Source organism: Stenotrophomonas lactitubi, assembly GCF_002803515.1.
In the GTDB taxonomy this organism is placed as follows: domain Bacteria; phylum Pseudomonadota; class Gammaproteobacteria; order Xanthomonadales; family Xanthomonadaceae; genus Stenotrophomonas; species Stenotrophomonas lactitubi.
The window spans coordinates 3235235-3292468 of sequence record NZ_PHQX01000001.1; the positions used below are offsets into that span (position 1 = coordinate 3235235).

The following is a 57234-nucleotide window of genomic DNA, read 5'->3' on the forward strand; positions in this document are numbered from 1 at the left end:
AGGTTGATCAGGGTCATCGAGATTTCGAACACGCCTTCGATGGCGCGACGCAGCGGGGCTACCTTGGCCTCATCGGTCAGCACCATGCCGATACCGAACATGAGCGCGAAGAACATCAGCGACAGGATCGCGCCATTGTCCGAAGCGGCCTGCAGCACGTTGCTCGGCACGATCGACAGCAGCATGTCCATGCCCTTCGGCGTGCCATGGATGCCAGCCACGATTTCCTTGCTGCGCTCGGCGTTCTCCGACAGCATCAGCGCGGCCACCTGCGGGTCGACGCCGGCACCGGGCTTGAGCAGATTGACCAGCACCAGGCCGATACCCACAGCGATGCCGGACAGCAGCACGGTGTAGGCCAACGTCTTCCAGCCGATACGGCCAAGGGCGCGGATGTCGCCCATCTCCGACACGCCCATGATCAGCGCCGAGAAGATCAGCGGCACGATCAGCATGAAGATCAGGTTGAGGAACAGGCCCGAAGCCGGGGTGGTGACGTAGTCCATTACCCACTTGGCACCGGTCTGCAGGCCTTCGATGCTGCCGCCCAGGGCATGCACGATCAGTCCCAGGACCAGGCCGATCGCAAAGCCGATGCCCATCTTCCAATGCAAGGGCAACTTCTTCTTGTCGGCAGCAGCTGCTGTCATGCGCGGGATTCCTCGAAAAATGAATCTACTCTAACAAAGCGCGCAAGCCGCGCCGGTTCAGGGTTGCCGCGGCGGATACAGCGGCGGCAGCCCAGTGTCGACGGCGCCGCTGGCGGCCGACCAGTGCGGTCCGTCACGGAAGCTTTCGCGCAGACGGGCCCGCAGCGCGGTGACATCGCCCAATCCGCCCCAGCGCGCCTGCTGCAACGCCTGCAGGGTCTGCCGCTGGGCCGGATCGGCCAGCCGCTCGATCACCTGTTCCAGGCGCTCCACGCCCGCCATCGAACACAGCAGCGCCTCCACCTGGTCAAAGCCCTCGCCATCGATGGCCCGGCGCAGCTCGGCCACGCTGGCACGCGACGACGTCGCAGGTGCGACAACTCCAGGGCGGGGAACCGTACGGGCATGGGCGGCTACATGGCGCCCACGTCGCCATCCCCATGCCAGGGTCAACAGCCACAGCAGCGCCAGACCTGCGGCGGCGGCCATCCACGGCCACGGCCGGGTGCCGGCTGCGGTCGGTGCAAGAGAGGATGCGACCGAAGGGGCGGCGTCTTCCGGCAGCGCGGCATCGGTATCGATCGGTTGTGCCACGGGCGCGCCGGCCCGGCCCGCCGCCACGGCCAGTTCCAGATCCGGCAGGCTGGCCTGCTGGGCACTGCCGCTGTCCACGTTCCACCACGCCACGCGCGGCCCGGGCACGCGCAGCGATCCAACCTGCCGCGGCACGATCGAATAGCGCCGGGTGATCTTCAGGCGTGGCGTGCTGCCGTTGAAGGTCTCCTCGTACTGGGCCGGTTCGGCGAACACCTGTGCGGCATCACCGAGGTCGGGCACGGGCAGGTCGGTGAACTGGGCCCGGGTGGCGCCGTTGGCGATCGCTTCGACCATCACGGTGGCGGCTTCGCCCGTGCGCGCACTATTGGGTGCAGCGGTGTAGCGCAACTGCAGGCTGTGTAGGGGCAGCCACGGCTGCACGGCCTGCGCCGGTTGCGCCTGTACCTGCAGCGTGCGTTCGGCACCGACGGCATTCATGCGGCCATCGCCACCGCTGCCGAAGAAGTCATCGAAGAAGCCCCCGGCGCTGCGGCCGGTGAAGCGTGCGCCAGGCAGACGCAACGCACCGCTGCGCTCGGGGATCAGCAGGAAGCGACGTTCGACCACGTTGTAGCGACGGCCGTTGACCTGGCGTACGTCGCTGCGATCCTCGCCAACCCGCTGCAGCGACGCGCCACTGGGGGTGTCGAGCACCAGTTCGCCCGACGCCAGCTGCGAAGCGAAGTACAGCCTGACCACCACGCCCACGCTTTGCTGCACGTAGGGCGTCTGGTCATCCACCTCGGTTTCGATGAAGGCGGTGGCATTGCTCTGCGGGGTGGCCACCACGGCATCACTGACCTGCAGCACCAATGGCGCCGTGCGTGCACTGCCGACCTGCAACGAGGGCACCTGCAGCGTACCGGTGCGGCGCGGCGTCAACGCAACCGTATAGAGGTTGCGCTGCTGGACGCCGCCATTGCTCCACTGCACCTGGCGGTTGCTGCTCTGCGCGCTGAGCGCGAAATCGGCATTCAACGGTGCATAGTCCGGTGCACCTTCGTCGGTCTCGATGTGCAGGGTGACCGCATCACCGGCGGCGATGCTGTCCTGTTCCAGCCAGGCGCGCGTCTGCGCCATGGCCACCATCGGCAGCCACAGCAGCAGCATCGCCAGCACAGGCAGAGGCCACCGGAATTGCCTGCTCGCCATGCCTGTCATCGCCCTTCCCTTTTTCTACGTTCGTTTTCCAACTGGAACTTGGCCCGCAGCAGTGCCCCCGGATCATCCGGTACGCGCCGCATCCAGGCCTCCACGGCCTGCTGTTCCTCGCGCTGTTGCGGTGTGCCGCCATCGCCGCGCACTGCCGTCTTGCCGGCTTCGCCAGCACGCGCCTGCTGCAGGGCCTGCTGCATGCGCTGACGCTGCTGGGCATCGGCCTGCGCCTGGGCCTGCGGGTCAGCTGCCTGCGGCGGCTCCTGTTTCGCACCCTGCTGGCCGGAGCCTGCAGACGCTGGATTCTGCTGGCCCTTCTGGCCCTGCGGTTGCTGCTGGCCTTGTTGACCCTGTTGCGGATTCTGCTGGCCTTGCTGCGGCTGATTCTGCTGCCCCTGCTGTCCATGCTGGCCTTGCTGTCCCTGCTGACCTTGTTGACCCTGCTGGTTCTGCTGCTGGCCCTGTTGTGGCTTCTGCTGCCCCTTGCCCTGCCCCTGGTCATTGTTCGACGGCGGCTTGCGCTTGCGCGCAGCGTCGACCACGGCACGGTTGGCGACGGCGTCGGCCATCTGCGGGTGGCGCGTCAGGGCCTTGTCGTAGGCGGAGATGGCGCCGTCGTAGTCGCCCTGACGGGCAAGCACGTTGCCGAGGTTGTACCAGCCGGCGTCGCTGTCGATGCCTTCGAACTGCTTGCGGGCAGTAGCGAAATCACCTTGACGGTAGGCCTGCACGCCCGCAGCCAGGCGCTCATGCTCACGCTGGTCGGCACGTTCCCACAACGTGCCCGCTGCCGGTGCAGGTGTCGGTGCAGCTGTCGGCGCGCGCGGCTGCGCCTGCAGCTGCCCGCTCAAGGGCAGAAGACCCACGGCCAGCACTGCCGCCAGCACCGCACGGCGGCGGAACGCCAGCAGTGCCAACAGCATTACCGGCGGCAACAACCAATAGCCTTCGTCCTGCCATTGCCGGGCCTGTCCGGGCCGCTGCAGTGCGCCGCCATCCCTGGCATCCAGCACGCCCAATGCCTGCAGGTCGCGATCATCGCTGGCGATGCGCTGGTAACGCCCGCCGCCTGCGGTGGCGACGGCACGCAGGCTGGTTTCATCCAGCGCGGCCTGAGCGATCTGGCCTTGACCATCGCGATAGGCGGCGCCGGACGGCGTGCCCAGGCCCAGCACCGACACCTGCAGGCCGAGACCACGCGCCTGCGTTGCCGCAAGCATCGCTTCGCTGTCAGCCTGGTCGCTGACCAGGAGAATCTGGCCGCGCAGGGCACCGGTCTGCCGCAGCAACCGGACCGCCCAGTCGATGCCACGATCAGCGCGCTGGCCATCACGCGGCATCACCTCCGGCGCCAGCGCATCCAGGTACAGCGCCACGTTTGCAGCGTCGTCGGTCAACGGTGCCACGGTATAGGCATCTTCGGCATACACCACCAGACCCACCTGCCCGCCTTGACGGGCACGCAGCAACGCACCGATTTTTGCCCGCGCCTGCAGCAGCCGCGAGGGTGGCAGGTCGGTCGCGGTGATGCGGCTGGAGAGATCCAGCACCACCACCAGCGGTGCGCTGACCTGATAGACCGGCTGCGCCTGCTGCCGCCAGCTGGGGCCAGCCATCGCCAGTGCAGCCACGGTCCAGCCCAGCAGCAGAGCCCATGGCAGGCGTGCGCGTCGCTTCCCCTCACCGGCCAGCAGGTGGGACAACAGATGGGCGTCGACTGCCTGCCGCCAGGCGTCGCTGCGCCGCTGCCGGTATACGGCCACGGCCACGATCAGCGGCAGTGCCGCCAGCATCCACAACCACTCCGGGCGCAGGAAATGCAGCGCGCCCCAATCAAACGTGCTCAAGTCGAACGCGCTCCAGTCGGGCATCTTCAGGAAGGTGGCGCTCATCGGCGGCGCTCCGGCCATACCCACGCCAACGCGCCCAGCAACAAGGCGACAGCCAGCGGCCACGCATAGCGCTCGTTGCGCGGACGCAGTGTCGGCCCCTTCGCGGCGATCGGCTCCAGCCGGTCCAGTTCGGCATAGATGCCGACCAGCTGGTCGGTGTCACGCGCACGGAAGAAGCGGCCGCCGGTCATCTCGGCGATCCTGCGCAGTGTTGCCTCGTCCACCGGGTCGCGGTCGGCGGCCACGGGAATGCCGAAGAACCGCGCACTACCGTCGCTGCCAAAGGCCACGGTGTGCACGCGCACGCCTTCGGCACGTGCCAGCTCGGCGGCGCGCAGGGGTTCCAGCACGCCGGCGTTGCTGACGCCGTCGGTCAGCAGGATCAGTACACGCTGCCCTTCGGGCTGGTTGCGCAGGCGTTTGACCGCCAGCGCGATGGCATCACCAATGGCCGTCTCGCGCCCGGCAAGACCGACCACGCTGTCGCGCAGTTGATCACGCACGCTGGACAGATCCGCAGTCAACGGTGTGAGCGTGTAGGCACGATCACCGAACACCAGCAGGCCGACGCGATCACCGGCACGACGGTCGAGGAAATCGGCCAATACCGCCTTGGCAGCGGTCAGGCGCTCTACCGCCTGTGCGCCGAGCACCATGTCCGGCTCGCTCATGCTGCCGGACACGTCCATTGCCAGCATCATCTGCCGGCCTTCCTGCGGCGGGGTGATTGCCTCACCCAGCTGCTGCGGACGCGCCATCGCCACGCACAGCGCCAGCCAGCCCAGCCACAGCAAGCCGCTGCGCAGCCAGGAAACGCCGACACGACCGCCGCCAGCCAGTGCTTCCAGCTCGGCAGCGGCGTAGGGCACGCGCAGCGCCGCGCCCGGGTCGGCACGCCGTTTCCACGCGTACATCAGGATCGGCAACGGCAGTGCCAGCAGTGCCAGCGGCCACGCCAGCTGCAGATCCGGCCACGGCCAGTAAGCTGCCAGCGCGCTCATCGTCGGCGCTCCTGCAGCAACGCCAGGTAACGCGCACGCGCCCACGCGCGCACGTCGGCCACGGCAGCGGCATCCACGTGAGGACGATAGGCACCCTCGGCCAACAGATTGCGCTGCGCAGGCGGCAGGGTGTCCTTGGGATCGACATGCTGCCACCACGCGTCATCGCGCAGTGCTTCGCTGCCCGGGCGTGCCTGACGCGCCGCACGCCGCAGCAGGCTGGCGATGGCTGCCAGTTCCGACGGCGCGCCGTTCACTGCCGCAATCTCCTGATCGAACACTCGCATCCACTGTTGGCGTCGGCGGCGCCGACGCCAGGCCAGCGCAGCAACGATTGCCAGCAACAGCAGAACCAGTGCGATCAGCATCAGCCAGCCAGGTGCGGGTGGCCACCACGCTGGCGAGGCCGGCAACTGCACATCACGCAGTGGCAGGGAGGCACTCATGCCGGCACCTCCGTCGGTGCCGGCGCCAGCCAGGCATCACTGGCCGCATCGGTGGAAAGCACCTGCACATCGACGCGACGTGCGGCAAGCTGGCAGCGCAGCTGCTGCAGCGGTTCGACGAAATGCGCTTGCCAGTGCGCCTGCACATCGCTGCGACGCAGGTCCAGGCCGATGCGCTGCTGTGCGGCGAGAAACTGCAGGGGCGCCGCTGGCGGCTGCAGCTCCAGCGGATCGACCAGCAGCAGCAGACTCAGGTCATGGTGCTGGGCCAGTGCGCTCCAGCGCGCCGGCGGAATGCGGATCGCCTGCTGCGGATCGGCCAGTACCAGCATCCGCGCGCCGGGGCGCAGCACCCGCCCGGCATGGTCCAGCGCGCGCTCCAGGCCGAGGTCATCGGCGGGTGGTTGCGCGTACCAGCGCGTGAGTGCGTCGAGTACGCGCAGTACACCGCGCGCACCGCCGGCCGGTGCGATCGGTGCCTCACGATCACTGCCGCGCAATGCACCGATGCGATCGCCGCGACGCTGTGCGGACCATGCCGCGACGGCACCGGCGCGCGCCGCCTGCACCGACTTGAAGCGCACGCGGGTACCGAAGTACAGCGCAGGCGACGTATCGGCAATGATCAGGGTGACCCGCTCGCGTTCTGCCTGGAACAGTTTGGTGTGCGTGCGACCGGTGCGCGCGGTGACGCGCCAGTCGATGTGGCGCGCGTCGTCGCCCGCCACGTATTCGCGTGATTCTGCATATTCCATGCCGCGTCCGCGCAGCGGCGAAGGTGCCTGGCCTGCACTGCCCGCTCGCCCTCGACGAGGCGGTGGCGGAAGCTGTGCCAGGCGCCGCAATGCCACCAGCTCGGCCAACTGCGGTCGCAGACCATCGCCTTCGCTGGTACCCGGAGCAGGTCCGTTGGTCGTGCCGGTCATGCGCGCACTCAGGGTGCCGGTACCCGGGCCAGCAGCTCCTGCACCAGGCGCTCACCATCCCACCCTTCGGCGACGGCTTCATAGCTGGGCAGGACCCTGTGGCGCAGCACATCGGCGGCCACGGCACGCACGTCGTCGGGGGTGACGAAATCACGCCCAGCCAACCACGCCCGCGCCCGTGCGCATCGTTCCAGTGCGATGGAGCCACGGGGGCTGGCGCCCCAGGCAATACGGCGCGCCAGCGAGGCGTCGTAGCGCGAAGGGTCGCGCGAGGCCAGCACCAGTTCGATCAGATAGCGCTCCAGCGCGGGGGCCATGTGCAGCTCCAGCACCTCGCGGCGCGCGTCGAAGACATCCTGCATCGGCAGTTTTTCCGGCGCCGCTGCGGCCTCGCCAAGCGCACCCCGGGCACGCTCGCGGGCAAGCCGCAGAATCTCCGACTCGGCCGCCTGGTCCGGATAACCAATGCATACGTGCATCAGGAAACGATCCAGCTGCGCTTCCGGCAGCGGGAACGTGCCTTCCTGCTCGATCGGATTCTGCGTGGCCATCACCAGGAACAGCGATGGCAGCGCGTAGGTGTGGCGGCCGACGGTGACCTGGCGTTCCCCCATCGCTTCCAGCAGCGCGGACTGCACTTTGGCCGGCGCGCGGTTGATTTCATCGGCCAGCAGGATCGGGTGGAAGATCGGCCCCGGCACGAACTCGAAACGCCCTTCCTGCGGGCGCCAGATCTCGGTGCCGGTCAGGTCGGAAGGCAGCAGGTCCGGGGTGAACTGCACCCGTGCGAAGTCTGCTTCCAGCCGCGCCGCCAAGGCCCGGATGGCCGTGGTCTTGGCCAGGCCCGGTGCACCTTCCACCAGCAGGTGGCCATCGGCCAGCAAGGCGATCAGAAGGCGTTCGACCAGCGCCGCCTGACCGACGATCTCGGCCGACAGTGCATCTCGCAGGTCGCTGAAAGCGGCATGCAGGCGCGAGGTGACGGGGGCAGGCGGCGGAGAAATGGATTCGGGCATCGGCGGAGGCAGGTTCATGGGGGCCTTTGACCGGCGCAGGATGGCTCGGGTTCCCCACATCATCGCAGGCCGTCCGGCTGCTGGCATCAAGAACGGCTGAACAGCCTCCACGCATGGCGTGGATCTACTCACCCATCCACGCATGGCGTGGATCTACTGGAGGGACATGGCGTGGATCTACTCGCCCATCCACGCATGGCGTGGATCTACTGGAGGGACATGGCGTGGATCTACTGACCCATCCACGCATGGCGTGGATCTACTGGCGCAAACGACGCGGGGCCGCACGTGGCGGCCCCGGTCGGATGCAACAGGTGCAACGTCTCAGTTCTGGCGCGCCACGCGCAGGACCTTCGGGGTCACGAACACCAGCAGTTCGGCCTTGTCCTTGTTGCGACCGCGCTTCTTGAACAGGTTGCCGAGGAAGGGCACGTCGCCCAGGAACGGCACCTTGCTGACACTGTTGCGGTCGGTGAACTCATACACGCCACCGATCACCACGGTCTGCCCATCTTCCACCAGCACGGCGGTATTGACCTCGCGGCGGTTGATGTTGGGCACCTGGCCGTAGCCTTCCAGCACGATGTAGCTTTCGACCTCATCCTTCTTCACCGCCATGTTGAGGAACACGCGGTTGTCGTTGGTGATCGTCGGGGTGACCTTCAGTTCCAGCACCACTTCCTTGAACTGCACGTTCGGGGTAGCTGCACCGCCGGCACCGCCACCACTGATGGTGACATAGCCGATTTCCTTGCCCTGCTTGATCAACGCTTCACGCTGATTGGTGGTGACCACGCGCGGGTTGGAGATCACTTCGCCGCGCGATTCTTCCTGCATGGCCGACAGTTCGACGTCCAGCAGGTAGCCCGCGTTGAGGATCGACAATGCCAGCGAGCCCGGATTGCTGGCCGCTGCCACTGGCAGGTTCCAGTTCAGCCCGCGGGTGATGGCCGAACCGACCGACACCGGCGGCGGACCCACGCGGCCACCGGCGATCCAGTCGCGCTCAGCCTTCGCATTGGCGTTGTTGGCGTCCACCTGCGACTGGCGGGTCTTGGCGTTGGCTTCCAGGTTGCCGCTGAAGTACACGTTGTCGCGGCTGCCGCTGACGCCGAACTTGGCACCCAGTTCGCGGGCGAAGGTATCGGTGGCGATGACGATGCGGCTCTCGATCAGCACCTGGTCGACCGGGCGGTCGATCACGTTGATCAGCTCGCGCATCCGCGCGATCTTCTTCGGGATGTCGCTGATCATCAGCGTGTTGGTGCGTTCGTCTGCGACGATGCGGCCACGCGCGGACAGGAAACCACTGTCTTCCTGCGACGCCGACCCGCTGCCACCCTGACCACCACCGCCGCCACCACCGGAGCCGCCGATGCCCTTGGCCTCGGTCAGTGCTTTGAAGATCTGTGTGGCACTGTGATAGTTGATCTGGACGTAGTCGGTCATCAGATCTTCGCGGTTCTCGATCGCGATGCGAGCGTCTTCCTTCTCCTGCTCGAACTTGGCCAGCTCGGACTGCGGCGCAACCCACACCACGCTGCCGTCACGACGCTTGTCCAGGCCCTTGGCACGCAGCACGATATCCAGCGCCTGGTCCCACGGCACGTTGACCAGGCGCAGGGTCACATTGCCCTGCACCGAGTCGGAGGCCACCACGTTCAGATTCGACTCTTCGGCAATCAGCTGCAAGACAGTGCGCACGGGCACGTCCTGGAAGTTGAAGGTCACCGGCTTGCCGGCGTAGCCGCGCTGCGGCACGCCCTTGGCGGCCTGGGTCACGCTGCCGGCAGTGACGGCGCCAACGGCGGCCTGGGCCTGCCGCGGGCTGATCTCCACCACATACTCGTTGCCACTCTGGTAGGCCAGTGACTCGACCGGACCGCCGGTGCTCAGCACCAGCTGGGTGCCGGCCCCGGACGGCTTGGCGTCGATGCGCTGCACCGGGGTGGCGAAGTCGGTGACGTTCATCGGCTTCTGCAGATTGGCCGGCAGGCGTGCGTTGCCGACATCGACAACCACGCTGTTGCCCTGGCTGCGCAGGTCGGGCATGGCGCCCTGGCCGTCGAACTGCAGGATCAGGCGGCCCGCGCCGTCATCGCCACGCTTGAAGTCGATGCGTGCGACCGAAAGGCCTGCCGGCGCAGCGGCCGGCGTCGCCGCCAGCGCAGTGCCGGTCGGCTTTTCCGACGGTGCGGCGGCCAGCGCCGGAGCGCAGGCCAGCATCAACGCGACTCCCAGCGCGCTGATGCGGTTCAAGGTAGAGCGCCGGATGGGACGCAGCCCCTTGGCTTGGTGAAAGGTCATCGTGCTATCCCCAGTAAACGATCATTGATCTTCCAGCGCGAGTGTTGCTGGACGTTCCAGCCAGCCACCCGCGCCATCCGGCACCAGTTCGATCAGCTCCACGCGGTCTTCGAAGACCGCGGTGACCCGCCCGTCGCTCTGCCCCAGGTAACCGCCGGGACGCACCCGGTAGGTCACCTTGTCCGGCCCCATCACCAGCGCCACGGTGCCGGCGCCTGTTCCGATGGTGCCGACCATGTCCAGCGCGTCAAGCGGGAAGCCTTCCATCGGCTCCTTGCGTCGGTTCGGATCTGGCCGCAGTCCCCCATTCCCCTGCTGCGGGTTGGTCCAGGCATCGGTGAACGGATCGCGCATGCCCTGCGCGGAATACTCGAAGGTCTCGAACTGCTGCATCACCGGCAGCGGCTCCAGCGGCTGCGCCGGTCGCGCACGCTCGCTTTCGACCCACTTTTCCAGGTTGGGCGCATCACCCGGCGTGCTGGTCACGCCGCGGCCGCAGGCGGCCAGCAGCAGCACCGTCAACGCCATCCCACCACGTGCAATGAAGGAACGGATCACTTCTTCGCCTCCTTGCCCGCTTCAGCCTTCTGCTGTTCCTCGACCTCGGCCTCATCCAGGTAACGGTAGGTCTTGACCGTACCGGACAGTTCAAGCGCACCGGCACGGATGTTGCCGCCGGTCTTGTCCTTGGGCTTGAGGTTGATGTCGTGCATGGTCAGGATCACCACCCGCGGCAGCGAGGCCACGCCGCTGACGAAGGCACCGAACTGATGGTAACTACCCACCATCCGCAGCTTGATCGGCTTCTCGGCGTAGAACTCCTTGATCTGCTCCTGCTCGGGTTCAAACAGCTCGTTGGCCAGGCCGCTGGACAGTGCGGTCTGCGAGATGTCGATGATCAGGTCAGGCATCTCGGTCTTGCTCGGCAGCTGCCGCAGCATCTGCTGCAGGACCTGCTCCATCTGTGCCAGCTGCTGCTTCAACGGTTCCAGGTTGACCGCGCGTTCCTGTTCCTTGGTGAACTCGGCACGCAGTTCGGTTTCCCGCGACTCCAGACCGGCCAGTTCCTCGCGCTTGCCGCTGACCAGCAGCATCCAAAGCACGAACATGATGACCAGGGCGATCAGCGAGCAGAACACGATCTTCGCGTTCCTCGGCCAGTTGCCGATGTCGTTGAAGTCCAGGTTCTTGATGTCGACTTTCTTGCTCATGCGCGATCCCCCTGCAGCGGGGCGTGGAAGGCCTGCGGCGGCTGCGCCAGGCGGCTGCCCTCAGGCTTGGGTGCGGGTGCGGCCTGCGCTGGCTTGGCCGGCGCAGGTGCTGCCGCCGGTGCCGGGGCCTGTGCCGGAGCAGTTGCAGGCGTGGCTGCCGGTGCCGGCGTCGATCCCGGCGCTGGTGCGGCAGCAGCCGGCGCTGCCGCGTCGGGCCCTGCGCTGAGCGGTGCGACGGTCGGTGCCACCGGCGCGGTGCCGGCCACGCTGCCATCAGGGTTCAGGCCTGGAGTGGCCGCTGCTTCCTCGCTCTGCGCGGGCAGCTTGACCTTGACCTTGAACACGTACGGCAACGCCTTGATGTCAGCCACCGGGCCGGTCGCGCGCCCTTCCTTGTCCTTGTCCGGCTCACGCGCCTCGATGATCGCCAGCTCCGGATTGGTCATCCAGCCAGAGACTTCCAGGTTGCGCATGTAGGCCGAGACACGGGCGTTGGACTGGGTGCGGCCTTCCAGCGTCAGCACGTCGCCTTCCTGCTGCAGAGCGGTGAGCACCACGCCATCGGGGATGGTGCGGACCAGCGCATCGAACAGGTGGACCATCTGCGAGCGCTTGGCCTGCAGCTGCTCGATCACGGCCTTGCGGGCCAGCAATCGATTCTTCTGCTCGTCAAGGCGGTCGATTTCCTTGTTCTGCTCCTTGACCTTGTCGATCTCGGTCTGCAGGTAGGCGTTGCGATCGCTCTGCCCGCTGACCTGCATGTCGTAGTAGAACCAGATCAACAGCGACAGCAGCAGGCCACCAAGGGCGGCCATGCCCAGCATGATGCCGAACTCGCGCTGGCGTTGCTTGCGCCGTTCGGCGCGCCAGGGCAATAGATTGATGCGTGCCATCAGTCAAAGCTCCTCAGCGCCAGACCGGTCGCGATCATCAGCGCGGGGGCGTCCTGGGCCAGCGCGTGCGCCTGCACCTTCGGCCCCAGGGTCATCTGTGCCAGCGGGTTGGCGACGACGGTCGGCACGCCCAGCTGTTCCTCGACCATCTCCGGCAGGCCTGCAAGGGCAGCACAGCCGCCGGCCAGCACGATGTGGTCGACCCGGTTGAATTCGCTGCCGGCATAGAAGAACTGCAGCAGACGGCTGATCTGCTGGACCGTGGCTTCCTTGAACGGTTCCAGCACTTCCATCTCGTAGCTTTCCGGCAGCCCGCCCTGGCGCTTGGCCAGACCGGCTTCCTCGTAGCTCAGGCCATAGCGACGCATGATCTCGTCGGTCAGCTGCTTGCCACCGAACACCTGTTCGCGGCTGTACAGGCTGCGGCCACCGCGCAGTACGTTGAGGGTGGTCATGGTGGCTCCGATATCGACCAGCGCAACCACGCCCTCGGCCGAAACCGGCAACTCGCTGGCCACCAGGGCGAAGGCGTTCTCGACCGCGAAGGCCTCCACGTCCATCACCTTGGCCTGCAGCCCACCCAGTTCCAGTGCCGACTGGCGCAGTTCAACGTTTTCCGAACGCGAGGCAGCCAGCAGCACCTGGACCATTTCCGGGTTGTTCGGGATCGCCCCGATCACCTCGAAGTCCAGGTTCACTTCCTCGATCGGATACGGAATGTAGTTGACCGCTTCCAGCTCGATCTGGGCTTCCATGTCGTTCTCGTCCAGGTCGGCCGGCATCGGGATCACCTTTGTGATCACCGCCGAACCGGCCACGGCCGCAGCGGCCAGCTTGGCCTTGCTGCCGGAACGGTTCATCGCCCGGCGGATGGCCTCTCCCACGGCCTCCACTTCGACGATGTTCTTCTCCACCACCGCATTCGGCGGCAGCGGTTCCACGGCGTAATGTTCCACACGGAAACGGTTGCCGCTGCGGGAAAGCTGCAACAGCTTTACCGCAGTCGAACTGATGTCGACGCCAATGAGCGGCGACTGACTTTTTGGGATGAGCCCCACGGTTTCTCCCCTGCCGACGGGCACTTGGACGCAAGAGCTGCGTCCGCGCATTAATAACGTATTCTTAGCAAATGGCAACCGCCCTGCTGTGACATCCCTCACAGGATGAACACGCAGCCCCTGGCGTCCCCTTGCACTCCCCAGTGCCGGCCCCAGCCGCCACCTTGCGTAATCTATACTCTGCGACCACGAAATTCGCAATCGGAATCTGACACCGATGACCCGTCTCCGCCGCTGGCTGCGCTGGATCTTTCTTGTTGTCCTGGTCCTGGCGCTGGTCGGAGCGGCCGCCGTTGGCGGCCTGTACTACGCCGTTTCTTCCAAGCTTCCCGATGTGCAGACCCTGCGCGACGTGGAAATGCAGGAGCCGATGTACGTCTATGCTGCCGACGGCAAGCTGATGGCGGTGTTCGGTGAGACCCGGCGTACCCCCATCACCATGAAGGATGTGCCGGAGAAGCTGAAGCAGGCGTTCCTGGCCACCGAGGATGCCCGCTTCTACGAGCACGGCGGCGTGGACTACAAGGGCATCGGTCGCGCGGTGTGGCTGCTGGCCACCACCAACGACAAGCGCGTGCCCGGTGGCTCCACCATCACCCAGCAGGTGGCCCGCCAGTTCTTCCTCAGCTCCGAGTACAGCTACACCCGCAAGCTGGCCGAGATCCTGCTGGCGCGCAAGATCGAGTCCGAGCTGAGCAAGGACGAGATCTTCGAGCTGTACCTGAACAAGAGTTTCTTCGGCAACCGCGCCTACGGCGTGGCCGCCGCCGCCGAGTTCTACTACGGCAAGAAGCTGGGCGAGCTGGACCTGGACGAGATGGCCTCGCTGGCCGGCATCCCCAAGTTCCCGTCCTCGGGCAACCCGATCTCCAACCCGGAGCGCGCCCGCCAGCGCCGTGACAACTATGTGCTGCAGCGCATGGCCGACCTGAAGTTCGTCAGCCAGGCCGAAGCCGACGCGGCCAAGGCCGTGCCGATGCACGCCACCGCGCATGAGCCGCCGGTGCAGGTGGATGCGCCTTACGTGGCCGAGCTGGTGCGCCAGGAAATGATCGCCCGCTTCGGTGGCGACGTTGTCAACAAGGGCTACCACGTCACCACTACCATCGACGCGACGCTGCAGACCGCCGCCAACCTGTCGGTGCGCGACGGCCTGCTGCTGTACGACCATCGCCACGGCTGGCACGGCGTGGAGAAGCAGGTACAGCTGGGTGCCGGCGATGATGCCGCCGCACTGGCCGAGCACCTGCGCGGCACGTTCTCGCAGTCCGGCCTGCTGCCGGCGATCGTCGCCAGTACCGGCGCTGACGGCAGCGCCACCGTGGTGCTGGCCAACCGCAGCGAGATCGTGCTGCCGGCCGGTGCCGCCAAGTGGGCCAACAAGAGCCCGGCCAAGCTGGTGCAGCGTGGCGACATCGTGCGCGTGCGCGCCGGTGCCAAGGAGGGCGAGTGGCTGCTCGACCAGCTCCCGCGCGGCCAGTCCGCGCTGGTCTCGCTGGACGCCCACAGCGGCGCACTGAAGGCCCTGGTCGGCGGCTTCAGCTTCTCCGGCAACAAATTCAACCGCGCCACCCAGGCCCGTCGCCAGCCGGGTTCGAGCTTCAAGCCGTTCGTCTATGCGGCTGCCTTCGACAAGGGTTACAACCCGGCCTCGATCGTGCTCGACGCCCCGGTCGTGTTCCGCGACCGCCGCGGCAAGACCTGGGCGCCGCAGAATGACGGCGGCGGCTTCCGTGGCCCGATGCGCCTGCGTGAAGCGCTGGTGCAGTCGCGCAACCTGGTCTCGGTGCGCCTGCTTGATGGCATGGGCGTGGACTACGCGCGCAAGTACATCAGCCAGTTCGGCTTTGCCGAATCCGAGCTGCCGCCGAACCTGTCGATGTCGCTGGGTACCGCCTCGCTGACGCCGCTGTCGGTGGCCCGCGGCTATGCCGTGTTCGCCAACGGCGGCTCGCGCGTGGACACCTGGCTGATCGACCAGGTGCTCGACCGCGATGGCAACCTGGTGTTCAAGGAAAACCCGGCGATGGCCTGCCGCGACTGCGCCGGCAGCAGCGACCAGCCGGTGAACCAGGTGGTGGACGGCTTCAACTTCGGTGCCCCGCCACCCAAGGTTGACGCCACCGCCGCCGCCAAGGCGGAAGCCAAGAGCGAAACGCCAGCCGCACCGGTCAACCCGGATGCGCGTACCGCACCGCGTGCGATCGACGCACGTACTGCCTACCAGCTGGTGTCGATGATGCGCGATGTGGTCCAGCGCGGCACCGGCGCACAGGCCAAGGTGCTTGGCCGCGAGGACGTGGGCGGCAAGACCGGCTCCACCAACGATCACCGTGACGCCTGGTTCTCCGGCTTCGGCGGCCCGTACGTGACCACCGTGTGGGTAGGCCGCGACGACTTCCGCTCGCTGGGCTACCGCGAATACGGTGGCAAGGCGGCCCTGCCGATCTGGATCGACTACATGCGCACCGCGCTGAAGGACACCCCGATCGCGCAGAACGAACCGCCGAGCGGCATGGTCCAGGCCACCCTCAACGGCGCGGTGGAGTGGGTGAAGGTGGAAGACATGGACCGCCTGACCGACTACGACCTCAACCTGCAGAGCACCCCGCAGGCGGACGCGGCCGCGTTCGATATCTTCTAATAAGGCCAGGCTTGGTGGGTGCCAACCTTGGTTGGCACTGCCCTTTGTAGAGCCGAGCCCATGCTCGGCTCAGGGGGCCCGCGGTAGAACAGCCGAGCATAGGCTCGGCTCTACAGCATCAACGGCACCCTCTTGCTCGGGTAAACGCCGACCCTCGTTGGCACCTCCGTTAAATACCCACGCAGATGTCACATGCCTGCGCTAGTCTGTGGCCAGGTCGCAACAGGGAGTCATCGCATGCACCGCGCCCACCAGCATGCTGCCAGCCAGACCCGCGAACGGCGTCATCGCCTCGCCCACGAAGCCGCCCGGCTGATGGCCGAAGGCGGAATCCGCGACTTCCACCAGGCCAAACTCAAGGCCGCCAGCCGTCTTGGCATCCACGACGATGCCTCGCTGCCCCGCAACGTCGAGATCGAACAGGCCCTGCGCGAGTACCAGCGGCTGTTTTCCGGCCCCCAACACGGCAACGAACTGCAGCGGCGGCGCGAGTCCGCGTTGCGCGCGCTGGAGTTCCTGCACGGCTTCTCGCCGCGCCTGGCCGGCCCCGTGCTGGACGGCACCGCCGACGCAAACAGCCCCGTGCAGCTGCACCTGCACAGCGACGACCCGGAGGCGGTGCATCGCTTCCTGGACGAACATCGCATCCCCGCCGAATCGCGTACGCGGCGCCTGCGGCTCGACCGCGAGCGCAACCTGGACGTACCGGTGTGGGTGTTCAGCGCCGAAGAATTGACCTTCGACCTGGCGGTACTGCCCTACGACGCCCTGCGCCAGGCGCCGCTGTCGCCGGTGGATGAGAAGCCCATGCGCCGGGCGTCGGCCACGCAGTTGCGGCAGTTGCTGGCCGAAATGGAGATCACCGCCTACATCGGCGGATGACCGGCGTAGAGCCGAGCCCATGCTCGGCTCGGGGCTGCCGCGATCTGCGCGGAGAGCAGCCGAGCATGGCTCGGCGCTACGGGAAGATCAGCTTTTCCTCGGACGGGGTCGCCAATCGTGCCAGCCACGGCACCGCAGCACGGTACGGATACTCGGCCATCATGCGCGCATGCATCTTCTGCAGGTCATGCAGGTGCCAGGCGTGCGAATACACGTCCTGGAAATCATCCGCCCAGCCACTGCGCACGCGCATGCGTTCGCCATCAAGATTCGGCACCAGGTACCACGGCACCTGCAGGATCTCGGCCAGCGCCTTGTTGCGTACGGCGCTCTCGCGTCCCGACCGCTGCAGCTGTTCGATGCGGAAACTCACGCGGCGGCAGGGGAAAGGCATGCAGGCACCGGTAGCGTTGATGTAATCGGCGATATCCGCGTACATGTCCGCCTGCAGCTTCATCGGTACCGGGTCCTGCAGCGTCTGCCGCACCCGCAGCGTGCGCTGGGTGCTGCCGCGGATCTCCGCGGCGCTGTAGAAGGGATGACCCGGCGTCGTGCCGCCGTGGCGCACCAGCACGATGCGATGGATCGCTTCGTCGGTCAGCACTTCCACCCGCACGGCGGCGGCTTCCGGATGGATGCGCGGCTGCGGCACGTTCACCACGCGCCAGAACCCCCACACCATCAACCCCATGCAGATCATCAACACCAGGCACGCCAGCGTCCACGTATCCATGTCGTGGGTGACGTAGCGGATGCGGGCGCGCCAGACGTAGTAGCGCCGGTAGGTCATGAAACGGCTCATGAAGCTGTACATCGCAATTTCCTCTGCAATGGCCCCGGCGCGGCGGGGCTCGTTACGCGCACCACACCGGGGCGCCATGGCTTACCAGCCGATGCCCACACCCACGCCCATGCTGCGCTCACCGCTGTTGGTGAACGCACCATTGAGGCTGAAGGTGGCTGAGCCCTTGTCGTTGAGTACGCGCTGGTAACCCACCGCCATGGCCGATTCGCCCTCGGCGTAGCCCACGCCCGCGCCGAGGCGGTTGTAGGTGGCCAGGCCAGCGGTGTTCATGGCCATGGCCGTCTGCGCACTGCTCATCGCCGCCATGCGGTTGAAGCGCTTGTCCATCTTGTCCAGGCGACGCTCGAAGTTGCTGATGGCACCATCGGTGTACTCGTTGGCGCGGGCCAGCATCTTCTCCAGTTCAGCGGTATCGACCTGCGGCGTGGGCGACGGCGTGTCGTCCTTCTTCGATTTCGGCTGCGGCGTAGGCGAAGTGCCCTCGCCTGCCGAGGCCACCTGCGGCGAATCGCTGGCTTCCGGCGTCGGCGTGACCTGATCGGTCGGCGCGGCCGAAGCGGTAGCCAGCGCACGCGACTGCGGCTGGCCATCGACGCGCTGCTCCAGACCATCCATGCGGCCATTGAGCTGCTGTTGCACCGCGTGCAGCTGGCCACCGTTGACCGCCTCGCGGCTGCCAGCCGCGATCAGGCCGTTGGCCACGTTGGAGATGACCATGCCGTTGGCGCCCGCCAGGGTGAGCTGGGCGGTGCCGTCGCTGCGGGTGGAGGGCGTTTCCTGGAAGACCGAACGGAGCTGGGTTTCGACGCGGTCCATGCGAGAGCCGGTGGTGACTACGGCGGAGTCCAAGGTGGTGAGAGCGTCGTTGACGGTGCTCTGGTGCTGACCCTGGATGTTGAATCCGGGGGTGGTGACGTTGCCGTTTGCGTCGATATCGCCGCCGAGGGTGGACAGGGCACCGCGGAGCTGGCCGATGGTGGCTGCGTCGTTGGCGTTGCGGCCGTTGGCTACGTTGACGAGGCGACGCTGGAGAGCCCCTTCTCCGAACGAAACAGTAAGAGCATCTCTGGCGATAGAACCACTACCAATGGCAACACTATAGTTGGCACCCGCCTGGACTGAGCTCGCAGCGCCTATTGCAATGCCCTTCTCCGCGTCAACCACCGACCTTACACCCACGGCGAAGCCATCCTCCGCAGATTCCATGACATGCGCGGCACGACCAAGAGCGACAGAGTTCTTGCCTCCTGCGCGGGAGAAACTGCCCAACGCAGTCGCGCCCTCGCCAACTCCCACTGCCGAATCACCTAGCGCAACACCCACCAAACCAGCTCTTGCGGAAACTGCCGGACCGGCTGAGCCTACCGACAGGAACCGTTGTGAATCCTCCAGATCAGTAAGTCTGCTGTTTGTCGTATACAACTGCCCGCCGTTGACGGCATCACTGCTCGATGCCGAACTGATATCACCATCGGCCAGACCGGTAATCCGAGCGCCAGCAAAGTCAATCGGACCTTGGCGAGTAAAGCCAGCCAGGCCCTTTCGCTGCTCCTTCATCTGATCGATCTCGCTTCTGTTGTCGGCGATATCTTGCTTGGCTGCATACAGCTGGCTACCAGTCACCGCATCGCGGCTACCAGCGGCAATACGACCATCGGCCAGATTCGACAGAACCATGCCTTGCGCACCTGCCAGATTAAGCTGACCAACTCCATCCACCCGGGTCGAGGGTGATTGTTGGAACGTCGCACGCAGCTGACCTTCGAGGCCATCTACGCGAATGTCTGACCTGACCACTGCACCATCGAGTGCAGCCAAGGCATCTCCGACATTGTTCTGCTTGCCACCTTGCACGCTATAGGCTGGCCCGACAACGTTCCCCAAAGCATCCAAGCCTGCACCGCCACCCAGCCCGGCAAGAGTTTCGTTGAGCTGTGCGATTGTGGAGACGTCACCCTCTGCGATACCTCGACTTACATTAACCAGTCGGCGCTGGTACAAACTCGTCCCAAAGGAGACGGTGTCAGATTCCCTTGCAATTGATCCAGCCCCCACGGCGACGGACCTGGCCGCACCCGCTTCAACCCTACTATTCGCGCCAACCGCCGTTGTTTCAACTGCCGCTGCGCGTGAACCGGCACCGAGCGCGAAAGAACTCTCCGCCCCCTTCTCCACAAGCGCCCCTCTGCCGAGGGCTACAGAGTTCTTGCCACTAGCGTTGGCATATGCCCCTACCGCGGTTCCTCCCTCATGTTCAACGCTTGCCTGCGCCGAATCACCGATGGCCACACCAAAGGCGCCCGACCTAGCGGCTTCGCTGAGGCTGTCACTTCCAATACTCAGGAACTTCCCGGCACTCTCGATTGCATTGACGCGCTCATTGGTCGCAAACAACTGCCCGCCATTCACCGCATCCGTGCTGGTCGCAGAACTGATATCCCCCGCTGCCACACCCGATACCCGCGCACCTTCCATGTCCACCAGGCGACGATCAGCACTGAACTTGACCACGCCATCCAGGTCCGGATCGAAGTTATCGAAGTCAGCACGCAGCGCGTCCAGCTCGACCCGGTTGTCGGCGATACGCCCGTCCTGATCCGCCAGCTGCTGCGCATGCCCGGCCAGGGCCTGTTGCTGCGTCTCCACCGTGGTATTGGTCGCAAACAGCTGCTGTCCGGTCACCGCATCCGTGCTGCCCGCGCCAAGCGTTCCGTTGGCGATGTTGTAGATGCGTCGCTTGCCACCGCTCTTGTTCGCCACATCCACGATGGTCCCAGTGTTCTCCGCACCCAGACGAACGTTGCCACTGGCAGACACTTGGCCCACCAGTCCTCCCAAGGCATCCGCCTTCTGCACAGCGCCATCGGCTACACCACGGGCGGCGTCGGCCGCCGTCTTCGCCGCGGTTGCGGCCGTGCGCACACTGGTCACTTCGCTATTGGTGGCATTGAGCTGCTGCCCAGTCACTGCATCAGTGCTGGACGCGTTGAGCACGCCATTGGCCAGATTCTGCAGCTTGCGCTTGGCGCCACTCTTGTTGGCCACGTCGACGACGGTACCGGTGTTGTCTGCACCCAGGCGCACGTTTCCACTTGCCGATACCTGCCCCACCAGGCCATCCAGTACCGCCACGCGTGCCTGCGCTGCGTCCGCCGTGGACTTCACGGCGGCAACGTTGCTGTTGGTGGCATTCAACTGCTTGCCGGTGACGGCCTCCGTGCTTGACGTGCTCAGCGCTCCATCCTTCAGGCCGGTGATGCTGCGCACCGCATTGGACTTGTTGCGGGCATCCAGCACCGTGCCGGTGTTCTCGCCGCCCAAGCGTACGTTGCCACTGGCCGATACCTGGCTGACCAGGCCACTGACCGTATTGGCCTTGGCCAGCGCTGTATTGGCGTTGGTGTTGGCTGTAGTGGCGGTGGTCTGCGCTGCTGTGGCCGTGGTCTTCGCCGCGTCGGCCGCAGTCTGAGCAGCCGTCACGTTGGTGTTGGTTGCATTGAGCTGCTTGCCCGTCACAGCTTCAGTGCTTGATGTAGAAAGCGCCCCATCCTTCAGGCCGGTGATGCTGCGAACAGCATTGGACTTGTTGCGAACATCCAGCACGGTGCCGGTGTTCTCACCACCCAGCCTTACGTTGCCACTTGCCGATATCTGGCTGACCAACCCGCTGACCGTATTGGCCTTCGTCAGAGCTGTGTTGGCATTGGTGTTGGCCGTGTTGGCCGTGGACTGCGCTGCCGCGGCTGTCGTCTTCGCTGCATCGGCAGCGGTCTGGGCTCTGGTCACGTTGGTGTTGGTGGAATTGAGCTGCTTGCCGGTAACCGCATCGGTGCTGGTGGTCGAAAGGCGCGCGTCCTCCACATTCACAACGCGCCTCTTGGCGCCACTGGTTCCTACTGAGACCGTATTGGCCTCGGTCGCAATCGAGCCGCGCCCCAGCGCAACCGCATTGTTTGCTCGCGTAGCAGCTTCGTAGCCGATGGCCACGCTATCGTGGCTGGCATTGGCCTTGCTTCCCAAGGCGATACCACCGTTGTAGCCATTGGCACCGGCACGGGAATCGCCACCGATGGCGATGGCACCCTCCGAATTTCCGCTGTCAACACGGGAGCCACTGCCCACGGCAGTACCATTGCGCCCGCTCACATAAGACGAGTTGCCGTAGGCGGTTGCGCCGATGCCACTGGCACTAGAGCGACTGCCCAAGGAAGTCGTGTGCGTGCTGTTGGCCTTTGACTCGTAGCCGAAGGCAATAGCGAACTCGCCAGCAGCCGAAGCGTTAAGACCGACTGCCGTTGCTCCCGTGCCACTTGCAGAGGCGGAGCCTCCGAGCGAAGTTGCACCGGCTCCGCTGGATCGTGAGTTCCTTCCGAAGGCAAGGGAATCATTGGAAGCTGCATTTGCTCTGCTGCCCATGGCTAATGCGCCCGCGCCGTTGGTCTTCGATGCATACCCGAGCGCCACGCCATCGTGACCCGCCTGAGCTTCCCCACCCACCGCTACGGCGCCCGTCCATCCTGGCGTACCCGCCCGAGAATCGGCGCCAATAGCGACTCCCGAAACTCCGGCGCCAGTGTCTACCTGAGACGCTCTTCCGATCGCTACCCCGTTGTCGCCAACAGTCCTTGCATATGCCCCAAGCGAGGTCGAACCAGAGCCATTGACGTACGCTCCAGCTCCAACGCCAACGCTGAAACTGCCTTTTACCGTTGAATGCGAACCAATGGCGGCGGAGCTTTCGCCATCAAGAATTGCCAGAGTTCCATATACAACGGATGACTTTCCTGTTGCCGTCGAGCGCGAGCCGAGGATCATCGAGAAATCGCCGCTCACGGTCGAATCGCGATAGTGCGTGTCATTTATGATTGCGAGCTGCGTATGTCTGGCCAGTGGACTGATGGCAGACCTGAAGGCCAGCGGGGAAGCGTACAGCGACATCGGATCACGCCAATTGATGTGATCAATCTCATCCTGTTGTGCATAGGCTGAAGTACTGAAGGAAGCGGCCAGTACCAACAGCACCACTGCAGGTGCACCACAAACCTGCTGGGCAGGCTTCCTTGTTGCCCGCCCCAGCTCACTGGTAACCACCCAGCACTGCCGGGCTCGATTCCACAGGCGACGATATATGCGATTCATTGAATCTCCTTAACTGAGGGTGCGAAGAGATGCCCCACCAGAGAATCCGGCGGGACTGGTGATCAACCGGCGCTGGGCGCCAGGGTCTGTACGTGTTCGCGATGACCATCGCGGGTGAGGCGGTAACGCAGTTGCAGCGTGTGCCCGGGCTGCACGGGGAAAGGCAGTTCCAATGCACTGCCGGGATACAGGCTTTGCGACACCTCGTGCGCGGTGCAGCGCGCGCCATCGCAGTCAGCAATGCTGGTGATGCCGACACGCACCGTGCCGGTGTTGCGCAGGCGGTTTCCTTCCACCTTCATCGCCATGGCCGGCTGCGCGGGCAGCACATTGACCAGCGCGCCCCAGACCAGGCTGACACCGACATTGGCCTGTGCGCGCTCGCCCTCGCCTGCGTGCTCAACGCCTTCGGGGCCACGCACGCCTTCGAAGTAGACGCGATAGGCGGTTTCCTTTTCGACCGGCTGCAGCGGAATCACCCGGATCAGGCGATTGCCACCACCGGCCAGCGCGAACTTGCCGGGGGTGATGGCGATGGCTGCTTCGCCAGGCTCGACCTCAACCTCGTGTTCTTCTGCACCGGCCGGGTCGACGATGCGCTTGATCGAGGCCTGCACGTACTGCGGCTGGGTGGACTGCGAATAGATGCGGATCTGCGCGCCCTTCTTCACGTCCACCGACGTGCGCATGGGGTGCACGGTGAGGTTGGCGTGGGCAGGCATCGCCATCAGCAGCGACAAGGAAATCAGACAGCGAATGAGAGGCTTCATCGGGGTCTCCATGGGAATCAGGGCGTGACAGTGGGAACGCGCATTTCCACCTTGAGATCGCCGTCGTAGTAGCCGGGGCGTTTGCTGCTGACCGGCACGCGAGGGGTTTCCAGCACCAGTGGCGTGGGCACGCAGAACACCGGCTGGGTCATGCCGGGCAGCAGCACCAGGCGCAGCTTTGCGGTGTCGATGCCGTGCAGCAGCTGCTCCACGCCGTTGCGCATGGGCAGGGCGCTGCCGTTGTGATCGAGGGTGACGGTGTAGTCCACGCGCTGCGTGGCATCGCTGCCGCCATCGGCATGCCACACCGAGTAGCCGGAGGGCCCCGGAGGGCGTGGTCCGCTGTCACGCACAGTGACGCCCAGGTACTGGCTCTGCGAGCCCAGTCCGTCGTACAGGCACATGTCGAGTTGGGTTCGGCCGCCGACGGTCTGTGCCAGCGGGTCGTACTGCAGGTTCAGGCCAACGTGTGGCGTGACCTGGTCGAAGAGCGGGAAGTAGATGGAGACCGCGTTGTAGTCGGTGATGGTGAAGTCGAAGGTGATGACATTGGTCAGCACCGTTCCTTGTGCTGGATCCACTTTGAGATCGAGCTGGAGCTCACCGTGCCAATGACCCGCTACCAGTCTCCTGAGTTCTTCTTGTAGAAGTACAAGCCTTACTCCGGTACCTAGCGGCTCATCAACATTGCATTGGTCCCAAGCTGCTGAGTACAGCGGGTATACGTGCTGGGTCCAAAAATCGCCAGTGCATGCACGACCCGACACGATCCGTCGCAACCAACCGTTCAATCTCACTTCTGTTGGAAGACCGGATCGTTGTTCGACCATCCTGAGTACGATTTCCGACGATCCGAACAGCACATCCTCATCGCCAGAGGTTCTGCAGCTGCCTTGCGAAGGATCCACACTGGATCGGCAGGTCAGATGTATCTGGCCAAGCTTGCGCGACACGTCACGGCTGAAGCCCAGAACCGTCCTGTCTGGCCAAATCTCCAGATCGCCTGGCATGGACGATCGATCCCACGCAAGCGTCACCTGCTGGACTATCGGACTGGGATCTGTCTCCGGCGGCTGCTGCGCCATCGCCCGCGGCGCCAACACCACCAACGCACACAACACCGCCATCACCCACCACACCCGCCGGTTCACTGCACACCTCCCGCGGCCGCGGTCTGCGGCGTGGCGGCAATCAACGCCTGCTCCTGCAGCAGTCGCGTCACTCGCGCCTGATGCCGGATATCAGCAGGCAACTGGGCCACGGCCAGCGGCTCGCACTGCACGGTGCCCACCAGCATCACCACACTGCGGCGCTCGCGCACCTGCAGCGGACAGTGCAGCAGCCGGTGGTCCTGCAGCAGGTACAGCGTCTTCTCGCGTCGTGGGAAGTCGGCCACGAAGCCTCCATTGCTGCCGGTGCCGGGCACCGGCGCGTTGAGAATGCGGGCGCCGCGCAGCGGTGCACCGGCGATGTCGTGGGCGTTGCCGATGAAGGTGTAGGTCACTTCAATCGGCACCGGCAGGCGCACCAGCCGCCCGGGCGAGAGGAACAGCGGGCGCGCACCGCCCACGCCGCTCACGCGGACGGCCGCGATGCTGTCCAGTGCGCTGGCGTCCTGCACTTCGGCGCGGTGCGATTGGTAGGCGGAAATCGGCAGCAAGCGGCGTTCGCCCAGCTTCAGCCGCTGCCGGCGCAGTCCACCCACCTGCAGTTCGGCGGCAACGCCGGTCAGGTCCAGGTCGTCGGTGCCATCCACCTGTACTGCCAGCCCGGCATCGGCGCCCACGCCTGCGCCCCAGTACAGCCCACGCGAGCCGACGGCCAGTCCGGAACTATGCGTGGCGCTGTACGCCACCTCGTTGCCGCCCTGGTGCTGGTAGCGCGATACCGTGGCGCCGGTCTGGCCGATGCGGTTCTGCAGCTGCCCGCTCAGCGTGGCGCTGTAGCGCTCGTTGTTGTTGCCGCGTAGTTCGCCGGACACTTCGCGGTACTGGTCTTCGTATTCCTGGCGCAGGGTCTGCCCGGCGTTGTAATTGACGTCAGGCCGCGCGTGCTGCGGCTGGCGCACGTCCACACCGTAGCGCCGCTGCGAGCTGCCGCGGTCGCCGCGCTGCAGGCGGTTGAGGCTGAAGTTGAAATAGATGCCGCGGTCACGACCATCGCGCAGGGCACCGCCGCTGGTCTGCTGCCACACGCCGATGCGGCTGGAGACACTGAACTCGCCCCAGCGCTGGCTGCGGCTGTAGCTGGCCTGCCAGGTGCGGCTGAGCTGCGGCACGCGCGTGGGTTGTGGAATCCACGGCGGCAACAGCGGCTCGAGCCCGGCCAGCGGATCATCCCCCAGCCCCGGTTGCACGGTGCCTGCGCGCCAGGTCTGGCGGCGGGTGTAGGCCACGTAGGCATTGCCGCCGGCCACCGGCAGCGCCATCGAGGCACTGAGCGAGTCGGCACAGCCCAGCCGGTCGCGCGCGTCGGCCTCGAACTGGCAGGCGCGACCACGCATGCGCTGGTGGTACACATTCCACGAGGCACGGCGGCGGTAGGACAGCTGATGCTGCTGGCCACGGCTGCCATCACTGCCGTGCATGCCGCTGAACGTGCCGCGGATCTCCTGGGTGGCGAACACATGGCGCAGGTCCAGCCGCAGTTCGCCATAACTGAAGCCACCCAGGTCTGCGAGGCCGGCCGTCATCGCCACGTTGCGCGACACCGGCACGCGCACGCCGCCCATCGCCGCCAGCTCATCATCGAAATGGTCACTGCGGCGTTCGTTGCGGCGCCCGCCCTGCAGGAACCACTGCACGCTGCTGTCGGTCCAGTCGCCACCCTTGTCGAACGGCGCGTCTTCGCTGCGCACCAGTACGCCGTCTTCGTAGATGCGCAGGGTGATGGTGTAGTTGCCCAGCGGGAACCGGCGCGTATCGAGCTGGTTGATGCCGGCCTGCAGGTAGAAGGTCTGCAGCAGGCGCTCACCATCGAACGCATCCACGCGTGCATCGCGCGCCAGCAACACGGTGAGCGGCGTGGCCTGCACGGCAGCGGCGGAATCCACGTAGGCCTGCGTGGTACCCAGGCGCAGGCCCTGAAAGCGGTCCATCGGCAGCATGCTGAAGCTGAAGGTGCCGCCCTGCGGGCTGCTCAGGTTGCGGCGGTCCATGCGCCCGGCCTGCAGGTAGTGCTGTTGGCCCAGGTCATGACGGTAGTAGGTGTTGTCCAGCTGGAAATCACGGCGGGCACGGCCACCGCGGTAGTGCTGCTGGCTGAAGGTCCAGTCGGCGGACAGGTGCCCGCGCTGGAACACGCCCAGCGCACCCATGCCCTGCGCGGCCAGCGACTGGTAGCCGCGGCCGCCACTGACATTGAGCGTGTGCTGGTGCAGGAAGGCGTTTTCGGCATTGGCGCTGACCTGGTGGTAGCGCTCGGCGGCCGGTTCGCCGGGAATCCATTGGCGGGCGACGAACAGGCGCACGGCGCCCTCGCCTTCGTCATACAGCGCGCGCACGGCGGTGGGCTCCTCGGGGGGATCGATGTAACCGCAACCGGCGCTGGCGCCACCGTAGCGGCAGGCCAGGTGACTGTTGCGCGGCAGTGGTTGCGACAGCGCTGGCAACAACGCCGCCTGTGCCTCGGCGGGCAACTGCAATGCCTGCAGCGCCTCGGCCGGGGCTTCCAGCTGCACGTGTTCCAGGGTCACGCGTACCGGCACCAGCCCGGTCGAACGACCGAACAGGCGTACCTCGAGTTGTTCGGTCTGGCCTTCAACCAGATCCTCGAAACCGACGGGAACGCCGCGCGCTGCGACCAGGGGCGTGGCCAACGACAGGGCGAGCGCGACCGCCAGCCGGGTGACGGCGGGTGCGGGGGCTTTCATGGGGGGGGGTTACCGGAAGCGGCCGGCCCGGGGAGCGGGCCGGCGCGGGCGCCTTACGGGCTGGTGGTCTTCTGCTGCATGGCGATGGTGACGATGCCTTCGTACTGGCCACCGGCAGTGATCGGCGCCTGGTTGGTCTGCGCGATACGCAGCGGCATCGGAATCGATGCGCCCGGCAGCGCGCCATCGAACAGGTCGGAGGCAAGGAAGTCCTGCGCGGCCACGGTCAATGCCTTGCCGTTGAGGCTGACGGTCAGCGGCACCGGGGCGCCAGCGCCCGAGGTGTGCAGCAGCTGCGGCGCGCTGCCGACGCGCACTTCGATGTCCTGGTCGATATCGTTGGAGTAGATACGCACCTGCTGCGACCACGGCACCAGGCCGTTGACCGGGTTGTGGACCAGGTTCACCACCGAATCCAGCGCGGTGCCGTCGGCCTTCAGCATGGCCAGGGTCGGGTCGACGCTGGCCCAGACCTTGATGTCGGCGTCGAAGGCATGGGCGGACAGCGAAACGGTGGCCAACGCTGCAGCGAGCGTGGCCTTCTTCAGAATGGCGTGCATGTGTGTCTCTCTCGGACAGGGGGATATGAAAGCTCCCCTCCCCAAGGAGAAAGGGAGGGAAGCGCCGTCCGCAGAGGTGGGTGCGGCCGACGAGAGAATGGTAGGTATGCCTACCCTGCGCCGGCCATTCAAGCTTTCCTAAATAACTGAACGTTAAGAAGATTCTTTGAAGGCTTTCAATGTTTGAGGGTTATGCAAATTTCCTCATACGGTCTTTGCAACAACCCTCATTGCGCGGAATGCACTTTGCCGAGTCGAGCCATGCTCGTCGCCTGTGTGCAATGCCGCCGCCTCAACGCGTGCTGACGATCCGCACATGATCCACGTCGATGTCGGTGGGCTTGAAGCGGTGCGTATCCACTTCACCATGCAGCTCCACCACGGTGGTCGCGCTGACGGCCTGGTGGCTGGGCAGATCCTTGTCGTCGATTTCCACATCGATCTCGCCGGTGGCGTCCTTGAAGCGGTAGCGCTCGTGGCCGATCTTGGCCACCAGCGTGCCCTGCAGCACCACCGGCTGGTCGTCACGCTGGTCGCGCGCCTCGGCAACCGTGGTGACGGCACTGGTGGCGCCCGGGCCGGTGTACTGGGCAAAAGCCCCGGCGCTGAGCAGGCTCAAGGAGGTGGCGAGGAGCGCAAGGGTGAGTCGTCGGTTCATGGTGTTCTCCATGCAGGGATAAGTACCCTCAGGTTCTATCGCCTCGAATGTGATGCCCATGCAATAAATCCGAAAAGATCTGAAAACGACATCCAATGTCAGAAACCATTCATCCCGGACCCGACGCCTCTTTCAGGAACGATTCCATGGCCGCCACCAGGGCCAGCGGCGTCTCGTTCATCGGGTAATGCCCGGCATCCTGCAGGACCTCCATCGCGGCCTGCCGGTAGCGGCGCAGATACGTGCGCTCCATCAGTGCACGGTTGAAGGTGGGATCGTGCCCGCCCACCAGCACCTTCAACCGATGAGTGCCGACGATCTCATTGCTGAAATCGGTATCCGCCCACGCTGGAAGATAGGCAGCAAATGCTGCAGGTGAAGCATGTGCCGCCGAATACGCGGCCTTCCAGTCGAGCCATTGCGCCGGCAGCCGTCCGCCGGTACTGCGATCGATGATGGTCCGACGGATGCTTACGTCCCCGGCTGCCGCTTCAAGCAGGCCTCGCGTCGCGGCGTCGTAGGCAATGCCGCCGCAAGGCACCGGCGCAATGGCCACCATGCCACGTATCCGTTCCGGCGCAAGCACCGCCATGCGTTCAATGGCCATGCCGCCCATCGAATGACCTGCCACGCTGAAGCGTTCTTGGCCGAGGGACGTCATCAGGTCCAGCGCGTCGGAGGCGATCTCGTCGATGGTGTACGCGCCAGGCGCATCACGCATGCCGCCGTAGCCCCGGCAGTCCATGAAGAGGTAGCTGAAGTCGTCGCGCGACAGCCATGGCTCGATCGGCTCGAACGCGTGCGCGTCGCCGAACCAGCCGTGCAGGGCCAGGACAGGGTGCGATCCGTGCCCCACGCGATGAAAGGTATTGGCCATGGGATTCCAGTGCAGTTGGGGGAATCCCCGATGCTAGGCATCGCACGTCAGTCGCACCGTCGATGACGGGTCAATCGCTATAGAATCCGGGCCATGCGCAACTCGCTGCTTGACCCCTACGAAGACCTGCCACGCGATGTCGTGGTCACCTCGAACGACTACGCAGCCGAGTCCACGTTTCCCCGTCATGCCCATCGGCGTGGGCAGTTCGCGTTCGCTGCGCGCGGCACCATCAGTGTGGCCACGCCGCAGGGGCGCTGGCTGGTTCCGCCACGGCGCGCCTGCTGGGTGCCTGCAGGCCTGGCGCATGAGATGACCATGCGGGGGCCGGTGACGATGCTCAACGCTTTTCTCTCCGCCGGGGCGGCCGACGCAGTCGCGCTGCCGGAGCACTGCCAAGTGTTCGCGGTCTCTGCGCTGTTGCAGAAGCTGCTGGAGGCGGCGGTGGACCTGCCCCCGCTGTATGACGAGGACGGGCGTGCAGGCAAACTGATGCAGTTGCTGGTGGCGGAAATCGCATCGATGCCGGTGCTTTCCCTGCATGCACCGCTGCCTGCCGATGCACGCCTTGCACGTGTCTGTCGTGCCCTGTTCGATACTCCCTCGCTGGCAGCCCGCCTCGATGACGTTGCCGCAGACGCAGGCATGAGCCGGCGCACGTTCACGCGCCTGTTCCGCGCCGATACCGGGGTGGGTTTTGCCGAGTGGCGGCAGCAGGTGTGCCTGCTGGCGGCCATCGAGCGGCTGGGACAGGGCCAAGCGGTGACCCGTGTCGCGCTGGACCTTGGCTATGCAAGCCCCAGTGCGTTTTCTGCGGCCTTCCGGCGTGTGCTGGGATGTTCGCCGAGCCGGTACGTGGAGGCGTAGTACCCGGCCTGCGCGTGGTTGTTGCTCGCGCTGCGCGTGTGCGTCGAGCGTGGCTCGATTGTACAAATGCTCAGGCGCAACAGGATGGCATCAGGCCGCCTTGCGGCGGCCTGATGGGTCTCACTCAACGATACGATTTCAGAAGAAGATCGCGTACAGGATCAACAGCGGAATCGGTACGCCCAGGAACCAGAGCAGAAGCGTCTTCATGGCAGGTCTCCTTGCATCAGATGCGGATTACAGGTCGCGGCGGCGGCCGCCCCAGGTGGCGCTGAGGCTGGCGAAGAACGCGCCGATCAGCAGGGTGATGAACAGCCACAGCGCGGCATAGGCCGTTGCCTTGCGGGCATCGTCGGCAGCCTGCTTGGCGGTGGTCTTGGCCTTTTCCAGTGCAGCACGCATGCGGGTCTGCACGTCGGTCACACGGGCCTGCGCTTCGGCCTGGCTCATGCCCGTCTCGCGCGCGATCAGCTGCGACAGGTACTGGGTATCGGCCGAGTCCAGGCCATCTCCCTGCAGACTGTTGACGATGATGCGGTTCACTTCGGCACGGACTTCGCGGCGGTCACCCATCGGGCCATTGCCCGGCATCGGGCGCGGCGGCGGCGGGGCCGTGCGGGCGTCACGTGAGCCAACGCTGGCGGCGGCCGGGGGCGGCGGCGGTGCGGCAGGGTCCATCGGGCCGTTGCCCGGCGCTGCGCCCGCTGTCGGCGGAACCGGAGGCGCACCGGCGGCGTCCGGGCCCGGAGTGGTGGCGTTGCGGAACAACGAATCCACCCAGTAGTCGAGGTCGCCTTCCTGACCGCCGGCAGCCGCGGTGCCGACACCGGCAGCAGCGACGCCTGCGGTGGAGACAGCAGCACCCGCCGTGGCGCCGGCCACCTTGGCACCGGCGCCCAGCACGCCACCGATGGCCGAGGTCAGCAGACCGGCAGTGAGCAGCGTCGCCACAGCCCACGACACGAAGCCGTGCGCGGTATCGCGGAAGTAGGTTTCATCGCCGTGGATCTGCGTCCACCTGGTGCGCAGGCGGCCTGCCAGATAGCCGCCCAGACCGGAAGCGGCCAGCGCGGTGAAGGTGAGCCACGCGACGCTGGTCCAGCCGAAGGTTTCCTTGGAAACGCCCTCGAACGACCACGGCGATACCGATGACAGACCAAGGCCTACACCCAGGATGAGCAGGATGAGGGACAGTGCAGCAGCGGCAACGGCGCCGGCGAAAATGGCGCCCCAGGACACCGCGCTTTCGCTGGTGGGCGGCACGACGGGAGTGGTGACGACGGTGGCGACGTCGGGACCAAGCGGGCCGCGCTCGGGTGGGTCGAATCGGGTACTCATGGGGTCGAACGCTCCGTATCAGGTGCTGCGGGTGCAGTTGGTGTCCTGAGGCTGCGCGAGCGCTTGTGAAGCTGATGAGACCCTTGAATCACGCGCCCTTGGCGCGGCGGACATCGTGCCAACAGCCGGGGCGCAGTAGATCCACGCCATGCGTGGATGGTTTTCTGCGGATGTCCCAAGCTTGCCAACCAAGGTTGGCATCTACCAGAAGCAAAAAAAAACGCCCCGCAATCGCGGGGCGTCTTCAGCACAAACTACGCAGAGCGATCAGCCCTGGTAGTCGCGCACGTCGTGACCGGTGTAGACCTGGCGCGGACGGCCGATCTTCATTTCCGGGTCGACCTGCTGTTCCAGCCAATGCGAGACCCAACCGGAAGTACGGCCCAGGGCGAACATGACGGTGAACATCTCGGTCGGGATCTGCAGCGCCTTGTAGATGATGCCGCTGTAGAAATCGACGTTCGGGTACAGCTTGCGGGCGACGAAGTACTCGTCCTGCAGCGCGGCCTGTTCCAGCTTCACGGCCACGTCCAGCAGCGGATCCTGCACGCCCAGCTGCTTGAGCACCTTGCCGGTCATCTCGCCGATTACCTTCGCGCGCGGGTCGAAGTTCTTGTACACGCGGTGGCCGAAGCCCATCAGGCGGAAGCCGGAGGTCTTGTCCTTGGCCTTGAGCACGGCCGACTCGACGTTGTCGGCCGAACCGATTTCTTCCAGCATCTTCAGCACGGCTTCGTTGGCACCGCCATGGGCCGGACCCCACAGTGCGGTGACGCCAGCGGCGACCGACGCGTACGGGTTGGCACCGGTCGAACCGACCAGACGCACGGTCGAGGTCGAGGCGTTCTGCTCGTGGTCGGCGTGCAGGATGAACAGCAGATCCAGTGCCTTGACCACGTCCGGGTTCAGTTCGTACTGGCCATCAGCCGACTCGAAGGTCTGCTTCAGGAAGCGGCTGACGTAGTCCAGCGAGGTGTCCGGCTTGTTGGCCGGCAGGCCCTTGCCGTGGCGGTAGATCAGCGCCGACAGGGTCGGCACCTTGGCAATCAGGCGCACGGCGGCCTGGCGGCGCTGTTCGGCGTCGGACAGGTCCAGCGAGGCGTGATAGATGCCCGACAGCTGCGCGATGGCGGCGGTCAGGATGGCCATCGGATGGGCGTCCTTGGCGAAGCTGCCGATCAGGGTGTTGATCGACGCATCGACGTTGGCTTCGGCCGCCAGCTCGTCGGTGAAGGCCTTCAGCTGCTCGGCGCTCGGGCGCTCGCCGTTGATCAGCAGGTAGGCCACTTCGACGTAGCTCGACTTCTCCGACAGCTGCTCGATCGGGTAGCCGCGATACAGCAGCACGCCCTTGTCGCCGTCGATGTAGGTGATGGCGGACTTGCAGCTGGCCGTCGCGGTGAAACCGGAATCGTAGGTGAAATACCCCGTTTCCTTGGTCAGCTTCGCGATGTCGACGCAGTCGTTGCCGAGGGTGGGTTTGATGACGGGCAGAACGACCGACGTATCGCCGGCGTTGAGCGTGACCTGATCAAGATCGGACACTGTGTGCGCTCCTTCATGGGAAGGCGCCTGCCCAAGCGCATTGGTCAGGCACGTGAATGACGTCCTCGGCCTGTGCCGGGGATCAGGTCATTATCGCACAGCAGCATTTGCCGGGCGCTAGACAGAAGTCGTAGACGACAGGCAGCCGGCACCCTGCCAGCGAGCGGCCGGGATCGGCAAAAGCGTTGTCACAAGGACGCAGTGTTCCGTCCATCCAAACGCCCGTTGGGTAGGCGCTGGACAAAAACAAACGGCCGCGCAGAGCGCGGCCGTCGGTTCGAACCGGGTACGACGTATCAGCGCGCGTAGCGCTTCTGGAACTTGTCGATACGGCCCGAGGTGTCGATGACCTTGTGCTTGCCCGTGTAGAACGGATGCGAAGCCGAGGAAATTTCAACCTTCACCAGCGGGTAGTCGTTGCCGTCTTCCCACTTGATGGTTTCCTTCGTGCTCATGGTCGAGCGGGTCAGGATCTTGAAATCGGAGGTGACGTCATGGAAGACGACGTCGCGGTAGTTCGGATGGATATCGGCCTTCATGGGCTCACACCGTAAATGGGCTGGTGGTCAAGAGCGGCATTATAAGCACTGGTTGCCGTCCGGGGCAACCAGTGCGGGGGTCGAACTTCAGTCCGCGCCCAGGGCCTGGCGTACCAGGTCCTCGAAACGCCCCTGGTCGTAGGCCATCAGCAGATCGCAGTTGTCCGGCTGGCCGGTCTGCCGGTTCCAGTCGACGATGGTCGCGCCGCGGCTGAACGTGCCGTTCAGTTCCACATTCAGCGGCCGCGACTCGACCTGCAGCTGCCCTTCCGGGTTCAACGCCCAGGCCATGGCCAGCGCATCGGCGGTGTACCAGCGCCCGCCCTTGCTGTCTTCGGACAGGCCACGGGTCTTGCGCGAGATCAGCTCGTAGAAGCGCGCGCGATCGGAATCGGCGCCCAGCCACTGTTCGGCTTCGGTCAGCGGCAGGCCGTGGGCAACGGTGGCTTCCCAGTCCGACACCAGCAGGTGCGGGAACGCGGTGAACACCACATGCGCGGCTTCCGGATCGAAGGCGATGTTGAATTCGGCAGCGGGGGTGATGTTGCCGTGGCAGGTGACTGCGCCACCCATCACCACGATGCGCTTGATGCGCTGGGGCAGCGTCGGGTCAAGCTTCAGGGCCAGCGCCAGGTTGGTCAGCGGGCCAAGCATCACCAGCATCAGTTCGCCGGCATGCTGGTGCGACAAACGCAGGATCGCCAGCGCGGCGTGCTCGGCGTCGGCCTGGCGGCTGGGCGGCGGCAGGTCCACGTCGCCATAGCCGTCACGGCCGTGCACGTGGGCGGCATCGACGGACGGATGCAGCAGCGGATCAGGGCTGCCGGCAAACACCGGCACGTCGGCGCGGCCGACGATGTCGCAGAGCTTGAGCGCGTTGCGGACGGTGTACTGCAGGCCTACGTTGCCGGCGGCGATGGTCAGGGCGACCACGTCATGCCGTTCATCGGCGAAGGCCATCAGCAGGGCCAGTGCGTCGTCGACACCGGGGTCGGTATCGATCAACAGCGGGATCTTCTTGGTCATCGTTGCCGTCTTCAGATCGGCAACGAAGTGTGGACCGGGATGATGACCGTTGCAAGTACGGGGGTTCGGGTCGGCAGGGCTGCGCCCTGCACCCACAGAATCGACGGCAACGGCAACGGCAACGGCAAAAGCTGGCATTCCGTGGGATGGCGGGGTGGGTCCGGTGGCGGGGGACGCCGTGAACCCATCCCTAGGGGCTTGGCCGCGGCATCCATGCCGCGGACACCCCCGCCACCGGACCCACCCCGCCTTCGACAGTTCTCCGCGATCTGTCGGAATGGCATGGCCTGCTGTTGGTGGGTGTCGACCCTGCAGCTGTTGGTAGGTGGCGACCTTGGTCGACACGGTAGATCCACGCCATGCGTGGATGGATGTCGGAGGGATCGGGAAAGATGACGTAATCGGCCTGCGCTTGCAGGGCCACGCTGCAATTGCAGCGTTTTCGACTTTTCCAATGATTCTCATTGAAGCGACGAGGGCTGTCGTGGACATCATGAGAGGCCATCGACAACGGATGGCACGGGCTTCCAATCCCGTTTGACTGCCTTGTTGTTTACGCTTGCCTGCCGGCGTTGCGCGCGTGTTTCTGCGTGGCGTCCGGCAGGCAATCCGTCCGTGCGTTCTATGGCGGGCGGTGCGTGGGGGCCTCGTGCCCGCCGGCGTCCGCAAGGTAGTCACCGGTATTGGAACCACTCACCGTCCGCCACCCTCGCCTTCGCGTGGGTGGCCTCTTGCCTTGCGCACAAGGACTGACGACATGACCGCATCCCGCTATCCCTTCCTGTTCGCCACGCTGGGCGATGCCGCCGCCAGCATCCCCGATGAGCTGGCGCAGGCGCTGGAAACCACCCTCGCCGCCCCCGCGACCGGCCCTACGGACAACGGCTTCACCCTGCTGGGTTGCCTCAAGCGCATCCGCCAGGACGAAGGTGCCGATGGTCAGCCGTGGCCGAGCCGCTGGCATACGCCGGGCCAACGTGTGGCGCTGGCCCGCATCGACCGCGCCAATGCCGGGTTGATCCTGCTGCTGGAGATGCTGCACGCCAGTGAGCGCGTGCGCGTGGACGGCGAAGAAGTGCAGCAGATAGGCGATGACATCCGCGAAGGACTGCTGCTGGCCTGCCGTGGTTTGTCCGAATACATGGGTACGCAGTTGCCGGCAGCGTGACCAAGCGTTGGGCAGTCCCTTTCAGATCGGGGAAGACCTATCCCATGTTCGTTTACAAACATGAACAAGCTGCGATTAGAGGCGTCCTTGGCGATCTCAACGTCATTTGCTATAAAAACCTATACTCATTTTATAGAAAACAGACATGAAGCTGCCCATACCAGCGCCTGACCTGTCGACGCTTGCCCGGAAATACGTCGAGACCCTCGGGAGCATTCTCGATGCCCGGATCGGTCCTGAGGTAAACGGCGTCTACGAACATTGGGACAAACTGCGCCATAGGACGCCCCCGGAAGGCCTGAACGCGGATCAGTGGTGGCTGGGCATCGCGTGGACGCGGGCGGCGTTGTTGAAGCCCCTGCCGCAGTTGCTGGACAAGACACAGCAACCTTTCAAGCTGGCTCTCACCGACTCGATGCAACGGCGCCTGCACTACATCGACAGGGAAGCCGCAGGTTCGGTGAAGGGCGTGGACGCAGCCAGCGGCCAAGGACGGTTCCTGATCCGCTCGTTGATTGAGGAAGCCATGACCTCATCGCAGCTGGAAGGCGCCTCGACCACGCGAGCCGTAGCGAAGGAAATGCTGAGTACTGGCCGGGCTCCACGTGACCAGTCCGAGCGCATGATCTACAACAACTACATGGCGATGAACGTCATCCGCGAGCGCGGCATACGCCCCATCACGCCCACCGAAATTCTGGAACTGCACAGCATTCTCACTGACGGCACGCTTGAGCTTCCAACCGACTCCGGGCGATTCAGAACGGCCGAGGACAACGTTGCGATCTTCGACCGCGGTTCACCGCCGACGCTGCTGCACATTCCTCCTCCGGCCGAGGAAGTGCCTGCGAGGATTGAGCGGCTGTGCCAGTTCATCAATGAAGAAAGCACACCGTTCATTCATCCGGTCGCCAAGGCAATCGCACTGCATTTCCAGATTGGCTACGACCATCCTTTCGTGGATGGCAACGGGCGCACCGCGCGCGTGCTTTTCTACTGGGCGATGATGAATGCTGGGTATTGGATGACCGAGTACCTGTCCATTTCCAGCGTACTGAAGAAATCCCCGGGCAAGTACATGCGGGCTTACCTGTATACCGAGAGTGACAATCGGGATCTTGGCTACTTCGTGTCGCAGCAACTGGAGGCCATTGAGCAGTCGATCCAGGGACTGCATGCCTACATCGCCAGGAAGCATGCAGAGGATCAAGCGGCGAGGCGCATGCTTCGTACAGCTCGACTTGGCAACGGACCGCTCAATCACCGCCAGCGCGCTTTGCTCGCCAACGCACTGAAGGATCCCGATCGCACTTACACCGTGGCCAGCCACCAGGCAGCGCACACCATTACATATCCGACTGCGCTGAAGGACCTGAACGGATTGGTGACGGCCGGACTTGTCAGTAAAGAGCGCGTGGGGAAGGCGTCCGAGTATTTCGTGCTTCCTGGGCTGCCCGAGCGCTTGGCACTGTAGCTCCACGCCATGCGTGGAGGTGTGTCGAAGCAACGTGCCGCGCGCGGTCAGGCCGAGGCGTAACGCACGGCGGTGCCGATCCAGCGCTGCACCACGCGATCTGCAAGCGCCGGTTGCTGCGCCAGCAGGCGTTCGGCCAACTCATGCACACCCGGCAGCAGGCCCGCATCGCGCGCAAGATCGGCGATGCGGAAACCGGCCAGGCCGGTCTGCCGGGTGCCCAGCAGTTCGCCGGGACCGCGCAGTTCCAGATCCTTCTCGGCGATGACGAACCCGTCGTTGGTCTCGCGCATGGTCTGCAGGCGTTCGCGCGCCATCTGCGAAAGCGGCGCTTGATACAGCAGCACGCAGCGCGACACCGCCGAACCACGGCCGACGCGGCCACGCAGCTGGTGCAGCTGGGCCAGGCCCAGACGCTCGGCATTCTCGATCACCATCAGCGAGGCGTTGGGCACGTCCACGCCGACTTCGATCACGGTGGTGGCCACCAGCAGGTCGATGTCACCGGCCTTGAACGCGACCATCGTTGCCAGCTTCTCGGCTGCTTTCAGCCGGCCATGCACCAGCCCCACGCGCACGCCGGGCAGCAGCGCCTGCAGCGATTCGTAGGTGGCCTGCGCGGGCGTGGCATCCAGTTCTTCACTTTCTTCGATGAGCGTGCATACCCAATAGACCTGCCGCCCTTCCTGGCAGGCCAGGGCGATGCGATCGATCAGCTCGGGGCGACGATCATTGTTCAGTGCCACGGTCTGCACCGGCGTGCGGCCCGGCGGCAGTTCGTCGATGGCCGACACATCCAAGTCGGCGTACTCGGACATCGCCAGCGTGCGCGGAATCGGCGTGGCGGTCATCACCAGCTGGTGTGGCACGTTGTTGCCGCCCTTGCCCTTGTCGCGCAGCGCAAGCCGCTGGTGCACGCCGAAGCGGTGCTGCTCGTCGACGATGGCCAGCGCCAGATCCTGGAACACCACCGCTTCCTGCATCAGCGCGTGGGTACCCACCACCACCTGCGCTTCGCCGTTGGCGACCTGTTCCATTACCTTCGCGCGCGCCTTGCCGGTGACCTTGCCGGCCAGCCAGGCAAGGCGCACGCCCAGCGGTTCCAGCCAGCCGCGCAGGTTGTTGAGATGTTGTTCGGCCAGCAGTTCGGTGGGGGCAGCCAGTGCGACCTGCTTGCCCTGCTCCACCGCCAGCATCGCCGCCAACGCGGCCACCACGGTCTTGCCCGAGCCGACGTCGCCCTGCACCAGCCGCAGCATCGGGCTGGGGCGCGCGAGGTCTTCGCGGATCTGCTTGAACACGCGCGCCTGCGCGCCGGTCAACGCGAATGGCAGCTGCTTGAGCAGCGCCTTGGCCAGCTTGCCGGGGCCGGCCAGCGGCGGCGCGTGATGCGCCTGCAGCGCAATGCGTTGGCGACGCAGGCTGAGGTGGTGCGCCAGCAGTTCTTCCATCGCCAGCCGGCGCTGCGCTGGATGGGTGCCGGCAGCGAGTGCGGCCAGGTCTGCATCCGGCGGCGGCTGATGCACGGTCAGCAGCGCGCTGCGCAGCGATGGCAGGCCGAGGCCATCAAGCCAGCCGGTGGGCAGCAGTTCCAGCGTGCTTTCTTCCGGCAGGCGATCAAGCGCCTGGCCGATCAGCTTGCGCATCGTCATCGGGCCGACGCCTTCGACGGTGGGATACACCGGGTCGAGGCGGTCGCCGAGATCGGGATCGTCATTGCGCCCCAGCACCTGGTAACTGGGATGGACGATCTCCAACCCCAGATGCCCGGGCTTGGGCGTGCCGAAGCAGCGCAGGCGATTGCCGACCGCGAACTGGCCGACCTGCTGCTGGCGAAAATGGAAGAAGCGCAGCACCAGGGTGCCCTGCCCTTCATCCTCCACCGCTACCTTCAGCATCGGCCGGTAGCGCATGCCGCGCTCGACGGCGACCACCCGCACTTCCACCTGCGCCGGAATGCCGTTGCGCAGGTCTTCGATGCGGGTCAGCCGGGTGCGGTCTTCATAGCGCAGCGGCAGGTGCAGCCACAGATCCTGCAGGGTGGCCAGGCCACGCGCCTGCAGCTTGGCGGCCACGGCCGGACCGACGCCGGCGAGCATCGCAAGCGATGCTTCACCGGACGGTGCCAGTGCCGGGGTGACCGCCGCCTTGCGTGCCACGTGGCGGTCAGTCGATGACCATCACCGCGTCGACCTCGAAGTTGGCGCCCTTCGGCAGGCCGGAGACTTCGATGGTGGAACGGGCCGGGAACGGGGCCTGGAAATAGTCTTGCATCACCGCGTTGACCTTGGCGAATTCGGCCAGGTCGGTCAGGTACAGGCCCAGGCGCACGACCTTGTCCAGCGAACCGCCAGCAGCTTCGGCCACGGCCTTGAGGTTGTCGAAGGCACGACGGGCCTGTGCTTCGACGTCACCCACGCCGACGATGTCGCCGGTGGCCGGGTCGAGCGGAATCTGGCCGGAGAAATACACGGTGTTGCCGGCGCGCACGGCCTGCGAGTACGGGCCGATGGCGGCCGGGGCCTTTTCGGTGTTGATGATCTGGCGGGACATGGGTCGCTCCGGTGCGTTGGGGGAAAACAGAGCGGTGATTGTACCGGGTGGATGCCATGCAGGCGGGGTCGGATCCGTTTCCCCTCGGGAAACGGCTCTGACCCCGTGCATGTAATCGGATCACGCGATGGGGTCAGAGCCCTCTCCGTTGGAGAGGGATCCGACCCCGGATTCGAAGCAGGGTTATTGCCGGCGAACCGCCTGCACGACCGAGAGGCGGCGCAGGCGACGCATCACTTCGGCCAGGTGGTTGCGGTCGCGTACCTGGATGTTGAACGCCAGCACCGCGGCGTTGAAATCGCGGTCCAGGTAATCCACGCGCTCGATGTTGGAATGGCTCTGCGCGATCGCCGCAGCCAGCTGTGCGAGCACGCCGGTACCGTTCTCCACTTCCACCACCAGCGAGGTGTCGTAGTCGCCGGATACGGTGGTATCCCAGCCGATCAGCACCCAGCGCTCGGGCGACTTGCGCAGCTCGGCCAGGTTCGGGCAATCCATGCGATGCACCACGATGCCCTTGCCGGCGGTGTGGTAGCCCATGATGTCGTCGCCCGGAATCGGCTGGCAGCAGCCGGCGAAGGTGACCACGCCGCGCTCGCTGCCGTTGATCAGGATCTTTTCCTGCGAGCTGTGGCGCGAATGCGCGCCGCCGCGCAGTTCGGCGTAGGCCATCAGCGCCTGTGCGGCCTGGGTCGGCATCCAGTTGCCCAGCGCGACTTCTGCCAGCAGGGCCTCCAGGCGCGGGAAACGATGTTCGGCCAGGAAAGCATCCAGACGGCCCTTTGGCAGGCGCTCCAGCGAGCTGTCCATCGCCTCCAGCGCGCGGTCGAGCATGCGGTGGCCCAACTGCACGGCATCTTCGTGCTCCAGCTGCTTGAGCTGGTGGCGGATGGCGGTGCGTGCCTTGCTGGTGACCACGAACTCCAGCCACTGCGGCTTGGGCGTGGCCGAGCGCGCGGTGATGATCTCCACCGACTGCCCTGACACCAGCTTGGTACGCAGCGGCACCAGTTTCTTGTCCACGCGCGAGGCCACGGCCATGTTGCCGACATCGGTATGCACGGCATAGGCGAAGTCGAGCGCGGTGGAATTGCGCGGCAGGGCCAGGATCTTGCCCTTCGGCGTGAACAGGTAGACCTCGTCCGGGAACAGGTCGACCTTGACGTTGTCGAGGAACTCCAGCGAGGAACCGGCGGCACGCTGCGAATCAATCAGTTCGACGATCCAGGCGTGCGCACGGCTCTGCGCGCTGTTGGGCGAGTCACCGCCGAACTTGTAGGTCCAGTGCGCCGCCACGCCGCGCTCGGCGATCAGATCCATCTCTTCGGTGCGGATCTGCACTTCGATCGGCGAACCATACGGGCCGAACAGCACGGTATGCAGCGACTGGTAACCGTTGGCCTTGGGGATCGCGATGAAATCGCGGAAGCGCCCGTCCAGCGGTTTGAACGCGGCATGCACTGCGCCCAGCGAGTGGTAGCACTGCGGCACGCCGCGCACGACCAGGCGGAAGCCGAACACGTCCATCACCTGGTCGAAGGATTTGTTCTCGTCGCGCATCTTGTTGTAGATGCTCCACGGGGTCTTGATGCGGCTGACCAGGCGGTGCTCGATGCCCTCCTTGGCCAGGCGCTGCGACAGCTGCACTTCCACCTGCGCCAGGGCCTCGCGGCGCACCACCGGCTGGCTGCGGATGTGCTTTTCCAGGATCGCATGGCGCCACGGGTACAGCGCCTTGAAGCCGAGGTTCTGCAGTTCGCTCTTGACCAGGCTCATGCCCAGCCGCTGCGCGATCGGGGCATAGATCTCCAGCGTCTCGCGGGCGATGCGGCCCCGCGCTTCGCGGCTCTGCGCGCCCAGCGTGCGCATGTTGTGCAGGCGGTCGGCCAGCTTGATCATGATCACGCGCAGGTCGCGCGACATCGCCAGCAGCATCTTGCGGAAGCTCTCGGCGGCCGCTTCCTGGCGGTCGCGGAACTTCAGCTTGTCCAGCTTGGTGACGCCGTCCACCAGCTCGGCCACGGCTTCACCGAACTCGGCCGACAGCGCCTCGCGGGTCAGCGGGGTGTCTTCGATGGTGTCGTGCAGGATCGCGGCGATCAGCGCTTCCACGTCCAGGCCGAGCTCGGCCAGCACCTGGGCCACGGCCACCGGATGGGTGATGTAGGGCTCGCCCGACTTGCGCGTCTGCCCAGCGTGCGCGGAGGCGCCGACTTCCCACGCACGGCGCAGCAGCGGCAGCTGCTCGGGCGGCAGGTAGTGGGCGGCGCGTTCGAGCTGGAGGACGTAATCGGGTACGGCGGCAGCGGGGACTGCGGCGACCTTGGCAGTGGGGCCTGGGTTCATGGCCAAAGCCTATGCCAGCGCGACGTTTACGGCAAACCCTGAATGCGAAACAGCCCGCACGGGGCGGGCTGTTCGGCGTATCCAGCGATGACGTTGATCGATGCGATCAATCGTCGTTCTTGGACATGTCTTCGTCGGCGACCACTTCAGCGGCGGCCCACTCCAGCGCTTCGCGCTCGGCGCGCTCACGCTCGGCCTTCTCGACTTCGTCGATCAGCGCGTTGTCGATCTTGCGGGCAGCGATCTCGCGCAGCGCCAGCACGGTCGGCTTGTCCTCGGTCTCGCTGTTGTCCAGCGTGGCCTGCACGCCATTGGCGAGCTGACGGGCGCGCTTGGAGGCCATCATCACCAGCTCGAAACGGTTGTTAACGACTTCCAGGCAATCTTCTACGGTAATGCGGGCCATACGGGCTCCCGGCGACCGGTCGGCCGCTCAGTCGAATGAGGGAAAGGGGACGGAGTGTACTGGCAGGGGCTGGACAAAATCAAGCCAACCCCCACCGGACCCTTTAGGAATCAATCAGTTGAACTCGCATCCGGAGTCAACAGGGCCTGGATCAGGCCGGCGTGCCGGACCTTCTGGGCCTCCCGGCGCAGGCGGCTGGCGGTGAAGATCGCGCACAGCTCGTCCACGGCGGTGTCGAACACTTCATTGACGATGACGTAGTCGAACTCATTGAAGTGCAGCATTTCATCGCGGGCCGCGCCCAGGCGCTGGGCGATGACCGCCTCGCTGTCCTGGCCGCGCTTGCGCATGCGGTCCTGCAGGGCCTGCTTGGACGGCGGCAGGATGAACACCGTCACCGTGCCCGGCACCAGCTGGCGCACCTGCTGCGCGCCCTGCCAGTCGATCTCCAGCAGCACGTCCTGGCCGGCGTTCAGCTGCGGCTCCACCGACTGCCGGGCGGTGCCCTTCCAGTCGCCATGCACCCAGGCGTGTTCGAAGAAGTCGCCGGCGGCGATCATCTCCTCGAACTTCTCCGCGCTGACGAAGTGGTAGTGCTGGCCGTTCACTTCACCCGGGCGCATGGCCCGCGAGGTGAAGGAGATCGACAGCGCGATCTGCGGGTCGCGCGCCAGGGTGGCGTTGACGATGCTGCTCTTGCCGGCGCCGGAGGGCGCGGCAACGATGTACAGCGTGCCGCGTGCGATCGCGGCCGGGGGCGTGGAAATGCTCATTCGATGTTCTGCACCTGCTCGCGGATCTGGTCGATCAGCACCTTCAGCTCGACGGCGGCATTGGACGTGCGGCTGTCCACCGACTTCGAACCGAGCGTGTTGGCCTCGCGGTTGAACTCCTGCAGCAGGAAGTCCAGGCGGCGGCCAACCGGCTCGCGCTGCTTGAGCACACGGCGGATCTCGACGATGTGGCTGGACAGGCGATCCAGCTCCTCGTCCACGTCCAGCTTCTGCAGCCACATCACCAGTTCCTGCTCGGCGCGGCCCGGATCGACCGGATGCGGCAGGTCGGCCAGGCGGGCGGCGAGCTTGGCGCGCTGGCCGTCGCGGATGGCTGGAATCAGCGTACGGACCTCGGCGGCGATGCGCTCGATGGCATCCACGCGCTCGGCAATCGCGGTGGCCAGCGTATTGCCTTCACGCTCGCGGGCGGCGATGAAGCTGTCCAGCACCTGGTCCAGCAGCGCCAATGCTTCAACCTGCAGGGCTGCGGCGTCGGTGGCCTCGCCCTGGGTGACGCCGGGCAACTGCAGCAGGTCGGTGAAGCTGACCTGCAGGTTGGGGAAATCGGAGGTCAGCCGGTGTGCCAGCTGGCCCAGCTGGCCCAGCAGCACCTCGTTGATCTGCAGGCTGACAGCCGATTCCGGCGCGCGCAGGCGCATCACCAGATCCAGCTTGCCACGGCTCAGGCGCGCGGAAATGCGCTCGCGCAGCTGCGGTTCCAATGCGCGCAGTTCCTCGGGCAGGCGGGTGCCCACTTCCAGGAACCGGTGGTTGACCGAGCGCAGCTCGCAGCCCAGCGTGCCCCACGTGGTGGAACGCTCGCCGCCGGCATAGGCCGTCATGCTTCGAATCATGGATGTATCCGGTGCTTGCAAAGGGGGAATGGTACCCTAGCGGTCTCTTTTGAGCCCCTTTCCCCGCCCCGTGAAGGCCGCGGGGATGGCGGCGTACTCCCTTTCCCAACGGAACCTGCCCCATGTCCGATTTCCGCCCCAGTGGCCGTCAGCCCGATCAGCTGCGCCCGGTCGTCATCCAGCGCGGTTTCACCCGCCACGCCGAAGGTTCGGTGCTGGTCTGCTTCGGTGAAACCCGCGTGCTGTGCACGGCCAGCATCGAGAACCGGGTGCCGGGCTTCCTGCGTGGCAAGGGCGAAGGCTGGGTGACCGCCGAGTACGGCATGCTGCCGCGCGCCACCCACACCCGCAGCGACCGCGAAGCCGCACGCGGCAAGCAGGGCGGCCGCACGCTGGAGATCCAGCGCCTGATCGGCCGCAGCCTGCGTGCCTGCGTGGACCGCAACGCACTGGGCGAACGCACCATCACCCTCGACTGCGACGTGCTGCAGGCCGACGGCGGTACCCGCACTGCTGCCATCACCGGAGCCTACGTGGCCCTGGTCGATGCGGTGAACGTGCTGATGAAGCGCGGCGACATCAAGCGCAACCCGATCCTCGGCGCGGTGGCGGCGGTATCGGTCGGCGTCTACCGCGGCACCCCGGTGCTGGACCTGGATTACGCCGAAGACAGCGACTGCGACACCGACATGAACGTGGTGATGAACGATGGCGGCGGTTTCATCGAACTGCAGGGCACCGCTGAAGGCCATGCCTTCCGCCGTGACGAGCTGGATGCGCTGCTGGGCCTGGCCGAAAAGGGCGTGACCGAGCTGCTGGCCGCGCAGCAGGCAGCGCTGTCGGCATGAACCGGCGCATTGCCCTGACCACCCTGGTAGTGGCCGACTACGACGAAGCCATTGCCTGGTACACCGGCACGCTCGGCTTCCAGCTGCTGGACGACATCGACCAGGGCAGCAAGCGCTGGGTGGTGGTCGGCCCGACCGACGGCAGCGCCGCCGCCCTGCTGCTGGCCCGCGCCAGCAACGACGAACAGCGCAGCCGCATCGGCAACCAGACCGGCGGCCGCGTCGGCTTCTTCCTCAACACCGATGACTTCCGCCGCGACCACGCGGCGATGCTGGCCGCCGGTGTCGAATTCCTGGAAGAGCCGCGCGAAGAACCCTACGCCACCGTCGCGGTGTTCCGCGACCTGTACGGCAACACCTGGGACCTGTTGGAGCCCCGCTGATGAAGAAGCTTGTCCTGGCCAGCCACAACGCTGGCAAGCTGGTGGAAATGCAGGAAATCCTCGCCGACCTGCCGCTGCAGATCACTTCGGCCGCCGAACTGGGCCTGCGCGATGTGGAAGAGACCGGCCTGACCTTCGTCGAGAACGCGCTGCTGAAGGCGCGCGCCGCCTGCGAAGCGACCGGCCTACCGGCGCTGGCCGATGATTCGGGGCTGATCGTCGATGCCCTCGGCGGTGCGCCGGGTCTGTACAGCGCGCGCTATGCGGGCCATCCGACCAATGCAGCGGCCAACAACGCCAAGCTGCTGGAAGCAATGGCCGACATCGCCGATGGCCAGCGCAGCGCCCGCTTCTATGCGGTGATCGTGCTGCTGCGGCACGCCACCGACCCGCAGCCGCTGATCTGCGAAGGCCGCTGGGAAGGACAGATCATCCGCGAGCTGCGCGGTACGAATGGATTCGGCTACAACCCGGTGTTCCTCGATACCGCCCACGGCCTGACCGCTGCGGAAATGGAACCGGCGTTGAAGAATGCCATCAGCCATCGCGCCATCGCCCTGCAGCAGCTCAAGCAGCAGCTCGCGGCCTGGCTCTGATACCCCACCAGAACAACACAGGGAAGCCGGCCCGCGGCCGGCACTACCGATGACTGCCATGCCGCACGACCACGACCACGATCACTGCAACCACCTGCCCGGCGAGTCCTGCGACCACGACACCCCGCCACGTCTGGTGCCGCCGCCGCTGGCGCTGTACGTGCATCTGCCGTGGTGCGTGCGCAAGTGCCCGTACTGCGATTTCAACTCGCACCAGGCCAAGGGCGAACTGCCCTTCGATGCCTACATCGATGCGCTGGTGCGCGACCTCGACCAGGACCTGCCGCTGGTCTGGGGCCGGGTGGTCAGCAGCGTGTTCTTCGGTGGCGGCACGCCCAGCCTGTTCCCGCCGGAAGCCATCGACCGCTTCCTGCAGCAGGCCAGCGCGCGTCTGCGCTTCGCGCCCAATGCCGAGATCACCCTGGAAACCAACCCGGGCACCGCCGAGCACGGCCGCTTCGACCGCTACCGTGCGGCCGGGGTCAACCGTCTCAGCTTCGGCATCCAGAGTTTCGATGATGCGATGCTCAAGCGCCTGGGCCGCATCCACGACAGTGGCGAGGCCGAGCGCGCGGTGAAGATGGCGCAGGACGCGGGCTACGACAATTTCAACATCGACCTGATGTACGCCCTGCCGGAGCAGACCCTGGCCGGTGCCGAGGCCGACCTGGAACGCGCGTTCGCGTTGCAGCCGACCCACATCTCGCACTATCAGCTGACCCTGGAACCGAACACCGTGTTCTTCGCGCGGCCACCGCAGGGCATCCCCGATGAAGACAATGCCTGGGACATGCAGGAACACTGCCAGGCGCTGCTGGCGCAGGCCGGTTTCGGCCAGTACGAGGTGAGTGCCTACGCCCGCCCCGGCCGGCAGAGCGCGCACAACCTGAACTACTGGCGTTTCGGTGACTACCTCGGCATTGGCGCCGGCGCACACGGCAAGATCAGTTCCGGCGCCGAGGAGCACGTTCTGCGGCGCTGGAAGCACAAGCACCCGCAGACGTTCATGGATACCGCAGGCACGGCCGCATCGTTCGGTGGCGACGAGGTGATCGCCGCCGATCGCCTGCCGTTCGAGTACATGCTCAACCTGCTGCGCCTGCATGAAGGTTTCAGCCTGCGCGACTTCGAATCGCGGACCGGCCTGGCCCGCAGCGTGCTGGACGTACCACTGGGCGAAGCGGTGCAGCGCGGTTGGCTGCTGGTGGCGGACGGGTACGTGCAACCGACCGAGCTCGGCCGGCGCTTCACCAACGATGTGGTCAGCCTGTTCCTGGAAGATTGATCTGCCTGCGGCGCGGCCATGGAAGGCCGCGCTGAATGAATCTGCGGCTAAAGTAGCGCCGTCACCGGCCGACACGGTAGATTCCAAGTTCGATACGCGGGAATCCGGACCCCCTCGCCGATGTCTGCTGTCTTCTCTCTTTCCAGTGCCGACACTGCCCGCCTGGCCGCGGCCGACCTGCCGCCGCGTGTACGCGAGCTGCTGGGCGCGTTGATCGGCCTGTGCCACCAGGCCCTGACGGCACCGCTGATCCTCACCGTGGAAGCGCTGGAGCAGACCCTGCTGCATGACGCCGACCATGCCCGCAACCCGCAACAGCAGGCTGACCTGCTGGGCCAGCGCGGGCAGCTGCATGCGTTCGCCGGTCACTTCAGCGACCGCATGCTCGATGCACTGGCTGATGCGCTTGCGCGGCTGCGTGAACCGGCCGCCGCGGTCGTGGCCGCCGTCACCCCACCGCCGTTGCCCGGCATGCTGGGGTTGACCCTGGTAGCCGAGCATGAGGTCGACCGCGACCTGCTGCTGACCGAAATGGTGCGCCGGGAAACGCTGCGTTCGGCCAACGCCTTGAACCTGCTCGGCCAGCGTCTGGGTGTTGTTGCCGGCGCGCCGGCCTTTGAAGCTGATACCCTGCCCCTGGCACCGCAGGCCCTGTGCGCAATGGTGCGCAAGCTGGCCGAACAGGATGCCCTCAGCGCCGACGTCCAGATGGCGCTGTACCGCAGTTTCGAGCGGCAGGTACTGGAACGGCTGGGCAATGTGCTGGACCGTGCCAATGCGTTGCTGGCGCAGCACGGCATCCTGCCAGGCCTGGTCTACACCCCGTACCTGGCGCGTTCTTCCAGCACCCGCCGGATCATCACCCAGTCGGTCGGCAGCGGCCGCAGCGGACGCCCGTCACCGCGCGTGCCCACGCCGATGACCGGCTGGGGTGGCTCGGCACCGGCCGGCTCATGGTCGACATTGATGCAGGACGCCTTCGCCGATGCGGCTGCGCCCGGCGCCTCGGCCGGGCTGACGGTACCGGCCAACAGCGTGCTGCATGAAATGCTGCAACGGGCACGGCCGACCCCGCAACCAGCGGCCGATCCCGCTGCCCTGCCCAGCGCAGCGGTTGATGCCGTGCTGGCGCGCCTGCAGGGCCAGGCCAGCGCCGCCAGCGCCATGACCGATCTGCAGGCCGCCGTGGTCGCCCAGCTGCGCAGCGAACATGGCGCGCACGCCAGCCTTGGCAGCCACGATCGTGACAATCTTGATCTGCTGCGCCTGCTGCTGCAGCAGGTACAGCAGCAGCAACGTCCGGACCCGGTGCCGGCCGCGCTGCTCGCGCGCCTGCAGGTACCACTGGCGCGCGCAGCGATGGCCGATCCCGGGTTCTTCGTTCGCGACGAACACCCGGCACGCGAACTGCTGAACCATGTCGCTGAAGCCGGCGCCAGCTGGCTCGGCGATGACGATGTCGATCCGCAGCTGCTGCAACGGCTGGCGCAGAGCGTGCAGGGCCTGCTCGGCCAGGATGCGCGGACGCCCGAGGCCTTTGCCACCGCCAACGAAGAAATACAGCAGCACCAGCGTGCCGCCGCGCACCGCGCCGAACTGGCCGAACGCCGTCACGTGGAAGCCGCACGCGGCAAGGAACGGCTGGAACTGGCGCGACGCCAGGCCAATGCGCAGATCGACCAGTGCTGCGACACGCAGGAGCCGCCACGCTTCGTGCAGACACTGCTGCGCCAGGCCTGGGCGGACGCGTTGACGCTGACCCGCCTGCGCCACGGTGATGATTCGCCGCAATGGCAGGAGCGCCTGCAGCAGACCGAACGCATCGCTGCGATCACTGCCGAGGCCGCCAGCGAAAGCAGCGTGACCGATGCTCCGCTGGCCGCCGAGGTTGAATCGGCCCTGCTGCAGGTCGGCTACCACGCAGAGGAAGCCGCAGCCGTCGCGCGCCGCCTGTCCACACCCGGTGGCGAAGATGAAAGCACCTCACGCACCGAACTCAGCGCGCGCCTGAAGGCGCATGCGCGTCTGGGCGAACACGCAGGCGCACAGCCCTTGGCAAGCGATTCCGCACCGCGCAGCGAGGCCGAGGAGGCCTGCTACCAGCAGTTGTGCGCGCTGCCCTTCGGCAGCTGGTTCGATATCGATGACGGCGAAGGCACTCTGCGTCGCCAGCGCCTGTCCTGGTACAGCCTGCTGACCGGCCATGTGCTGTTCGTCAACGCGCGTGGGCAGAAGATCGGCGAAACCACCCTGGATACGCTGGCCCGGCAGATGAGCGCCGGACGCGCGCAACTGGTCACCGAAGACAAGGGCCGTCTGGTCGACCGCGCCTGGCAGGCCAGCCTGAGCGCGCTGCGCACGCTCGCCGGACGTCGCCCACAGGAGCCCAACGCATGAGTACGCAACCGCCCCTTGATACCCGTCGCGCGCCGCGACGGCAGGTCTCCGACCTGGTACCGGTGACCGACCAGATGCGCGACAGCGTGGTCGGCCGGCTGGGCAACGTGTCCGAGACCGGCATGCTGATGCTGGCCAGCGCCGCGCTGCGCGACGATGCGCTGTATCAGTTGCGCTTCCCGTTGCCGTTGGCCGATGGTCGCAGCGAGGTGATCGATGTCGGCGTACACCTGCTGTGGAGCGAACCGGCGCATGCACCCGGCCAGAGCTGGGCAGGCTTCCGCTTCCTGACCCTGTCACGCGAGCATCGGCAGCAACTACGCCTGTGGATCGGCGAAGACAGCGACGAGGCACCGGTTTCGACGGGCTGAGTGCCGGTTCCGGCACAGCGGAGTGCGTCGGTATCCGGCAGAATCTAGGGCCGTTTTCCGTGTCGAGCCACCGCAATGATCCAGCAAGACCCCGGCGCCCTGTATCCCGACCACCTGGCCGTGCTGTGCCGACGCGCCGAGCAGGCGCTGGCACGCGGCGGCTTCGACCACCTGGTGGTGCCCAGCGGCACCCTGCACTACCAGGTCTTCGACGACCGTGACTACCCGTACGCGGTCAACCCGCAGTTCAAGGCCTGGCTGCCGCTGACCCGGGTGCCCAACAGCTGGATCGTGTTCACCCCGGGCAAGCGCCCGGCGGTGATCTTCCACCAGCCGTTCGACTACTGGCATGTAGTGCCGGATGCACCGAGCGGCTGGTGGGTCGAGCACTTCGACATCCACATCATCCGCACGCCCGAGGAAGCGCTGGCACTGCTGCCGTCCGACCCGGCGCGCTGCGCGATCCTGGGTGAACCGCAGAGCGCGCTGGGCGCGTATGTGCCGAACAACCCGGCGCCGGTGGTGAACTACCTGGAATGGCATCGCGGCAGCAAGACGCCGTATGAAATCGCACTGATGCGCCAGGCGCAGGTGCTCGGCGTGCGCGGCCATCGCGCAGCCGAAGCGGCGTTCCGCAATGGCGCCGACGAGTTCAGCATCCACATGGCGTACTGCCAGGCCGTGGGCCAGGACGCCACTGAACTGCCGTACGGCAACATCGTGGCCCTGAACGAACATGCGGCAGTGCTGCATTACACCGAACTGGGCCGCAAGGCACCGCAGCCGCTGCGCAGCTTCCTGATCGACGCCGGCGCCAGCGCGCATGGTTATGCCAGCGACATCACCCGCACCTACGCCGCCGCCGGCCATGACGAGTTCGCGGCAATGATCGAAGCCGTCGATGCCGCGCAGCAGACGATGTGCGCAGCGGTGCGCCCGGGCTTCGACTACAAGCAGCTGCATGTTGATGCGCATCTGTCGTTGATGGGCGTGCTGAAGGACTTCGGCGTGATCAAGGTGTCGCCGCAGACCGCGCTGGAAACCGGCGTCAGCGCCGCGTTCTTCCCGCATGGCATCGGTCATCTGATCGGCCTGCAGGTGCATGACGTGGCCGGTTTCGCGGCCAGCGATGAAGGCGGCCGTATCGAGCGCCCGGCGGGTCATCCGTACCTGCGCCTGACCCGCGTACTGGAACCGGGCATGGTGGTAACGATCGAGCCGGGTTTGTACTTCATCGACATGCTGTTGAACGAAGTGAAGGCTGCCGGCCATGGCGATGCGATCAACTGGGATCGTGTGGACTTCTTCCGCCCGTACGGCGGCATCCGCATCGAAGACGAAGTGCTGTGCACTGATGCCGAGGCGGACAATCTGACGCGGCCGGTGTTTGCGGCGGCGAACGGCTGAGCCCCTCGTGGTTGGTCGCGAAACGCATCGAGACTACTGAGGCTTGGCCGGGCGGGTGAGCTGCGCAGGGGACGCCGTAAATACGTCCCTGTAGGCTCGGGCGCGCCATCCATGGCGCTTACGCCCCTGCGCAGCCCACCCGCCCGGCCACGGACAGTTTCCGTGTGCGGCCAGCCACGGAAGAAAGAAAGAAAAGCAAAAGCGGGTCGCTTGCTACGCTCGCTCTGTGTCGACCAAGGTCGACACCTACCAACAGCCGCCCGTCCCAACAACCGCCGTTACCAACAGCCGCAGGAATCTGTCAGAGGTGGGGCGGTGTGGGTGGGCAGGACCGTTGGCGCCATGGATGGCGCCATCGAGCCCCCATGGATGGGTTTACGGCGTGTCCTGACTACCCACACCGCCCCGCCATCCCACGCAATGCCGCTCTGGCTTTGGCTGTTGCCTCTGCAGGTGCAGGGCTGCAAGCCCTGCCGAAAATCCTTACCCCGCCATCAACGCTTCGATCTCGTCGGCGCTGCGCTCCAGGCCTTCGGTCAACACCCGATGCCCGTCGTCGGTGATCAGCACGTCATCTTCGGTACGGATGCCGATGCCGCGCCAGCGCGGCTCCACCGTCGTGTCGTCCACGCCGATGTACAGCCCCGGCTCGATGGTGAATGCCATGCCCGGCTCCAGCAGGCGCGAATCGCCGGCCAGGCGGTAATCGCCTACGTCGTGCACATCCAGCCCGATCCAGTGCCCGGTCTTGTGCCGGTAGAAACGCTGGTACAACCCTTCGGCAAGATTCTTTTCCAGCGTGCCCTTCAACAGGCCCAGTTGCAGCAACCCCTCGGTGAGGGTCTGCACCGCCGCCAGATGGCCCATTTCGTACGCTACTCCCGGTTTGGCCTGGGCCAGTGCCGCCGCCTGCGCCGCCCCCACCAGATCATGCAGCGCGCGCTGCTCGGCGCTGAAACGACCGTTGACCGGGAACGTGCGGGTGATGTCGCTGGCATAGCCGCGGAACTCGGCACCGGCGTCGATCAACACCAGTTCGCCGTCGCGCGAACGCGCGTTGTTGTCGCGGTAATGCAGGATGCAGGCGTTGCGGCCGGCACCGACGATGCTGCAGTACGCAGGCACCGCGTCGTTGGCGCGGAACACCCGCTCCAGTTCGGCCTGCAGTTCGTACTCGTGGATGCCGGCCTTCGCGGCCTGCATGGCGGCACGATGTGCCAGCACGCTGATGTCGGCCGCGCGCTGCATCAACGCCACCTCGGCACCGGACTTGAACAATCGCTGCTCGTGCAGCAGATGGCCCAGTTCCAGGAACTCATGCGGCGGCTGCGCACCGTGACGCACCTGCGATCGTACGCGGTTCACCCAGCCGATCAGCTTCAGGTCGAAATCCGCATCGCGGCCGAAGTGGTAGTACACCCGCGACCGCCCTTCCAGCAGGCCCGGCAGGATGTCGTCCAGATCGGTGATCGGGTAGGCATCGTCCATCGCGTACTGCGCCACAGCGCCTTCCTGGCCGGCGCGACCGCCATCCCAGGCTTCGCGCTCGGGATCGCGCTCGCGGCAGAACAGGATGGCTTCGCCGTGGCGGCGACCGGGAATCAGCACCAGTACCGCTTCCGGCTCCGGGAAGCCGGTCAGGTACTGGAAATCCGAATCCTGCCGGTACGGATAATGGGTATCGAGGCTGCGCACCTTCTCCGATGCCGCCGGCAGCACCAGGATCGCGTCTTCGCCCGCCATGTCCATCAGTTGCCGGCGGCGACGCTTGTATTCGCCGGCAGCGATGCCGGTGCGCTGCTTGATATCCATCAGTTCAGGCGCTGCCGATGGCGCGCGGCCAGCACCACGTCACCGTGCAGCAGCAGCACCGCCACCCGGATGAACTCTTCGATTTCCGACAGGGCTTCGTCGTCATCATCACCGCCTGCTTCGAAGTCCTCGCTCGAGGCACGGGCCAGGCTGGCCAGGTCGTTCAGCGCCTCCTCGCCTTCTTCGGACAAGGTCGGGCGGTGGCCGCCACTGCCCAGGCCGAAGCCGCCCAGGAAAGAACGGGTCCAGCTGAACATGGCATCCGCCTGCGCGGCCACGTCACTGCTGTCGGTCAACAGCAGCTCGAAGGCGAAGTCACGGTCTTCCAGCTGCTTGATGGTGGCCTCCAGCAACTGCGCCAGCGCACTGTCGGCAGCCACCTGCGGCAGATTGTCGTCGGCCAGCACGCGCGCCGGCCAGTCATTGCCGGGGGCACCGCCAGCGGCCAGCCAGCCGCACAGCCCGCCATGCAGCTCGGCAGCAGTGGCGCCCAGGCCCAGTTCCTGGCTGGCGCGGGTAACGTCGTCGACGGAGGGAAGTTCGGTCATCGTGCGGCTCGTTCGGAAGGGAAACTGCGGAGCGCGCACGCGCGCGCCCGTGAGCCGGGTAGTGTAGCAATCTGTCCGCCTGCTCTCCGTAGCCGCCGGGGCCTGCTGCGACAGTGCTTGACCGCCCTGACCCGGCTTGCCTATCGTGCGGGCATGGAACCCGCCGATCCCCTTGCCCAGCTGCAGGCCTTCGCCGCCCGTGTGGAGGCGTTGCTCGACCGCAACCAGCGGCTGGCCGAGGAGAACCGCAGCCTGCGCCACCAGCAGGAACAGCTGGTGGCCGAGCGCTCAACGCTGCTGGCCAAGAACGAGCAGGCGCGTTCGCGGGTGGAAGCGATGATCACCCGGCTCAAATCCCTGGAGCAGCACACATGAGTGCCGAACCGGTCAGCGTCCGCATCCTCGACCGTGAATACACGGTTGGCGTCGGTGGCGATGAACGCGACAGCCTGATGGCGGCCGCCCGCCTGCTGGATGCGCGCATGCGCGAGATCCGTGGCAGCAACCGGATGGCCGCCGTCGACCGCATCGCGGTGCTGGCAGCGCTCAACCTGGCGCACGAACTGCAGCAGCTGCGCGATGAGAACGCCCGCCAGGCGGTGGCCCTGCAGCAGACCCTGGCCGACCTGAACCGGCGTCTGGACCGGGCAATCGACAGCAGCACGTGAAAAAGGCGCGGAATGCGCCTTCTCTTTTCTGAATTGGCACGCACTGTTGCCGACGAACGGCCTATCCAGATCCTGCGTGCTGGCTATAATGGCCACGCGTTCTCTGCGGTACTCGACGGCATGTGCAAACATTCGCCTTGTCCCTTAAGAACGACACCGGGAGCGCGACAGCGCCGGGAGTGCAGGTCCGCCTTGCAGCGGGAAGCCCGATGGTTCTCCAACGTTCCCACTTGAGCCCGCGGGTTCAAGGTCGTTTCGCATGCATCGACATTGCGGAGAATGCAATATTCCAGCAAGGGCGGCGTCTTCGGGCGTCGCCCTTGTTCTTTCCGGCACAATGACGGCTGATCCTTGCCGCACGCTGCCATGACCGACCCGCGACAGGCCTTGCGCCACGACCTGCGGCAACGCCGCCGCGACCTCTCCGCCCCCGCCCGTATCGCCGCTGCCGAATCGCTGGCCGATGCGCTGCTGACACTGCCGTTCGCCCCGCACGAAGGCGCCGTGGCCGGCTACTGGGCGCTGGATGGCGAGATCGCCCTGCACCGCTGGCAGCTGCAGCTGCCCGGCACGCTGCGTTACTGCCTGCCGGTACTGCACGGCGAGGTGTTGCGCTTCGCGCCTTGGCGCCCCGGCCAACCGCTGACCAGCAACCGTTATGGCATCCCCGAACCGGACATCGCCATCGAAGACACGCTGGAACCCGCGCAGATGGCCCTGGTGGTGACGCCGCTGGTGGGCTTCGACGCACAGTGCCGGCGGCTGGGAATGGGAGGCGGCTGGTATGATCGCAGCTTCGCCTTCCGCCGTGATCGGCCGGCGCCACCCTGGCTGGTCGGCGCGGCATTCTCGGTGCAGCAGGTCGAGTCCTTGCCGGTAGCGTCCTGGGACGTGCCGGTGGATGCGATCTGCACTGAAGCCGGCACCCTGCTCCCTTCCGCTGCCCCCGTGAACGCATGACCGCCCGCAAGCGCTACTGGCTGATGAAGTCCGAACCGGACGCCTTTTCCATCGATGACCTGGCCAAGGTCAAGGTTGAACCCTGGAACGGCGTGCGCAACTACCAGGCGCGCAATTTCATGCGCGACGGCATGCAGGTCGGCGACGGCATCCTGTTCTACCACTCCAATACCAAGGTGCCCGGCATCGTCGGCCTGGCCACGGTGGCCAGCGCGGCCTATCCGGATGACACCCAGTTCGATCCGAAATCCGACTACCACGACCCCAAGAGCACGCGCGAGAACCCGCGCTGGATGCTGGTGGACGTGGCCTTCGACCGCAAGCTGAAGCAGGTGATCGCGCTGGACGAGATCAAGCTGCACGCCGAGGAACTCGGCGAAGGCTTCCCGCTGGTTGCCAAGGGCAACCGCCTGTCGGTGTTCCCGGTGACCGCCGCGCAGTGGAAGCTGCTGCTGTCGCTGGAAAAGAAATCCTGATTCCCTGCCTGAGAGCTCCCCGCAATGTCTGAAGCCAAGCGCCTGGCCGCCGAAAAGGCCATCGAGTACGTCGAAGACGGCATGATTGTCGGTGTCGGTACCGGTTCCACCGTCGCCTATTTCATCGATGCGCTGGCCCGCATCCAGCATCGCATCAAGGGTGCGGTGTCCAGTTCCGAGCAGAGCACCGCGCGCCTGAAGCAGCATGGCATCGAGGTGATCGAGCTGAACCACACCGGCACCCTGTCGCTGTACGTGGATGGCGCCGACGAGTGCGATGCCAACAAGTGCCTGATCAAGGGCGGTGGCGCTGCGCTGACCCGCGAGAAGATCATCGCCGAGGCCAGCGAGCGCTTCGTCTGCATTGTCGACCCGAGCAAGCAGGTACCGGTGCTCGGCAGGTTCCCGCTGCCGGTGGAAGTGATCCCGATGGCACGCAGCCTGGTCGCCCGCCAGATCCGCGACATGACCGGCGGCCAGCCGACCTGGCGCGAAGGCGTGGTGACCGACAACGGCAACCAGATCCTGGACATCCACAACCTGCAGATCACCGACCCGGAAAAGCTGGAGCGCGAGCTCAACCAGTTGCCGGGCGTGGTCTGTGTCGGCCTGTTCGCGCGCCGCCGTGCCGATGTGGTGATCGTCGGCGGTGAGCCGCCGATCGTGCTCTGATCCTTTCGAAGGACCCTACGATGTCGTTGCTGCGCTCCCTGTTGATGCTTCCGCTGCTGGCCCTGACCGGCTGCGCCACCGATGCCGCCCGCCACTGGGTGGAACTGGGCGGCGCACGCTATGACGTTGAACTGGCCACCAACGATGAAACCCGTGCGCGTGGGCTGATGTTCCGCGACCACATGGCCGAGGACCACGGCATGCTGTTCGTGCATGACCGCGAGGAAATGCAGGCGTACTGGATGAAGAACACCAAGATCGCGCTGGACATCCTGTACTTCGACAGCGAGCGGCGGCTGGTGAGCCAGCAGCGCGACGTGCCGCCGTGCTCGGCCGGCGACATGTGCCCGCCCTACCCCAGCGGTGGCCCGGCACGCTTCGTGCTGGAGCTCAATGCCGGCCAGGCGGAGAAGCTCAAGCTGAAGGATGGTACCGAGCTGACCTTCGGCCCGGGCATCGAGAAATAAAGGTTCGGCCGGGCTGCGCCCGGCACCCGCGGTAGTGCCGGCCGCTGGCCGGCAACCTCAACCGCAAAGCGTGCATTCCGTGGGATGGCGGGCT

50 protein-coding genes and 1 other RNA gene (1 of these 51 running past the window's edge) are annotated in these 57234 nt (G+C 66.0%); 19 read left to right on the forward strand and 32 right to left on the reverse strand.

All coding sequences use genetic code 11. From position 1 onward, the window contains the following. From CR156_RS15175 to CR156_RS15230, 12 genes are all read right to left on the reverse strand, one after another. Positions 1–650 carry the 5' portion of a dicarboxylate/amino acid:cation symporter gene (locus CR156_RS15175; RefSeq protein ID WP_089236644.1) on the reverse strand. It extends 685 nt beyond the left edge of the window, so the window shows 650 of its 1335 coding nt (coding positions 1–650); its start codon is at positions 648–650; the stop codon falls past the left edge of the window. A gap of 57 nt (positions 651–707) precedes the next feature. Then, a complete protein-coding gene (locus CR156_RS15180) occupies positions 708–2408 on the reverse strand; it encodes a BatD family protein (protein ID WP_100553435.1) in 1701 nt (566 codons plus the stop codon). Continuing rightward, the gene (locus tag CR156_RS15185; RefSeq protein ID WP_100554193.1) at positions 2405–4273 is read right to left on the reverse strand and encodes a tetratricopeptide repeat protein; all 1869 of its coding nucleotides are present in this window, start codon (positions 4271–4273) and stop codon (positions 2405–2407) included. Before CR156_RS15185 ends, CR156_RS15180 begins: the two co-directional genes overlap by 4 nt. 17 nt (positions 4274–4290) lie before the next feature. After that, positions 4291–5295, reverse strand: coding sequence for a vWA domain-containing protein (locus CR156_RS15190; RefSeq protein ID WP_100553436.1), 1005 nt, complete (start codon positions 5293–5295; stop codon positions 4291–4293). Next, on the reverse strand, positions 5292–5741 hold the full coding sequence (locus CR156_RS15195) for a DUF4381 domain-containing protein (RefSeq protein WP_100553437.1): 450 nt from the start codon (positions 5739–5741) through the stop codon (positions 5292–5294). Before CR156_RS15195 ends, CR156_RS15190 begins: the two co-directional genes overlap by 4 nt. Next, positions 5738–6667, reverse strand: a complete 930-nt coding sequence (locus tag CR156_RS15200; protein ID WP_100553438.1) for a DUF58 domain-containing protein — start codon at positions 6665–6667, stop codon at positions 5738–5740. The genes CR156_RS15195 and CR156_RS15200 overlap by 4 nt, the downstream gene beginning before the upstream one ends. 8 nt (positions 6668–6675) lie before the next feature. Continuing rightward, positions 6676–7701, reverse strand: a complete 1026-nt coding sequence (locus tag CR156_RS15205) for an AAA family ATPase (protein WP_100553439.1) — start codon at positions 7699–7701, stop codon at positions 6676–6678. 306 nt (positions 7702–8007) lie between these two features. After that, positions 8008–9990 (reverse strand): type IV pilus secretin PilQ, encoded by a 1983-nt coding sequence (locus CR156_RS15210; RefSeq protein ID WP_100553440.1) that lies wholly within the window; start codon positions 9988–9990, stop codon positions 8008–8010. A 21-nt stretch (positions 9991–10011) separates the two neighbouring features. Continuing rightward, positions 10012–10518, reverse strand: a complete 507-nt coding sequence (locus tag CR156_RS15215) for a pilus assembly protein PilP (RefSeq protein WP_080150643.1) — start codon at positions 10516–10518, stop codon at positions 10012–10014. Between the two features lie 26 nt (positions 10519–10544). Next, a complete protein-coding gene (locus CR156_RS15220; RefSeq protein ID WP_100553441.1) occupies positions 10545–11201 on the reverse strand; it encodes a type IV pilus inner membrane component PilO in 657 nt (218 codons plus the stop codon). Further along, a complete protein-coding gene (locus CR156_RS15225) occupies positions 11198–12094 on the reverse strand; it encodes a PilN domain-containing protein (RefSeq protein ID WP_100553442.1) in 897 nt (298 codons plus the stop codon). The genes CR156_RS15220 and CR156_RS15225 overlap by 4 nt, the downstream gene beginning before the upstream one ends. Continuing rightward, on the reverse strand, positions 12094–13152 hold the full coding sequence (locus CR156_RS15230; RefSeq protein ID WP_032951624.1) for a pilus assembly protein PilM: 1059 nt from the start codon (positions 13150–13152) through the stop codon (positions 12094–12096). The genes CR156_RS15225 and CR156_RS15230 overlap by 1 nt, the downstream gene beginning before the upstream one ends. A gap of 217 nt (positions 13153–13369) precedes the next feature. On the opposite strand from CR156_RS15230, the gene CR156_RS15235 reads away from it, so the two are divergent. Both CR156_RS15235 and CR156_RS15240 read left to right on the forward strand, forming a co-directional pair. Further along, the gene (locus CR156_RS15235) at positions 13370–15796 is read left to right on the forward strand and encodes a penicillin-binding protein 1A (RefSeq protein WP_100553443.1); all 2427 of its coding nucleotides are present in this window, start codon (positions 13370–13372) and stop codon (positions 15794–15796) included. A gap of 237 nt (positions 15797–16033) precedes the next feature. Then, entirely contained in the window at positions 16034–16678 is a 645-nt protein-coding gene (locus CR156_RS15240) for a hypothetical protein (protein ID WP_100460222.1), read from the forward strand. Positions 16679–16754: 76 nt separating this feature from the next. On the opposite strand, the gene CR156_RS15245 is transcribed toward CR156_RS15240, so the two are convergent. The 8 genes from CR156_RS15245 to CR156_RS15280 form a co-directional block, all read right to left on the reverse strand. Then, positions 16755–17480 (reverse strand): hypothetical protein, encoded by a 726-nt coding sequence (locus CR156_RS15245; protein ID WP_341476976.1) that lies wholly within the window; start codon positions 17478–17480, stop codon positions 16755–16757. Between the two features lie 81 nt (positions 17481–17561). Then, a complete protein-coding gene (locus tag CR156_RS15250) occupies positions 17562–22622 on the reverse strand; it encodes an ESPR-type extended signal peptide-containing protein (protein WP_100553445.1) in 5061 nt (1686 codons plus the stop codon). Positions 22623–22684: 62 nt separating this feature from the next. After that, positions 22685–23392 (reverse strand): pilus assembly protein, encoded by a 708-nt coding sequence (locus CR156_RS15255; RefSeq protein WP_100553446.1) that lies wholly within the window; start codon positions 23390–23392, stop codon positions 22685–22687. Positions 23393–23409: 17 nt separating this feature from the next. After that, positions 23410–24519 carry a CfaE/CblD family pilus tip adhesin gene (locus CR156_RS23360; protein WP_100554194.1) on the reverse strand — a complete coding sequence of 370 codons (1110 nt, stop codon included), beginning with the start codon at positions 24517–24519 and terminating at the stop codon, positions 23410–23412. A gap of 20 nt (positions 24520–24539) precedes the next feature. Continuing rightward, positions 24540–27263 (reverse strand): TcfC E-set like domain-containing protein, encoded by a 2724-nt coding sequence (locus tag CR156_RS15265; protein ID WP_100553447.1) that lies wholly within the window; start codon positions 27261–27263, stop codon positions 24540–24542. A gap of 53 nt (positions 27264–27316) precedes the next feature. Beyond that, positions 27317–27823 (reverse strand): CS1 type fimbrial major subunit, encoded by a 507-nt coding sequence (locus CR156_RS15270; RefSeq protein ID WP_099820820.1) that lies wholly within the window; start codon positions 27821–27823, stop codon positions 27317–27319. Positions 27824–28115: 292 nt separating this feature from the next. Continuing rightward, positions 28116–28481, reverse strand: coding sequence for a NirD/YgiW/YdeI family stress tolerance protein (locus tag CR156_RS15275; RefSeq protein ID WP_100553448.1), 366 nt, complete (start codon positions 28479–28481; stop codon positions 28116–28118). A gap of 109 nt (positions 28482–28590) precedes the next feature. Then, positions 28591–29358, reverse strand: coding sequence for an alpha/beta fold hydrolase (locus tag CR156_RS15280; protein WP_100553449.1), 768 nt, complete (start codon positions 29356–29358; stop codon positions 28591–28593). Between the two features lie 93 nt (positions 29359–29451). Between CR156_RS15280 and CR156_RS15285 the strand changes: the two genes are divergently transcribed. Continuing rightward, positions 29452–30225, forward strand: a complete 774-nt coding sequence (locus tag CR156_RS15285) for an AraC family transcriptional regulator (protein WP_100553450.1) — start codon at positions 29452–29454, stop codon at positions 30223–30225. 237 nt (positions 30226–30462) lie between these two features. Here CR156_RS15285 and CR156_RS15290 read toward each other — a convergent pair whose 3' ends face one another. From CR156_RS15290 to CR156_RS15305, 4 genes are all read right to left on the reverse strand, one after another. Beyond that, on the reverse strand, positions 30463–31563 hold the full coding sequence (locus CR156_RS15290; protein WP_100553451.1) for a hypothetical protein: 1101 nt from the start codon (positions 31561–31563) through the stop codon (positions 30463–30465). A 267-nt stretch (positions 31564–31830) separates the two neighbouring features. Beyond that, positions 31831–33108: a citrate synthase gene (locus tag CR156_RS15295; protein WP_089236664.1), complete on the reverse strand. Its 1278-nt coding sequence runs from the start codon at positions 33106–33108 to the stop codon at positions 31831–31833. A gap of 296 nt (positions 33109–33404) precedes the next feature. Next, positions 33405–33647, reverse strand: a complete 243-nt coding sequence (locus CR156_RS15300) for a type B 50S ribosomal protein L31 (RefSeq protein WP_006389217.1) — start codon at positions 33645–33647, stop codon at positions 33405–33407. Between the two features lie 87 nt (positions 33648–33734). Further along, positions 33735–34673 carry a nucleoside hydrolase gene (locus CR156_RS15305; protein WP_100554195.1) on the reverse strand — a complete coding sequence of 313 codons (939 nt, stop codon included), beginning with the start codon at positions 34671–34673 and terminating at the stop codon, positions 33735–33737. A gap of 757 nt (positions 34674–35430) precedes the next feature. Here CR156_RS15305 and CR156_RS15315 point away from each other — a divergent pair. Both CR156_RS15315 and CR156_RS15320 read left to right on the forward strand, forming a co-directional pair. Continuing rightward, on the forward strand, positions 35431–35841 hold the full coding sequence (locus CR156_RS15315; protein ID WP_100553452.1) for a hypothetical protein: 411 nt from the start codon (positions 35431–35433) through the stop codon (positions 35839–35841). A 145-nt stretch (positions 35842–35986) separates the two neighbouring features. Then, positions 35987–37315, forward strand: a complete 1329-nt coding sequence (locus CR156_RS15320; protein WP_100553453.1) for a Fic family protein — start codon at positions 35987–35989, stop codon at positions 37313–37315. Between the two features lie 47 nt (positions 37316–37362). On the opposite strand, the gene recG is transcribed toward CR156_RS15320, so the two are convergent. The 6 genes from recG to CR156_RS15350 all read right to left on the reverse strand — a co-directional run bounded on the left by recG (position 37363) and on the right by CR156_RS15350 (position 44250). Continuing rightward, on the reverse strand, positions 37363–39474 hold the full coding sequence (gene recG / locus CR156_RS15325) for an ATP-dependent DNA helicase RecG (RefSeq protein WP_100553454.1): 2112 nt from the start codon (positions 39472–39474) through the stop codon (positions 37363–37365). Positions 39475–39481: 7 nt separating this feature from the next. Beyond that, positions 39482–39868 (reverse strand): RidA family protein, encoded by a 387-nt coding sequence (locus CR156_RS15330; protein WP_025874214.1) that lies wholly within the window; start codon positions 39866–39868, stop codon positions 39482–39484. 183 nt (positions 39869–40051) lie between these two features. After that, complete coding sequence (locus CR156_RS15335) at positions 40052–42214, reverse strand: RelA/SpoT family protein (protein WP_025874213.1); 2163 nt, start codon at positions 42212–42214, stop codon at positions 40052–40054. A 106-nt stretch (positions 42215–42320) separates the two neighbouring features. Next, complete coding sequence (rpoZ, locus tag CR156_RS15340) at positions 42321–42620, reverse strand: DNA-directed RNA polymerase subunit omega (RefSeq protein ID WP_005410877.1); 300 nt, start codon at positions 42618–42620, stop codon at positions 42321–42323. Between the two features lie 110 nt (positions 42621–42730). Further along, the gene (gmk, locus tag CR156_RS15345; RefSeq protein ID WP_089236668.1) at positions 42731–43393 is read right to left on the reverse strand and encodes a guanylate kinase; all 663 of its coding nucleotides are present in this window, start codon (positions 43391–43393) and stop codon (positions 42731–42733) included. Next, on the reverse strand, positions 43390–44250 hold the full coding sequence (locus CR156_RS15350) for a YicC/YloC family endoribonuclease (protein WP_100553455.1): 861 nt from the start codon (positions 44248–44250) through the stop codon (positions 43390–43392). The genes gmk and CR156_RS15350 overlap by 4 nt, the downstream gene beginning before the upstream one ends. Before the next feature lie 122 nt (positions 44251–44372). Between CR156_RS15350 and rph the strand changes: the two genes are divergently transcribed. The 7 genes from rph (at position 44373) to pepQ (ending at position 51537) form a co-directional block, all read left to right on the forward strand. Further along, positions 44373–45098: a ribonuclease PH gene (rph, locus tag CR156_RS15355; protein ID WP_025874210.1), complete on the forward strand. Its 726-nt coding sequence runs from the start codon at positions 44373–44375 to the stop codon at positions 45096–45098. Continuing rightward, positions 45095–45481 (forward strand): VOC family protein, encoded by a 387-nt coding sequence (locus tag CR156_RS15360; protein ID WP_100553456.1) that lies wholly within the window; start codon positions 45095–45097, stop codon positions 45479–45481. The genes rph and CR156_RS15360 overlap by 4 nt, the downstream gene beginning before the upstream one ends. Further along, the gene (gene rdgB / locus CR156_RS15365; RefSeq protein WP_100553457.1) at positions 45481–46077 is read left to right on the forward strand and encodes an RdgB/HAM1 family non-canonical purine NTP pyrophosphatase; all 597 of its coding nucleotides are present in this window, start codon (positions 45481–45483) and stop codon (positions 46075–46077) included. The genes CR156_RS15360 and rdgB overlap by 1 nt, the downstream gene beginning before the upstream one ends. A 58-nt stretch (positions 46078–46135) precedes the next feature. After that, positions 46136–47362 carry a radical SAM family heme chaperone HemW gene (gene hemW / locus CR156_RS15370; protein WP_223880292.1) on the forward strand — a complete coding sequence of 409 codons (1227 nt, stop codon included), beginning with the start codon at positions 46136–46138 and terminating at the stop codon, positions 47360–47362. Positions 47363–47482: 120 nt separating this feature from the next. Further along, on the forward strand, positions 47483–49759 hold the full coding sequence (locus CR156_RS15375; RefSeq protein WP_100553458.1) for a DUF1631 family protein: 2277 nt from the start codon (positions 47483–47485) through the stop codon (positions 49757–49759). Further along, entirely contained in the window at positions 49756–50130 is a 375-nt protein-coding gene (locus tag CR156_RS15380; RefSeq protein ID WP_100553459.1) for a PilZ domain-containing protein, read from the forward strand. Before CR156_RS15375 ends, CR156_RS15380 begins: the two co-directional genes overlap by 4 nt. 75 nt (positions 50131–50205) lie before the next feature. Beyond that, the gene (gene pepQ / locus CR156_RS15385; protein ID WP_100553460.1) at positions 50206–51537 is read left to right on the forward strand and encodes a Xaa-Pro dipeptidase; all 1332 of its coding nucleotides are present in this window, start codon (positions 50206–50208) and stop codon (positions 51535–51537) included. Between the two features lie 483 nt (positions 51538–52020). Here the strand turns inward: pepQ and CR156_RS15390 are convergent, their stop codons facing one another. Next, entirely contained in the window at positions 52021–53349 is a 1329-nt protein-coding gene (locus CR156_RS15390; protein WP_165781001.1) for an aminopeptidase P N-terminal domain-containing protein, read from the reverse strand. After that, complete coding sequence (locus tag CR156_RS15395) at positions 53349–53897, reverse strand: YecA/YgfB family protein (protein ID WP_089236676.1); 549 nt, start codon at positions 53895–53897, stop codon at positions 53349–53351. Before CR156_RS15395 ends, CR156_RS15390 begins: the two co-directional genes overlap by 1 nt. Before the next feature lie 153 nt (positions 53898–54050). Here CR156_RS15395 and CR156_RS15400 point away from each other — a divergent pair, with 153 nt between their 5' ends. The 7 genes from CR156_RS15400 (at position 54051) to CR156_RS15430 (ending at position 57140) form a co-directional block, all read left to right on the forward strand. Next, complete coding sequence (locus CR156_RS15400) at positions 54051–54272, forward strand: TIGR02449 family protein (protein WP_025874200.1); 222 nt, start codon at positions 54051–54053, stop codon at positions 54270–54272. After that, positions 54269–54565, forward strand: coding sequence for a cell division protein ZapA (locus tag CR156_RS15405; protein WP_100553461.1), 297 nt, complete (start codon positions 54269–54271; stop codon positions 54563–54565). The genes CR156_RS15400 and CR156_RS15405 overlap by 4 nt, the downstream gene beginning before the upstream one ends. A 97-nt stretch (positions 54566–54662) precedes the next feature. Beyond that, positions 54663–54848: non-coding RNA, 6S RNA (ssrS, locus tag CR156_RS15410), on the forward strand. 83 nt (positions 54849–54931) lie between these two features. Then, the gene (locus CR156_RS15415) at positions 54932–55525 is read left to right on the forward strand and encodes a 5-formyltetrahydrofolate cyclo-ligase (RefSeq protein ID WP_100553462.1); all 594 of its coding nucleotides are present in this window, start codon (positions 54932–54934) and stop codon (positions 55523–55525) included. Beyond that, positions 55522–56001 (forward strand): EVE domain-containing protein, encoded by a 480-nt coding sequence (locus tag CR156_RS15420; protein ID WP_025874197.1) that lies wholly within the window; start codon positions 55522–55524, stop codon positions 55999–56001. The genes CR156_RS15415 and CR156_RS15420 overlap by 4 nt, the downstream gene beginning before the upstream one ends. A gap of 24 nt (positions 56002–56025) precedes the next feature. After that, positions 56026–56673 carry a ribose-5-phosphate isomerase RpiA gene (gene rpiA / locus CR156_RS15425; protein ID WP_099820806.1) on the forward strand — a complete coding sequence of 216 codons (648 nt, stop codon included), beginning with the start codon at positions 56026–56028 and terminating at the stop codon, positions 56671–56673. Positions 56674–56693: 20 nt separating this feature from the next. Beyond that, positions 56694–57140, forward strand: a complete 447-nt coding sequence (locus CR156_RS15430; RefSeq protein ID WP_100553463.1) for a DUF192 domain-containing protein — start codon at positions 56694–56696, stop codon at positions 57138–57140. The last annotated feature ends 94 nt before the right edge of the window (positions 57141–57234 follow it).

Excerpts from the sequence above, each read along its gene's own strand:
- CR156_RS15210 (WP_100553440.1), bottom strand. The coding sequence starts at position 9,990 with ATGACCTTTCACCAAGCCAAGGGGCTGCGTCCCATCCGGCGCTCTACC.
- CR156_RS15280 (WP_100553449.1), bottom strand. The coding sequence starts at position 29,358 with ATGGCCAATACCTTTCATCGCGTGGGGCACGGATCGCACCCTGTCCTG.
- CR156_RS15255 (WP_100553446.1), bottom strand. The coding sequence starts at position 23,392 with ATGAAGCCTCTCATTCGCTGTCTGATTTCCTTGTCGCTGCTGATGGCG.
- CR156_RS15220 (WP_100553441.1), bottom strand. The coding sequence starts at position 11,201 with ATGAGCAAGAAAGTCGACATCAAGAACCTGGACTTCAACGACATCGGC.
- CR156_RS15400 (WP_025874200.1), top strand. The coding sequence starts at position 54,051 with ATGGAACCCGCCGATCCCCTTGCCCAGCTGCAGGCCTTCGCCGCCCGT.
- CR156_RS15270 (WP_099820820.1), bottom strand. The coding sequence starts at position 27,823 with ATGCACGCCATTCTGAAGAAGGCCACGCTCGCTGCAGCGTTGGCCACC.
- CR156_RS15240 (WP_100460222.1), top strand. The coding sequence starts at position 16,034 with ATGCACCGCGCCCACCAGCATGCTGCCAGCCAGACCCGCGAACGGCGT.
- CR156_RS15335 (WP_025874213.1), bottom strand. The coding sequence starts at position 42,214 with ATGAACCCAGGCCCCACTGCCAAGGTCGCCGCAGTCCCCGCTGCCGCC.
- hemW (WP_223880292.1), top strand. The coding sequence starts at position 46,136 with ATGCCGCACGACCACGACCACGATCACTGCAACCACCTGCCCGGCGAG.
- CR156_RS15185 (WP_100554193.1), bottom strand. The coding sequence starts at position 4,273 with ATGCCCGACTGGAGCGCGTTCGACTTGAGCACGTTTGATTGGGGCGCG.
- gmk (WP_089236668.1), bottom strand. The coding sequence starts at position 43,393 with ATGAGCATTTCCACGCCCCCGGCCGCGATCGCACGCGGCACGCTGTAC.
- CR156_RS15285 (WP_100553450.1), top strand. The coding sequence starts at position 29,452 with ATGCGCAACTCGCTGCTTGACCCCTACGAAGACCTGCCACGCGATGTC.
- CR156_RS15245 (WP_341476976.1), bottom strand. The coding sequence starts at position 17,480 with ATGAGCCGTTTCATGACCTACCGGCGCTACTACGTCTGGCGCGCCCGC.
- CR156_RS15190 (WP_100553436.1), bottom strand. The coding sequence starts at position 5,295 with ATGAGCGCGCTGGCAGCTTACTGGCCGTGGCCGGATCTGCAGCTGGCG.
- CR156_RS15380 (WP_100553459.1), top strand. The coding sequence starts at position 49,756 with ATGAGTACGCAACCGCCCCTTGATACCCGTCGCGCGCCGCGACGGCAG.
- CR156_RS15315 (WP_100553452.1), top strand. The coding sequence starts at position 35,431 with ATGACCGCATCCCGCTATCCCTTCCTGTTCGCCACGCTGGGCGATGCC.
- CR156_RS15215 (WP_080150643.1), bottom strand. The coding sequence starts at position 10,518 with ATGGCGTTGACGGTGCTGCTGCTGGCCGCCTGCGGCCGCGGCGTGACC.
- CR156_RS15250 (WP_100553445.1), bottom strand. The coding sequence starts at position 22,622 with ATGAATCGCATATATCGTCGCCTGTGGAATCGAGCCCGGCAGTGCTGG.
- CR156_RS15225 (WP_100553442.1), bottom strand. The coding sequence starts at position 12,094 with ATGGCACGCATCAATCTATTGCCCTGGCGCGCCGAACGGCGCAAGCAA.
- CR156_RS15430 (WP_100553463.1), top strand. The coding sequence starts at position 56,694 with ATGTCGTTGCTGCGCTCCCTGTTGATGCTTCCGCTGCTGGCCCTGACC.
- CR156_RS15390 (WP_165781001.1), bottom strand. The coding sequence starts at position 53,349 with ATGGATATCAAGCAGCGCACCGGCATCGCTGCCGGCGAATACAAGCGT.
- rpoZ (WP_005410877.1), bottom strand. The coding sequence starts at position 42,620 with ATGGCCCGCATTACCGTAGAAGATTGCCTGGAAGTCGTTAACAACCGT.
- CR156_RS15205 (WP_100553439.1), bottom strand. The coding sequence starts at position 7,701 with ATGAACCTGCCTCCGCCGATGCCCGAATCCATTTCTCCGCCGCCTGCC.
- CR156_RS15350 (WP_100553455.1), bottom strand. The coding sequence starts at position 44,250 with ATGATTCGAAGCATGACGGCCTATGCCGGCGGCGAGCGTTCCACCACG.
- pepQ (WP_100553460.1), top strand. The coding sequence starts at position 50,206 with ATGATCCAGCAAGACCCCGGCGCCCTGTATCCCGACCACCTGGCCGTG.
- rpiA (WP_099820806.1), top strand. The coding sequence starts at position 56,026 with ATGTCTGAAGCCAAGCGCCTGGCCGCCGAAAAGGCCATCGAGTACGTC.
- CR156_RS15320 (WP_100553453.1), top strand. The coding sequence starts at position 35,987 with ATGAAGCTGCCCATACCAGCGCCTGACCTGTCGACGCTTGCCCGGAAA.
- CR156_RS15300 (WP_006389217.1), bottom strand. The coding sequence starts at position 33,647 with ATGAAGGCCGATATCCATCCGAACTACCGCGACGTCGTCTTCCATGAC.
- CR156_RS15200 (WP_100553438.1), bottom strand. The coding sequence starts at position 6,667 with ATGACCGGCACGACCAACGGACCTGCTCCGGGTACCAGCGAAGGCGAT.
- CR156_RS15265 (WP_100553447.1), bottom strand. The coding sequence starts at position 27,263 with ATGAAAGCCCCCGCACCCGCCGTCACCCGGCTGGCGGTCGCGCTCGCC.
- rph (WP_025874210.1), top strand. The coding sequence starts at position 44,373 with ATGTCCGATTTCCGCCCCAGTGGCCGTCAGCCCGATCAGCTGCGCCCG.
- CR156_RS15180 (WP_100553435.1), bottom strand. The coding sequence starts at position 2,408 with ATGACAGGCATGGCGAGCAGGCAATTCCGGTGGCCTCTGCCTGTGCTG.
- CR156_RS15235 (WP_100553443.1), top strand. The coding sequence starts at position 13,370 with ATGACCCGTCTCCGCCGCTGGCTGCGCTGGATCTTTCTTGTTGTCCTG.
- CR156_RS15330 (WP_025874214.1), bottom strand. The coding sequence starts at position 39,868 with ATGTCCCGCCAGATCATCAACACCGAAAAGGCCCCGGCCGCCATCGGC.
- CR156_RS23360 (WP_100554194.1), bottom strand. The coding sequence starts at position 24,519 with ATGGCGGTGTTGTGTGCGTTGGTGGTGTTGGCGCCGCGGGCGATGGCG.
- CR156_RS15305 (WP_100554195.1), bottom strand. The coding sequence starts at position 34,673 with ATGACCAAGAAGATCCCGCTGTTGATCGATACCGACCCCGGTGTCGAC.
- rdgB (WP_100553457.1), top strand. The coding sequence starts at position 45,481 with ATGAAGAAGCTTGTCCTGGCCAGCCACAACGCTGGCAAGCTGGTGGAA.
- CR156_RS15360 (WP_100553456.1), top strand. The coding sequence starts at position 45,095 with ATGAACCGGCGCATTGCCCTGACCACCCTGGTAGTGGCCGACTACGAC.
- CR156_RS15375 (WP_100553458.1), top strand. The coding sequence starts at position 47,483 with ATGTCTGCTGTCTTCTCTCTTTCCAGTGCCGACACTGCCCGCCTGGCC.
- CR156_RS15395 (WP_089236676.1), bottom strand. The coding sequence starts at position 53,897 with ATGACCGAACTTCCCTCCGTCGACGACGTTACCCGCGCCAGCCAGGAA.
- CR156_RS15420 (WP_025874197.1), top strand. The coding sequence starts at position 55,522 with ATGACCGCCCGCAAGCGCTACTGGCTGATGAAGTCCGAACCGGACGCC.
- CR156_RS15405 (WP_100553461.1), top strand. The coding sequence starts at position 54,269 with ATGAGTGCCGAACCGGTCAGCGTCCGCATCCTCGACCGTGAATACACG.
- CR156_RS15195 (WP_100553437.1), bottom strand. The coding sequence starts at position 5,741 with ATGAGTGCCTCCCTGCCACTGCGTGATGTGCAGTTGCCGGCCTCGCCA.
- CR156_RS15415 (WP_100553462.1), top strand. The coding sequence starts at position 54,932 with ATGACCGACCCGCGACAGGCCTTGCGCCACGACCTGCGGCAACGCCGC.
- CR156_RS15290 (WP_100553451.1), bottom strand. The coding sequence starts at position 31,563 with ATGAGTACCCGATTCGACCCACCCGAGCGCGGCCCGCTTGGTCCCGAC.
- CR156_RS15275 (WP_100553448.1), bottom strand. The coding sequence starts at position 28,481 with ATGAACCGACGACTCACCCTTGCGCTCCTCGCCACCTCCTTGAGCCTG.